51 protein-coding genes (2 of these 51 only partly in view) are annotated in these 57,671 nt (G+C 59.5%); 27 read left to right on the top strand and 24 right to left on the bottom strand.

The window, feature by feature from the left end; genetic code table 11:
• Together GOW40_RS09010 and GOW40_RS09005 are read right to left on the bottom strand one after the other, a co-directional pair.
• A protein-coding gene (locus tag GOW40_RS09010) for a phosphatidylglycerophosphatase A (RefSeq protein WP_171129789.1) crosses the window boundary here: on the bottom strand, positions 1-239 show its beginning. It extends 259 nt beyond the left edge of the window; the window shows 239 of its 498 coding nt (coding positions 1-239); its start codon is at positions 237-239; its stop codon lies off the left edge, out of view.
• Positions 236-1,366 carry a bifunctional 2-C-methyl-D-erythritol 4-phosphate cytidylyltransferase/2-C-methyl-D-erythritol 2,4-cyclodiphosphate synthase gene (locus GOW40_RS09005; protein WP_171129787.1) on the bottom strand — a complete coding sequence of 377 codons (1,131 nt, stop codon included), beginning with the start codon at positions 1,364-1,366 and terminating at the stop codon, positions 236-238. The genes GOW40_RS09010 and GOW40_RS09005 overlap by 4 nt, the downstream gene beginning before the upstream one ends.
• 181 nt (positions 1,367-1,547) lie before the next feature.
• Between GOW40_RS09005 and dusB the strand changes: the two genes are divergently transcribed.
• The 7 genes from dusB (at position 1,548) to GOW40_RS08970 (ending at position 10,519) form a co-directional block, all read left to right on the top strand.
• Positions 1,548-2,531 (top strand): tRNA dihydrouridine synthase DusB, encoded by a 984-nt coding sequence (gene dusB / locus GOW40_RS09000; RefSeq protein ID WP_171230940.1) that lies wholly within the window; start codon positions 1,548-1,550, stop codon positions 2,529-2,531.
• A complete protein-coding gene (locus GOW40_RS08995) occupies positions 2,528-3,607 on the top strand; it encodes a nitrogen regulation protein NR(II) (RefSeq protein ID WP_171230939.1) in 1,080 nt (359 codons plus the stop codon). Before dusB ends, GOW40_RS08995 begins: the two co-directional genes overlap by 4 nt.
• Entirely contained in the window at positions 3,607-4,974 is a 1,368-nt protein-coding gene (locus tag GOW40_RS08990) for a response regulator (RefSeq protein WP_171129783.1), read from the top strand. The genes GOW40_RS08995 and GOW40_RS08990 overlap by 1 nt, the downstream gene beginning before the upstream one ends.
• A 99-nt stretch (positions 4,975-5,073) precedes the next feature.
• Positions 5,074-7,362 carry a PAS domain-containing sensor histidine kinase gene (locus tag GOW40_RS08985; RefSeq protein WP_171230938.1) on the top strand — a complete coding sequence of 763 codons (2,289 nt, stop codon included), beginning with the start codon at positions 5,074-5,076 and terminating at the stop codon, positions 7,360-7,362.
• Positions 7,359-8,768, top strand: coding sequence for a sigma-54 dependent transcriptional regulator (locus GOW40_RS08980; RefSeq protein WP_171129779.1), 1,410 nt, complete (start codon positions 7,359-7,361; stop codon positions 8,766-8,768). The genes GOW40_RS08985 and GOW40_RS08980 overlap by 4 nt, the downstream gene beginning before the upstream one ends.
• Entirely contained in the window at positions 8,746-9,315 is a 570-nt protein-coding gene (locus GOW40_RS08975) for a helix-turn-helix transcriptional regulator (protein ID WP_171129777.1), read from the top strand. Before GOW40_RS08980 ends, GOW40_RS08975 begins: the two co-directional genes overlap by 23 nt.
• Positions 9,316-9,358: 43 nt before the next feature.
• On the top strand, positions 9,359-10,519 hold the full coding sequence (locus GOW40_RS08970; protein WP_171129776.1) for an MFS transporter: 1,161 nt from the start codon (positions 9,359-9,361) through the stop codon (positions 10,517-10,519).
• Here GOW40_RS08970 and GOW40_RS08965 read toward each other — a convergent pair.
• Positions 10,497-10,976 carry a hypothetical protein gene (locus GOW40_RS08965; RefSeq protein ID WP_171129774.1) on the bottom strand — a complete coding sequence of 160 codons (480 nt, stop codon included), beginning with the start codon at positions 10,974-10,976 and terminating at the stop codon, positions 10,497-10,499. The two genes, GOW40_RS08970 and GOW40_RS08965, sit on opposite strands and share 23 nt — an antisense overlap.
• A gap of 96 nt (positions 10,977-11,072) precedes the next feature.
• Between GOW40_RS08965 and trkA the strand changes: the two genes are divergently transcribed.
• The 5 genes from trkA (at position 11,073) to GOW40_RS08940 (ending at position 15,924) form a co-directional block, all read left to right on the top strand.
• Positions 11,073-12,449 carry a Trk system potassium transporter TrkA gene (gene trkA / locus GOW40_RS08960; RefSeq protein ID WP_171099430.1) on the top strand — a complete coding sequence of 459 codons (1,377 nt, stop codon included), beginning with the start codon at positions 11,073-11,075 and terminating at the stop codon, positions 12,447-12,449.
• Positions 12,449-13,987, top strand: a complete 1,539-nt coding sequence (locus GOW40_RS08955; RefSeq protein WP_171129770.1) for a potassium transporter TrkG — start codon at positions 12,449-12,451, stop codon at positions 13,985-13,987. Before trkA ends, GOW40_RS08955 begins: the two co-directional genes overlap by 1 nt.
• Before the next feature lie 131 nt (positions 13,988-14,118).
• Entirely contained in the window at positions 14,119-14,358 is a 240-nt protein-coding gene (gene hfq, locus GOW40_RS08950; RefSeq protein WP_010440340.1) for an RNA chaperone Hfq, read from the top strand.
• On the top strand, positions 14,358-15,629 hold the full coding sequence (gene hflX, locus GOW40_RS08945; protein ID WP_171129768.1) for a GTPase HflX: 1,272 nt from the start codon (positions 14,358-14,360) through the stop codon (positions 15,627-15,629). The genes hfq and hflX overlap by 1 nt, the downstream gene beginning before the upstream one ends.
• Before the next feature lie 10 nt (positions 15,630-15,639).
• On the top strand, positions 15,640-15,924 hold the full coding sequence (locus GOW40_RS08940; protein ID WP_171129766.1) for a putative quinol monooxygenase: 285 nt from the start codon (positions 15,640-15,642) through the stop codon (positions 15,922-15,924).
• Between the two features lie 2 nt (positions 15,925-15,926).
• Here the strand turns inward: GOW40_RS08940 and GOW40_RS08935 are convergent, their stop codons facing one another.
• The 4 genes from GOW40_RS08935 to hemB form a co-directional block, all read right to left on the bottom strand.
• Positions 15,927-16,322: an ester cyclase gene (locus tag GOW40_RS08935; protein WP_171129764.1), complete on the bottom strand. Its 396-nt coding sequence runs from the start codon at positions 16,320-16,322 to the stop codon at positions 15,927-15,929.
• 110 nt (positions 16,323-16,432) lie between these two features.
• On the bottom strand, positions 16,433-18,898 hold the full coding sequence (locus GOW40_RS08930; RefSeq protein ID WP_171136445.1) for a penicillin acylase family protein: 2,466 nt from the start codon (positions 18,896-18,898) through the stop codon (positions 16,433-16,435).
• 149 nt (positions 18,899-19,047) lie between these two features.
• On the bottom strand, positions 19,048-19,620 hold the full coding sequence (locus tag GOW40_RS08925; protein WP_171129760.1) for a YSC84-related protein: 573 nt from the start codon (positions 19,618-19,620) through the stop codon (positions 19,048-19,050).
• Between the two features lie 143 nt (positions 19,621-19,763).
• Positions 19,764-20,762 carry a porphobilinogen synthase gene (hemB, locus tag GOW40_RS08920; protein ID WP_171129758.1) on the bottom strand — a complete coding sequence of 333 codons (999 nt, stop codon included), beginning with the start codon at positions 20,760-20,762 and terminating at the stop codon, positions 19,764-19,766.
• A gap of 119 nt (positions 20,763-20,881) precedes the next feature.
• Between hemB and GOW40_RS08915 the strand changes: the two genes are divergently transcribed.
• Together GOW40_RS08915 and mfd are read left to right on the top strand one after the other, a co-directional pair.
• Entirely contained in the window at positions 20,882-21,406 is a 525-nt protein-coding gene (locus GOW40_RS08915) for a component of SufBCD complex (RefSeq protein ID WP_171129756.1), read from the top strand.
• Positions 21,407-21,430: 24 nt separating this feature from the next.
• Complete coding sequence (mfd, locus tag GOW40_RS08910; RefSeq protein ID WP_171129754.1) at positions 21,431-24,886, top strand: transcription-repair coupling factor; 3,456 nt, start codon at positions 21,431-21,433, stop codon at positions 24,884-24,886.
• On the opposite strand, the gene GOW40_RS08905 is transcribed toward mfd, so the two are convergent.
• From GOW40_RS08905 to GOW40_RS08885, 5 genes are all read right to left on the bottom strand, one after another.
• Positions 24,883-25,527, bottom strand: a complete 645-nt coding sequence (locus GOW40_RS08905; RefSeq protein WP_171129752.1) for an SH3 domain-containing protein — start codon at positions 25,525-25,527, stop codon at positions 24,883-24,885. The genes mfd and GOW40_RS08905 overlap by 4 nt on opposite strands.
• Entirely contained in the window at positions 25,524-27,188 is a 1,665-nt protein-coding gene (locus GOW40_RS08900) for a hypothetical protein (protein ID WP_171129750.1), read from the bottom strand. Before GOW40_RS08900 ends, GOW40_RS08905 begins: the two co-directional genes overlap by 4 nt.
• Positions 27,189-27,239: 51 nt before the next feature.
• A complete protein-coding gene (locus GOW40_RS08895; RefSeq protein WP_171129748.1) occupies positions 27,240-28,448 on the bottom strand; it encodes a multidrug effflux MFS transporter in 1,209 nt (402 codons plus the stop codon).
• 74 nt (positions 28,449-28,522) lie between these two features.
• Complete coding sequence (locus GOW40_RS08890; protein ID WP_171230937.1) at positions 28,523-29,182, bottom strand: DsbA family oxidoreductase; 660 nt, start codon at positions 29,180-29,182, stop codon at positions 28,523-28,525.
• On the bottom strand, positions 29,179-30,696 hold the full coding sequence (locus GOW40_RS08885; RefSeq protein ID WP_171129746.1) for a class I adenylate-forming enzyme family protein: 1,518 nt from the start codon (positions 30,694-30,696) through the stop codon (positions 29,179-29,181). Before GOW40_RS08885 ends, GOW40_RS08890 begins: the two co-directional genes overlap by 4 nt.
• Before the next feature lie 65 nt (positions 30,697-30,761).
• On the opposite strand from GOW40_RS08885, the gene GOW40_RS08880 reads away from it, so the two are divergent.
• Positions 30,762-31,385, top strand: a complete 624-nt coding sequence (locus GOW40_RS08880; RefSeq protein ID WP_171099406.1) for a helix-turn-helix domain-containing protein — start codon at positions 30,762-30,764, stop codon at positions 31,383-31,385.
• Here GOW40_RS08880 and GOW40_RS08875 read toward each other — a convergent pair.
• The 4 genes from GOW40_RS08875 to GOW40_RS08860 all read right to left on the bottom strand — a co-directional run bounded on the left by GOW40_RS08875 (position 31,377) and on the right by GOW40_RS08860 (position 34,634).
• On the bottom strand, positions 31,377-31,607 hold the full coding sequence (locus GOW40_RS08875) for a hypothetical protein (RefSeq protein ID WP_174838429.1): 231 nt from the start codon (positions 31,605-31,607) through the stop codon (positions 31,377-31,379). The genes GOW40_RS08880 and GOW40_RS08875 overlap by 9 nt on opposite strands.
• A gap of 179 nt (positions 31,608-31,786) precedes the next feature.
• Positions 31,787-32,458 (bottom strand): MIP/aquaporin family protein, encoded by a 672-nt coding sequence (locus tag GOW40_RS08870; protein WP_171129744.1) that lies wholly within the window; start codon positions 32,456-32,458, stop codon positions 31,787-31,789.
• A complete protein-coding gene (locus GOW40_RS08865; protein WP_171129742.1) occupies positions 32,455-32,787 on the bottom strand; it encodes a helix-turn-helix domain-containing protein in 333 nt (110 codons plus the stop codon). The genes GOW40_RS08870 and GOW40_RS08865 overlap by 4 nt, the downstream gene beginning before the upstream one ends.
• 32 nt (positions 32,788-32,819) lie before the next feature.
• On the bottom strand, positions 32,820-34,634 hold the full coding sequence (locus tag GOW40_RS08860) for an extracellular solute-binding protein (protein WP_171129741.1): 1,815 nt from the start codon (positions 34,632-34,634) through the stop codon (positions 32,820-32,822).
• 289 nt (positions 34,635-34,923) lie between these two features.
• Here GOW40_RS08860 and GOW40_RS08855 point away from each other — a divergent pair, with 289 nt between their 5' ends.
• A complete protein-coding gene (locus GOW40_RS08855; protein WP_171099402.1) occupies positions 34,924-35,697 on the top strand; it encodes a 3-hydroxybutyrate dehydrogenase in 774 nt (257 codons plus the stop codon).
• 89 nt (positions 35,698-35,786) lie between these two features.
• Complete coding sequence (locus tag GOW40_RS08850) at positions 35,787-36,812, top strand: patatin-like phospholipase family protein (protein ID WP_171129738.1); 1,026 nt, start codon at positions 35,787-35,789, stop codon at positions 36,810-36,812.
• Here GOW40_RS08850 and GOW40_RS08845 read toward each other — a convergent pair whose 3' ends face one another.
• The 4 genes from GOW40_RS08845 to GOW40_RS08830 all read right to left on the bottom strand — a co-directional run bounded on the left by GOW40_RS08845 (position 36,813) and on the right by GOW40_RS08830 (position 40,032).
• Positions 36,813-37,490 carry a DUF502 domain-containing protein gene (locus GOW40_RS08845; protein ID WP_171129736.1) on the bottom strand — a complete coding sequence of 226 codons (678 nt, stop codon included), beginning with the start codon at positions 37,488-37,490 and terminating at the stop codon, positions 36,813-36,815.
• A 65-nt stretch (positions 37,491-37,555) separates the two neighbouring features.
• Positions 37,556-38,467, bottom strand: coding sequence for a pseudouridine-5'-phosphate glycosidase (locus GOW40_RS08840; RefSeq protein ID WP_171129734.1), 912 nt, complete (start codon positions 38,465-38,467; stop codon positions 37,556-37,558).
• Positions 38,464-39,357 (bottom strand): PfkB family carbohydrate kinase, encoded by an 894-nt coding sequence (locus GOW40_RS08835; protein ID WP_171099398.1) that lies wholly within the window; start codon positions 39,355-39,357, stop codon positions 38,464-38,466. Before GOW40_RS08835 ends, GOW40_RS08840 begins: the two co-directional genes overlap by 4 nt.
• A 54-nt stretch (positions 39,358-39,411) precedes the next feature.
• The gene (locus GOW40_RS08830; protein ID WP_171129732.1) at positions 39,412-40,032 is read right to left on the bottom strand and encodes a thiamine phosphate synthase; all 621 of its coding nucleotides are present in this window, start codon (positions 40,030-40,032) and stop codon (positions 39,412-39,414) included.
• 164 nt (positions 40,033-40,196) lie between these two features.
• Here GOW40_RS08830 and GOW40_RS08825 point away from each other — a divergent pair, with 164 nt between their 5' ends.
• The 4 genes from GOW40_RS08825 to yghX all read left to right on the top strand — a co-directional run bounded on the left by GOW40_RS08825 (position 40,197) and on the right by yghX (position 44,579).
• Positions 40,197-40,940 (top strand): RNA methyltransferase, encoded by a 744-nt coding sequence (locus tag GOW40_RS08825; protein ID WP_171129730.1) that lies wholly within the window; start codon positions 40,197-40,199, stop codon positions 40,938-40,940.
• 59 nt (positions 40,941-40,999) lie between these two features.
• A complete protein-coding gene (ctaA, locus tag GOW40_RS08820) occupies positions 41,000-42,145 on the top strand; it encodes a heme A synthase (RefSeq protein WP_171129728.1) in 1,146 nt (381 codons plus the stop codon).
• 4 nt (positions 42,146-42,149) lie between these two features.
• Complete coding sequence (locus tag GOW40_RS08815) at positions 42,150-43,619, top strand: carboxypeptidase M32 (RefSeq protein WP_171129726.1); 1,470 nt, start codon at positions 42,150-42,152, stop codon at positions 43,617-43,619.
• Positions 43,620-43,682: 63 nt separating this feature from the next.
• Entirely contained in the window at positions 43,683-44,579 is an 897-nt protein-coding gene (gene yghX, locus GOW40_RS08810) for a YghX family hydrolase (RefSeq protein WP_171099392.1), read from the top strand.
• Between the two features lie 30 nt (positions 44,580-44,609).
• On the opposite strand, the gene GOW40_RS08805 is transcribed toward yghX, so the two are convergent.
• Together GOW40_RS08805 and gyrA are read right to left on the bottom strand one after the other, a co-directional pair.
• Positions 44,610-45,374: a caspase family protein gene (locus tag GOW40_RS08805; protein ID WP_171099391.1), complete on the bottom strand. Its 765-nt coding sequence runs from the start codon at positions 45,372-45,374 to the stop codon at positions 44,610-44,612.
• A 219-nt stretch (positions 45,375-45,593) separates the two neighbouring features.
• Positions 45,594-48,317 carry a DNA gyrase subunit A gene (gene gyrA, locus GOW40_RS08800; RefSeq protein ID WP_171136446.1) on the bottom strand — a complete coding sequence of 908 codons (2,724 nt, stop codon included), beginning with the start codon at positions 48,315-48,317 and terminating at the stop codon, positions 45,594-45,596.
• A gap of 193 nt (positions 48,318-48,510) precedes the next feature.
• On the opposite strand from gyrA, the gene GOW40_RS08795 reads away from it, so the two are divergent.
• The gene (locus GOW40_RS08795) at positions 48,511-48,780 is read left to right on the top strand and encodes an usg protein (protein WP_171099389.1); all 270 of its coding nucleotides are present in this window, start codon (positions 48,511-48,513) and stop codon (positions 48,778-48,780) included.
• Here the strand turns inward: GOW40_RS08795 and GOW40_RS08790 are convergent.
• Positions 48,777-50,330 carry a caspase family protein gene (locus GOW40_RS08790; RefSeq protein WP_171129722.1) on the bottom strand — a complete coding sequence of 518 codons (1,554 nt, stop codon included), beginning with the start codon at positions 50,328-50,330 and terminating at the stop codon, positions 48,777-48,779. The two genes, GOW40_RS08795 and GOW40_RS08790, sit on opposite strands and share 4 nt — an antisense overlap.
• Positions 50,331-50,518: 188 nt before the next feature.
• On the opposite strand from GOW40_RS08790, the gene GOW40_RS08785 reads away from it, so the two are divergent.
• Positions 50,519-51,217: a hypothetical protein gene (locus GOW40_RS08785; protein ID WP_171129720.1), complete on the top strand. Its 699-nt coding sequence runs from the start codon at positions 50,519-50,521 to the stop codon at positions 51,215-51,217.
• Here the strand turns inward: GOW40_RS08785 and GOW40_RS08780 are convergent, their stop codons facing one another.
• The gene (locus GOW40_RS08780; protein ID WP_171129718.1) at positions 51,218-52,171 is read right to left on the bottom strand and encodes a radical SAM protein; all 954 of its coding nucleotides are present in this window, start codon (positions 52,169-52,171) and stop codon (positions 51,218-51,220) included.
• Positions 52,172-52,357: 186 nt separating this feature from the next.
• Between GOW40_RS08780 and zwf the strand changes: the two genes are divergently transcribed.
• From zwf to GOW40_RS08760, 4 genes are all read left to right on the top strand, one after another.
• Positions 52,358-53,812, top strand: a complete 1,455-nt coding sequence (gene zwf / locus GOW40_RS08775; RefSeq protein ID WP_171136448.1) for a glucose-6-phosphate dehydrogenase — start codon at positions 52,358-52,360, stop codon at positions 53,810-53,812.
• The gene (gene pgl / locus GOW40_RS08770) at positions 53,809-54,480 is read left to right on the top strand and encodes a 6-phosphogluconolactonase (protein ID WP_171129713.1); all 672 of its coding nucleotides are present in this window, start codon (positions 53,809-53,811) and stop codon (positions 54,478-54,480) included. The genes zwf and pgl overlap by 4 nt, the downstream gene beginning before the upstream one ends.
• A gap of 5 nt (positions 54,481-54,485) precedes the next feature.
• Positions 54,486-56,099, top strand: coding sequence for a glucose-6-phosphate isomerase (gene pgi, locus GOW40_RS08765; protein ID WP_171099383.1), 1,614 nt, complete (start codon positions 54,486-54,488; stop codon positions 56,097-56,099).
• A 120-nt stretch (positions 56,100-56,219) separates the two neighbouring features.
• Positions 56,220-57,671, top strand: partial view of a long-chain-fatty-acid--CoA ligase gene (locus GOW40_RS08760; RefSeq protein WP_171129711.1) — the 5' portion only. 171 nt of this gene lie beyond the right edge of the window; the window shows 1,452 of its 1,623 coding nt (coding positions 1-1,452); it begins with the start codon at positions 56,220-56,222; its stop codon lies off the right edge, out of view.

Below are 57,671 nucleotides of genomic sequence, written 5' to 3'. Positions count from 1 at the left end.
GCAACCTCGTCGACGACAATCTCGGATGGGTCGTGATCGTCTTGCCCAGCCGTCATCACACCTGTGGCCCAAAGCCCACCGGCAAAGACCGCAAATGTGGCGAGCACAAGCAAGGGGAAGCCGCCGATTACATGCAACAGCCAGGCCAAAGGCAGCGCCGCAACCGAGCCCCAGGTGCCCGGGGCAGGGCGCAGATAGCCGACACCGCCCACCGTGCCAATCAGGCGCGCAAGGGTCATGATTTCACCAGACAGGCCGTGGCCAAGGCGGCGATGCCTTCGCTGCGACCGGTAAAGCCCAAACGCTCGGACGTGGTGGCCTTGACCGAGACCTGATCTGCCCGCAAGCCCATGAATTTGGACATTTCTTCCCGCATGGTCCGGGCATGGGGACCGATTTTGGGAAACTCACACACCAAGGTGCAATCGACGTTCGAGATGGCATAGCCCATGTCACTGGCCAGCGCGACGGCGTGGCGCAGAAAGATCTCGCTGGCCGCGCCTTTCCATTGCGGGTCAGAGGGCGGAAAATGCTGGCCGATATCGCCCTGCGCCAATGCGCCATAGATCGCATCGGTGACCGCGTGCATCCCGACATCCGCATCCGAATGCCCCTGCAATCCGCGACTGTGGGGTATTTTGACACCACACAGGATCACGTGATCTCCGTCGCCAAAGCGGTGCACGTCATATCCGTTGCCCAGCCTTACATCCATTTCCATTCCCAATATCCGTTCCGCCCGGGCAAAATCCTCGGGTCGGGTGATTTTCAGATTATCCGCATCGCCCGGCACGATATGCACATCCAGCCCTGCGGCGCGGGCGACTTCGACATCATCTGCGGCCCCGCCGGAACGTGCCGCATGGGCGGCGACAATGGCGTCATAGTGAAACCCTTGCGGGGTCTGCGCGGCAAACAGGCTGCTGCGATCCTGCACCCCTTTGACGGTGTCCTCTGATCCCACCCACAACGCGTCAGTTACTGCTAGGCCCGGCGCTGTGGCTTGGTGGGTGTTCAGGGCCTCGATCACGTCCTTTATGATGCGCGCAGACACGCATGGGCGCGCTACATCGTGGATCAGCACCTTTTCCACACCCAGACCTGTCAAAGCCTGCAACCCATTGCGGACCGAGCCCGCGCGATCCGCGCCCCCAGGCGCCAGGATCAGGTCGCTTTTGCGGAACTCGTCCCAGGGTGCCCGGTCGTCTTCTGACAGGACCAAAACAACGTGATCAACCGCCCCGCGTAACCGGTCCAGCGTCCAGTCCGCGACGCGTCGCCCGGCCAGGCTGCGCCACTGCTTTGGAACACCGCCACCGGCGCGTATTCCGCGTCCTGCGGCGACGATGATGGCGGCTGTGGTCATGGTCAAATTGGCTCCTGTCTTGGGGTTTGTTTAGGGGGCGGTGAATGCAGTGGCAATCACCTCTGATCGAGTGATTAAAAATTAGGCAGGTGATGATTTTGCAGGCTTATTGCCTTGCGATTCATTGTTCACCCCCTCAAGACCCGGTATCAAAGCGGTAATTGCCTAAGGATTAAGCACATTGACACTTCGCCTCGCTGACAAAGACGTGTCACCACCTGTTTTGCTGGCCCCCATGGCCGGAATCACCGATCGCCCGTTCCGCGACCTGGTGATGCGCTTTGGCGCCGGGTTGGTGGTGAGCGAAATGGTCGCCAGTCAAGAGATGGTGCAGGCCAAGCCCGGTGTCCGGGAGCGGGCCGAACTGTCGGCGGATGTGGAAAACACCGCTGTGCAACTGGCCGGGCGCGAGGCGCATTGGATGGCCGAAGCTGCGCGACAAGTGGCCGATCGCGGCGCGCGGGTAATCGATATCAATATGGGCTGCCCCGCCAAGAAGGTGACCAATGGCTATTCAGGTTCAGCCTTGTTGAAGACCCCAGATCACGCGCTGACGCTGATTGAGGCTGTGGTTGCCGCCGTGGACGTGCCTGTGACGTTGAAAACCCGGCTGGGTTGGGATGACGCGTTGCTGAACGCGCCTGTGGTCGCGCGCCGGGCGCAGGATGCTGGGGTTCAGATGGTCACCATTCACGGGCGCACGCGCTGTCAGTTTTACAAGGGCCATGCCGACTGGCGGGCCATCCGGGCGGTGTCTGAGGCAGTTTCGATCCCTGTCATTGCCAACGGTGATATCGTGGACAGCGCCGCCGCGCGCAGCGCGTTAGACCAATCCGGTGCAGATGGCGTGATGATCGGGCGCGATGCGCAGGGCAAGCCCTGGCTGTTGGCGCAGGTGTGCCACGATCTTTTTGGACAGACCGCACCCGAGGTTCCCGAAGGTGACGATCTGATTGACATGGTGCGTGCGCATTATCAGGCGATGTTGAGCTTCTATGGCCGGGATCTGGGCCTGCGCGTCGCCCGCAAACATCTGGGATGGTACATGGATGAGGCCGGAACACCACCGCAGCTGCGTCGTGCGGTTCTGACGTCGCGAGATCCCGAAGAAGTCATGCGCCTGCTTGCAGATGCTTTAAATCCGGTAGAGCAGGTGGCGGCATGAACTCGGACAAAAGCGTATGGGCCTCGCTTCCTGTTCCGGCCTTTATCATCGATCCAGAGGACCGGATTGCTGACGTGAATTCTTCGGGCGAAGGGTTTCTGAACGCGTCGCGCAAGGCGGTGATCGGCACGCCGGTCTGGGACATGATCGCCGTTGACGCGCCCTTGGAAGAGGCGTTCCTGCGCGCCCGTGCACAAAGCACGCCGCTCTTTGTCAATGATGTTGATGTCGGGTCCGGCAACCGGGCACCTCTGCAATGCGCGCTTCAGATCGCGCCGCTGGTCGGGCATGAAGGCTCGATGATCATGACCATCTCGCCACGCGAGCTGGCCGGGCGCATGACGCGAGGCAATACGGTGAAATCGGCCGCGCAATCGGCCATTGGCATGGCCGAGATGCTGGCGCATGAAATCAAGAACCCGCTGGCCGGGATCACCGGCGCGGCGCAACTGCTGAGCATGAATATACCGGCGGAAGATCTTGAACTTACTGATCTTATCGTGGCTGAAACCCGCAGGATCGTTAAGCTGTTGGAGCAGGTCGAGCAGTTCGGGAACCTGTCCGTGCCTGATTTCAAGCCAGTCAATATTCACGACGTGCTGGACCGTGCGCGTCGGTCGGCTTTGCTGGGTTTTGGTGCCCACATGACCATTATCGAGGATTATGATCCCTCCTTGCCTCTGGCCTATGGTGACCCGGATCAGTTCCTGCAAGTGGTTCTGAACCTTCTCAAGAACGCCTCGGAAGCTGCTGACCCCAAGGGCGGAACCATTCGCCTGCGCACCTATTTCGAACACTCGTTCCGCCTGCGCCGAAGTGACGGGTCGGGCCATTCGCTGCCCTTGCAGATCGAGATTATCGATGATGGCCCTGGCCTGCCCGAGAAAATTCGCAGCGATATTTTTGACCCGTTCGTGTCGGGCAAGGAAAACGGCACCGGGCTTGGTCTGGCGCTGGTCAGCAAGATCGTCTCGGACCATGACGGCTGGATATCGGCTGATTCGGTCCCCGGACGCACCGTATTTCGCCTGTCCCTGCGGCGGGCGCCCAAAGAAAGCAAAAAGGAGAGCAGCTGATGGATGGCACTATTCTGGTTGCCGACGACGACCGAACCATTCGTACGGTTCTGACACAGGCTCTGACCCGCGCCGGGTGCAAGGTGCACGCGACCTCGTCGCTGACAACGCTGATGCGCTGGGTGGCAGAGGGCAAGGGGGACGTCGTGATCTCGGATGTGGTCATGCCCGATGGCAACGGGCTTGAGATGCTGCCCAAGATTGCGCAGGACCGGCCCGGTTTGCCGGTGATTGTCATCTCGGCGCAGAACACGATCATGACGGCGATTCAGGCCGCTGAAGCGGATGCCTATGACTATTTGCCGAAACCCTTTGATCTGCCGGACCTGATGAAGCGTACCGCGCGCGCGCTTGAGCAGAAGCAACGCAACATTCCCGACGCACAGGAGGCAGCAGAAGACCGTCCTGATGAGTTGCCTCTGGTTGGACGCACACCGCTGATGCAGGCACTTTATCGGCTTGTCGCGCGGGTGATGAACACCGATTTGCCGGTGATGATTTCTGGTGAAAGTGGGTCAGGTAAGTCTCTGATTGCACGTGCTATTCACGATTTCTCGGATCGCAGAACCCTGCCGTTCGTAACGGCCACGGCGGCGGACCTGAGCGATCTGGAGGGTCCGGCGCGGGTGATGGCGCGGGTGCGTGGGGGCACTCTGCTGATCGACGAGATCACCGATATCGAAGACGAGATTCAGGCGCGCATCGTACGGATGATGGATACGCCGGGCGATCATGTGCCACGGTTCATGGCCACCAGCCAGGGCGATCTGACCGAAGCGATGGAGACCGGGCGGCTGCGGCAGGATCTGTATTACCGTCTGTGCGGCGCAACCATTCACGTGCCGGCCCTGCGCGAACGCGTCGATGACATCACTTTGCTCGCCGAACATTTCCTGACCCGCGAGGAGCGCGAGACAGGGATCAAACGCTGGCTCAGCCCCGAAGCGGTAGAGCTGGTGCGCCGCTATTCCTGGCCCGGCAATGTGCGGCAGTTGGAAAATGCGATCCGCAGGCTGAGCCTGACCAGCCGGGCGAAAGAGATTTCCAAGGCCGAGGTCGAACTGGTTCTGGGCAGCCAGCCCGAGGCCGAACCGGTTTTGGGGGATGGCGAGCGCGAAAAACTGTCGACCTCGGTCGCGCGCCATTTGCGCCGATATTTCGACCTGCACGGCAATATCTTGCCACCTCCGGGTCTGTATCAGCGCATTCTGCGCGAGGTCGAGGCGCCTTTGATCGAGATTGCCTTGGACGCAACCGGCGGAAATCAGGCGAAATGTGCCGATTTATTGGGAATCAACAGGAATACGCTGCGGAAAAAGATAACTGACCTCGATATTCAGGTGACACGCCGTCGCAAACTGATGTAATATCGCCACACAAACTGTGGCGTCCAGGTTCAAAGCTGGGAAAGACCACGAGATATGGCGGTAAGCCGCGCAAGCGGCACATCAGGATGAGGGCAGACGGTGGCAACGCGGGCACAGATCGGGCCTATTCCAGCGATTAACCGGTGGCGAAAGTCCCGGAAACTGCGCAATTTCAGCACCTTGGGCCTGGTTATGCTGGGCCCGGTTTTGGCGTTTGCAACCTATCTGGTTATTGGTCCCTTTGATCTGGGTGCTGCGGCGCCGACCCTGCGTCTGATTCTTCTTGCCGATCTGGTTTACGTGCTGGTTGTGGCCGCTCTGGTGCTGGGCCAGCTTGGCAGTCTGATTGCGGCACGCCGTGCGAAATCCGCCGGCTCGCGTCTGCATTTGCGCTTGATCGGCGCGTTTACGCTGCTGGCGCTGGTCCCTACGGTGACCGTGGCGATATTTGCCGGGCTAACGGTGAATATCGGGCTTGAAGGCTGGTTTTCGGATCGGGTGCGCGGGGTGGTTGGATCCTCGCTCAGCGCCGCCGAAGCCTATGAACAAGAACACCGGCAGGGCCTGACTCAGGATGCGGTGGTCCTGGCGCGGTTTCTCGACAACGCTCGGTCGCTGGATTTCTATATCTCGGATGCCGAACTGCGCGAGGTATTGGCGCAAGGGCAAGGCCAGATCCAACGTGGCCTGCGCGAGGCTTATGTGATCGACGGCAGCGGGGAGATCCGCGCACGCGGCGACAGATCCTACCTATTCGACTATGAACAGCCGACCCCCGAACAGATGATCGAAGCGCAGGACGCGCGCGTCGGGATCATCGCCGATTGGGCCAATAGCGAGTTTCGGGCCCTCGTGCCGCTCAGGGCCTATACGGATCGTTATCTCTATGTCAGTCGCGAAGTCGATGGCGAGTTGCTCACGCTGTTGGATGAAACCAAGGAAACGGCCCAGTTCTACAGCCAGCTTGAAAGCGACCGTGGGCGGGTTCTGTTTCAATTCGGCCTGCTCTATCTGGGATTTGCGGTCATTTTGATTCTGGCGGCCATGTCTTTGGGCATGTGGTTTGCCGAACGCCTGTCGCGCCCGGTCGGGCGGTTGACCACCGCGGCGCAGCGCGTCGGGGCAGGGGATTTGAGCGTGCAGGTGATCGAAGAGAAAAGCGACGACGAGATCGCGATGCTGGGGCGGTACTTCAACCAGATGACCCGCCAGCTCAAAGGACAGCGTGACACACTGCTGGAAAACACCCGTCAGATCGAACGCCGCCGCAGATTGTTCGATTCCGTTCTCAGTTCGGTCACATCAGGCGTTGTGGGGGTAGATTCGGACGGGTATGTCACCTTCGTGAACCGCTCTGCCCAACGCTTGCTGGACTGGTCGCGGGGCGAAGAACATCTGGCGATTGGTATCGCTGTGCCCGAATTCATGCCTCTGTTCGAAAGTCTCAAGGAAAGCGGGCAGGAGGCCGTGCAGGAAGAGATCAAGGTCACCCGTAAAGGAAGGTTGGAAAACCTGCTGGTGCGCATGGCGACCCGGCGTGGCGAGGATGGTGGCTTGGAGGGCTATGTGGTGGCCTTTGACGATGTCACCGATCTGGTCAGCGCCCAGCGTATGGCGGCCTGGGGCGATGTTGCCCGCCGCATTGCGCACGAGATCAAGAACCCTCTGACGCCCATTCAGCTGAGCGCGGAGCGGATCAAACGCAAATTCTCTCCCAAACTGGAAGAGGATGACTGCGATACGATGGTGTCGATGACCGATGTGATCGTGCGGCAGACCAATGATTTGCGGCGCATTGTCGATGAGTTCTCGAAATTCGCCCGGATGCCCGAGCCGGATCGCCATGAGGCGGATGTGGTGGATCTGGTGCGTGAGGCCGTGTTGCTGCAGCAAGCCGGTCAGCCCGAAGTGGAGATCACAGCCGATCTGCCGGATCAGCCGATCATGGGCGATATTGATGCCACCATGCTGAGCCAGGCGCTGACGAACCTGATCAAGAACGCGGGTGAAGCCATTGAAACCCTGAAACAAAAAGGTGCGCCCGAAAATCTGGCGCCGCAGATCAAGGTGATCGTGTCCAGTGACGACGCGGGCACCCAGATCACCATTGCCGATAACGGCATCGGCCTGCCCGAAGATCGGGCGCGGCTGTTTGAACCCTATGTGACGACACGGGACGAAGGCACGGGCCTTGGGTTACCGATCGTCAAGAAGATCATCGAAGAACATGGCGGAGCGCTGAGCTTGGAAGATGCGCCCGTCTTTGACGGACAGGACCATTTTGGCGCAATGGCTGTGATCCGACTGCCGGGGGTCAACGATGCCCCAATCTCTGCGCCATCAAAACAGGCGATTAAAACCAACATAATGAAAGCAGGCCAAAGATGAGCGATATTCTGATCGTAGACGACGAACGCGACATCCGCGAGCTGGTGTCCGATATTCTTGAGGACGAAGGCTTTTCGACGCGGCTCGCAGGGAATTCCGATGACTGCATGGCGGCAATCAATGCCGAGCCTCCGGGGCTGTTGATCCTTGATATCTGGCTGAAGGACAGCCGGATGGACGGGATCGACATTCTGAAGGCGGTGAAACGGGACAATCCGGATGTGCCGGTGGTCATCATCTCGGGCCACGGCAATATCGAGATCGCGGTCGCTGCGATCAAACAGGGGGCTTATGACTTTATCGAAAAGCCCTTCAACATCGATCAGTTGATGGTGGTGATCCGCCGCGCCATGGAAACCTCGCGCCTGCGTCGCGAGAATGCCTCGCTCAAGCGCAAAGAGGTCAGCAGTTCGGACATGATCGGCAAGTCAGCGGCCTTCCGCGGTATGCTGGGACATCTGGACAAGGTGACCAAATCGAACGGTCGTGTGATGCTGAGCGGGCCAGCCGGGTCCGGCAAAGAGATTGCCGCGCGTTACATCCACGCCCATTCCAACCGCGCTAACGCACCATTTGTGACCGTCAACTGCGCCGGGATCGAGCCTGAGCGGGTCGAGGAGGTTCTGTTCGGGCGCGAGTCGGCCGAGCGTGGTGTGGAATCGGGCCTGTTGGAAGAGGCGCATGGCGGGGTCATCTATTTCGATGAGGTGGCCGATATGCCTTTGGGCACGCAGTCCAAGATCCTGCGGGTGCTGGTGGATCAGCAGTTCCAGCGGGTCGGCGGCAGCGACAAGGTGCGCGTCGATCTGCGGGTGATTTCATCGACCAATCGCGATCTTGAGGCCGAAATCGCAGCCGAGCGGTTCCGCGAGGAACTGTATCACCGTCTGAACGTGGTGCCGATTGCCGTTCCTTCGCTGGAAGAACGGCGCGAGGATATCCCGGTTCTGGCGCAGCATTTCATCGAAATGTGCAACGAGACTCAGGGCCTGCCGGTGCGGGAATTGTCGGATGAGGCCGTCGCCTTGTTGCAGACAATGACTTGGCCCGGCAATGTGCGGCAGCTCAAGAACCTGATCGAGCGGGTGCTGATCCTGGGCGATGGTACAGATCCGATCGAAGCGCGCGAGCTGCCCAACGAAGAAGAAAAATCCGACGAATCCGGTCGCGTCGTTCTGTCGGGCGCTCTGGCGACCTTGCCGCTGCGCGAAGCCCGCGAAGCGTTCGAGCGCGAGTATTTGCTGACCCAAATCAACCGCTTTGGGGGCAATATCAGCCGCACTGCCAGCTTTGTCGGCATGGAGCGCAGCGCGCTACACCGCAAACTGAAATCGCTGGGTGTTGTGACCTCGAACAAATCCGGCGCACGAGTGGCCCAGATCGATGAACCTGAACCGGCAGAGTGATCTGCCAGGCTATCCTGGCTTTGGCAAACGCCTGAAGCGGGTGCGGCGGTCGATCGGGTTGAAGCAATCGGCATTGGCGCAGGCGATGGGGGTCAACCAAACAACGGTGTCGCGTTGGGAAAGTGGCTCTCTGACCCCTTCGGCCGCAGCGCAACGCGCCGTCTTTCGCGCCTGCGGCGGCACGCAGATGGAGGATACCGCGTTGAAGCGTCTCGTGATGCATTCGTCGCAATGTCTGCATCTGGTTGAAGAGACCAGCCACAGGTGTCTGGCGTATTCGACAGGGCGCGCGCGCGATTGGAAGACCAGTCAAAGCGCCTTGCTGGGCGTACCACTTTGGCAATTTGCCACAGAAGAGATCCAAAAGGCCGAAGCCGAGCTGGAAGAGGAAGGCTGGTGGGACCTTCAGATGCCCAAGCCCAAAGCGTTCCAGACCTCCGAGGCCGTGCATGACTGCATCCGCATCAGTGCCGGTCAGATCCTGTGGGAACGTTTGTATCTGTCAGATGGAACGCCGGTTCGGTTGGTAAGCCCCGGCCACGCATAATTTATGCGTTTCAGCCCGTGCCAGACCCGGCTAGAACCGGGCCATGGTACAGATTTTCAAAGTTCTTTTGCTCTGGATGGCAGGATTGGGCGCGGCCACGCAATTCGCCAAGATCGCCGTCCCTTTTGCCGACGTAGCGTTGCTGTACCCCGATCACACCGGGTGGCTCTTGTCGATCATCAGCTTGATCGGCGCGGTACTGGGGGCCTTGTCCGGCGCCATCGCGGGCCGGGTCGGGCCAACGCGTCTGCTGATCTTTGGTCTGGTTCTGGGTGGTGCGATTTCTGCGTTTCAGGCCAGCCTGCCGGGCTTTGCTGCGATGATGGCCAGCCGTGTGGTCGAGGGCGTTTCGCATCTCGCCATCGTGGTCGCCGCGCCAACCTTGATCGCTCAGATCACCACCGGACGGGCGCGCAATGTCGCAATGGTCTTGTGGAGCGCGTTTTTCGGTGTGGCCTTTGCGTTGAATGCATGGATTGGCTTGCCCTTTGTCTCAAAATTCGGACTGCCCGCTTATTTCCTGACCCATGCGGTTTTGATGCTCTTGACGGCTGTATTGATCCTTGCGTGCCGGATTAAGGTTGATCTTGGGGCTCATGAGGGTTCCGGCTTTGGCGTGACCGCAATTGCCCGGGTTCATCTGAACATCTATCGCTCGCCCTTCATATCGGCCCCGGCGGTGGGATGGTTCTTTTACACGCTGACCTTCGTGTCATTACTGGCCATCTTGCCCTCGCGTCTGCCCGAGGGGCAGGGTGCAATTGTTGCGGGGCTGATGCCTATGGCTGGCATCGCCTTTTCCTTCGCGCTGGTTCCGGCCTTGTCCTCGGTAATCTCATGCGTGGCGGTGACAATGTTGGGGTTCTCGCTGGCCATCTCTGTTCTGGTCGCATCACTCATGGGCGCGCCACTGGCGATAATCTGCGTCGCTTTGTTCGCTGTGCTGGGCCTGGTGCAGGGGGGCAGTTTTGCTGCCGTGCCTGAATTGAACTCAGGCGCTGCAGATCAGGCGGCCAGCTATGGGGCCCTGGCGCAGATGGGTAATGCGGGCAACCTGCTGGGTACTCCGATCCTGCTGGCGGTTCTGGGGGTGGGCGGAGAGCCCGCGATGGTGCTGGCGATCATCCTGTCTTATGGTCTGGCCATTGCCGCGCATGGGTTTATGGCGCGTCGCCGCGCAATCAGCCCGACTGACCCGGTGTGATGATCTGAAACGACCCGTCATCGAATTTGACAAAACACGATTGCGGGCTGAGCGGTGGCAGGGTTGTTGTTCGGCCTGGAGGCACGCTTGATTTTACCCCGGACTTGCAGGGTGGCAAACTGACCGGACGAAAGCCTTTTTCGGCCATGCACTGCGCCTCGACCGTGTTGCGCAGGCCTTTGTTGACATCGACGGTATAGATGCGTCCGGGCTCCCACCAGCCTGCGGTGCGATGACAGCGACCATTGCCGTCGCAATAGGTCCGGCCCGGCCAATAGGTCGGTGGAGTCTGCCGGATCTGGTTGGCTACTGGCGCGTCCTTGAGGGCCGCAACCTGACACGCGGTCGTTTCGGCCTGAAGCCGCGATACGCTTTCACCTTCGCGATAATAGAGCGACATGGGTCCGCAGGACATGAGCGTAAGGATTGGGATCAACAAGGCCAGCTGTGTTTTCATATGCTTATCTTGCCTCAGCCTGCGGGATATGACAATTCAATTGACCGCTTTGGGGGCATCTGTCATTCAAAGCTTTCAGGCAGAAGGGCCAGATACATGAAGGTCATCATTTGCGGCGCCGGACAGGTAGGCTGGCAGATTGCACGGCATTTGTCGGGTGAACTTAATGATGTGACAGTTGTCGACAACAATCCCGACCTTGTGCGCCGAGCCACCGAAACGCTGGATGTGCAGGGGATTGCTGGCTTTGCCAGCTATCCTGATGTGCTGGAACGGGCAGGCGCGCGCGACGCCGATATGATCATTGCCGCGACCCATTCGGATGAGGTCAACATGGTCACCTGCCAGATGGCGCATTCGATCTTTTCGATCCAGCGGAAGATTGCGCGCCTGCGCTCGAAATCCTATTTGCAGGCGATCCATTCAGACCTGTTCCGACGCGATCACCTGCCGATTGATGTTGTTATCAGCCCCGAACGCGAAGTGGCCGCAGCGGCTATGCGCCGCCTGTCTGCACCTGCGGCCTTTGACACCGAGCTTTTCATGGACGGTAAGGCGCAATTGCTTGGTATTCGCGTCGATGAAGACTGCCCCATCGTCAACACACCCCTGCGACAACTGACCGACCTGTTCTCGACCCTCAGTTCGATTGTGGTCGGGGTGCGGCGCGAGGGGTCCTTGTTTGCCCCGGAATCCGAAGATCAGCTGTTTGTGGGTGATGAATGCTATGTGTTTACCAGCGTCAAGGATGTCGACCGCACGATGGAGGTGTTCGGGAAGACGCAGAAACAACAGGACCGCGTGGTTATCGTCGGCGGCGGTAACGTGGGGCTGGAGGTCGCGCGCACGCTGGAAGAGCGCGAAAGCCGGGTGCGGGCCAAGATCATCGAACGAGATCGTCAATGTGCAGAAGCGGCGGCTGAAGCGCTGGAGCGGACCATCGTGCTGCATGGCGACGGGTTGGATGCCGCATTGCTGAGCGAGGCAGGCATCGAGCGCGCAGACGCGATGCTGGCCGTTACCGACGACGACCGCACCAACATGCTGGCCGCCGTGCGCGCGAAAGAAGCGGGCAGTGCTCTGGCCATTGCTCTGATCAATGACCCCAGCATGGTGGCCTTGATGGGGCCGCTGGGAATTGATGCCTACATCAATCCGCGCGCCACCACCGTCAGTTCGATCCTGCGCCATATCCGCCACGGCCGTGTACGGCAGGTCTATTCCATTGGCGATGCCGAGGCCGAAGTCATCGAGGCCGAGGTCATGTCGACCTCGCCTATGGCCGGTCAGAAATTGCGCGATATCGATTTCCCCGAAGGTGTTTTGGTGGGCGCTGTGCGCAAGGGTGACGAGGTATTGCGCCCAACCGGCAGTCTGCGGATCGAGGAGAAGGACGTGGTGGCCATTTTTGCCATGGCCAAAGATGTGCCCGAGGTTGAGCGGCTTATGCAGGTCTCGATCGACTTTTTCTGATGGCAAGGGCGCGCGCACAACAGATCGGAGTATTGCGGCGCCTGCCGCTGCTGCTTTTGATCTGGGGGGCGGCGTCGCTGTCGATGTGGATCCCTGCGATCTATGCGCTTGTGCTGGACGATCACGAAACCTCGCGTGCGTTTTTCTATTCCAGTCTGATTGGGCTCTTTGCCGTGTCGCTGATCGCCCTGGCGGTTCTGAACCGAGTGCCAAAACACGGGACATTGGGGCAATTGGCAGTTTTGCTGGCCTCATTCACGGTTCTGCCCCTGTTTCTGGCGCTGCCTTTATTCGAAGCTTTGGGCAATACCAGCTATCTGAACGCCTATTTCGATATGATCAGCGCGGTCACAACCACCGGCGCCGATCTGTTTCCCGATCCCGAACGGCTGACGGCACCTTTGCATCTGTGGCGGGCCCTTGTGGGGTGGATGGGTGGTCTGCTGATGTGGATCGCAGCGGCGGCGATTCTAGCGCCGCTGTCTTTAGGGGGCTTTGAGGTGACGGCGCGGGGGCAGCCTGGTCGCCCGGTCTCGGGTGTGGCGCAGAGCGAAAAGGTTGATCCGCGTGGTCGTTTGTTGCGGGTCACGCGTACCCTTGCGCCGGTTTATGCAGGGCTGACGGCGGTGATCTGCATTCTGCTTTTGATCGCCGGCGAACAAGGCCTGACCGCTGTGTGCCATGCGATGTCGGTCATGGCGACCTCGGGTATATCGCCGGTCGGCGGTTTGGAAGGGTCGACAGCGGGCATAACCGGAGAGATGATCCTGTTCCTGTTCCTTCTGTTTGCTTTGTCGCGGCTGACCTTTTCAGCCGACACCGCAACCACCGGGTATGGCCGGCTGGACAAAGATCCCGAGTTTCGCATCGGTCTGGCGATTGTCTTGGCGGTGGCTTGTCTGCTGTTTTTCCGTGTGGCTGCCGGGGTCGCCGAACTGGGATTGCAGATGACTTTCGGTCAGGCGGTTCAGGTGATCTGGGGCATGTTGTTTACTGTTCTGGCTTTCCTCACTACTGCCGGGTTCGAAAGCGCCAACTGGAATGATGCCCAACAATTGTCAGGTCTTGGTACACCCGGCCTGATCCTGCTGGGGCTTGCTCTGATTGGCGGTGGCGTGGCGACCACGGCCGGTGGGGTCAAGCTGCTGCGGGTCTATGCGCTCTATCTGAATGGCAAGCGCGAGATTGATCGGCTGATCTTTCCGTCTTCGATCAGCGGCGAAGGCGGCGGCAATCGCCGTATCCAGAGCGATGGTGCCTTTATCGCCTGGATCTTCCTTATGATGTTTGCACTTTCGCTGGCGGTGTTTGACCTTTTGCTGGCCGCTGCTGGGGTTGGGTTCGAGCAGGCGATGGTTCTCAGCGTAGCAGCGCTCAGCACAACGGGGCCGTTGATCGAGCTGGCCACAGATGTCCCGATCCGGCTGATTGACCTGTCCCCTTGGGCCAAATTGACGCTCTGCGCCGCGATGGTCATCGGTCGGCTCGAGACGCTGGCAATCATTGCATTGATCACACCGGCGTTGTGGCGTGATTGACAAGACATCTGGCCAATGGGCTAACGCCTGATTTTTCATCTGGAATATCTGCGCGCACCGCTCCATACTCTGCCGAAGGGAGCGCGTTGGCCCGCAGCGCGTAGCAAGAACAATGGCGAGATAATAAAAATATGGCTTCGGACAGACAGAATCTTCAGGATGCCTTCCTGAACAATGTACGGAAAGCTAAGGTTCCGGTCACGATTTTCCTGATCAACGGTGTGAAATTGCAAGGTGTGATCACCTGGTTCGACAATTTCTGCGTGCTGCTTCGGCGCGACGGACAGTCGCAGCTGGTGTATAAACACGCGATATCGACCATCATGCCGTCACAGCCGATCAGCCTGTATGAGGGCGAAGACGCCTCTTGATGGATCATGACAGGACGCGCACCCGGGCCTGGGTGCTGCATCCCGAAATCAAATCAGATGAACAGCGCCGTGTCCCCGAACCGGCGCTGGAAGAGGCGGTTGCGCTGGCAGCCGCTTTGCCCGATCTGGACGTGGTCGGTTCCGAGATCGTGCGCCTTCCGCGTGCTCAGGCGGGCCTGCTGTTTGGCAGCGGCAAGATCGAAGAGCTGGGTGAGCGGTTTCACGACAACGATATCGAACTGGTCCTGATCGACGGCCCGGTCACCCCGGTTCAGCAGCGTAACCTTGAAAAAGCCTGGAAGGTCAAGATCCTGGACCGCACCGGTCTGATCCTTGAAATCTTCAGTGACCGCGCACGCACCCGCGAAGGGGTATTGCAGGTCGAGATGGCAGCGCTCAGCTATCAGCGCACGCGGCTCGTGCGGGCCTGGACCCACCTTGAACGTCAGCGTGGGGGCTTGGGATTTGTGGGCGGTCCCGGTGAAACCCAGATCGAGGCTGACCGCCGTGCGATTGACGAACAATTGGTGCGTTTGCGGCGACAATTACAAAAGGTGGTCAAGACCCGCACGCTGCACCGCGCAGCGCGCGCCAAGGTACCCTATCCGATTGTCGCGCTTGTGGGCTATACAAACGCTGGAAAATCCACGCTGTTCAACCGGTTGACCGGGGCAGAGGTGATGGCCAAGGACATGTTATTCGCCACGCTTGACCCGACCATGCGGCGCGTTGTGCTGCCCGATGGCCCCGAGGTTATCCTGTCAGACACGGTGGGCTTCATCTCAAACCTGCCGACCGAACTGGTCGCTGCCTTCCGCGCCACGCTCGAAGAGGTTTTGGGGGCCGATCTGGTCGTGCATGTGCGCGATATCAGCCACGAAGAAACCGAAGCGCAGGCGCAGGATGTCGAAACCATTCTGACCTCGCTGGGCGTCGACGAAGACCGTCCTCGGCTGGAGGTTTGGAACAAGATTGATCTGCTTGAGGCCGAAGAACGCGACGCGACACTGGCCCGCGCCGACCGCGACCCGGCGATCTTTGCGATTTCTGCGGTGACCGGCGAGGGGCTTGACCCGCTGCTGGCCGAGATCGCAATCAAGCTGCAAGGCGTGCGGCATGAGGCGACACTGACCCTTGCATTCTCGGAAGGCGACAAGCGCGCCTGGCTTTTCCGCCAAGACGTGGTCCGCGCCGAAGAGCAGACCGAGGACGGCTTTGCTCTGAACGTCCTTTGGACGGACAAACAAGCCGCGCAATTTGCGAAACTCTAGGGAGGGTGCGATGTCAGAGGGCAAAGTCTATCTAACTGGGCATATTTTGGTGCCCGCTGAACGGGTTGAGGCCGTAAGAGCGGCTTTGCCTGAACATATTGAATTGACACGGGCAGAGCCCGGCTGCCTCTCGTTTGAAGTGGTCGAAGACGCAGACAATCCCGGCCAGTTCAATGTCAGCGAAGTGTTTGAAAACCTGGCCGCTTTCGAAGCGCATCAGAGGCGTGCGCAGGCCTCTCTTTGGTTTAAGGTGACCGAAGGCATCCCGCGCGACTTCAAGATTACATCTGGCTAGGCTCAACCACCGTCAATCTGCCGCTGGTGGTCTTCGGCGTCGAACCAGCCCAATGAGGATTGCACCTTGCCATCCTCGGTCAGGTCCCATTCTTCCCAGCCGCGCGTGACCACGTGATTGCCGGTCTGGGCGTGATGGCCTTCCAACGTCCAGACAAAGATGGCGTGGTTACCGGCCCATCGCATCATGTCGCACCGGACTTCCAGATCGGGGAACTCGGCATAGAAACCACTGGCCATTTCGACGATGGCCGCGCGGCCTTTCAGCACGTCGCCCCGGTTGATGATTATTTGACCGTCTTCGGCAAAGAAAGCCGCAACCGCGTCCGGGTCGCCCGAGCTCCATGCGATGGCATAATCCCGCGCCAGATTGTTCAGCTGGTCTGTCACGCTGCCCATGGCTATTCCCCCATTTGCCGTTCCTTACCGTTTGGATGCTAGCTTGCCACCCCGCACCCGTCCACCGCGCGCAGTCAAAGCCAGGCGGATCGGCGAAAAACCGGGCGTGGTCAGCGGCGAGGGGTCAGATGGGTGACACCAACAGCCGCCGCACGGGCCAGATCAATGTCCAGCGACATGGGAATATATTCACCCCGGCGCCACAGCTGCGCCTGATCGTCATAATAGCGCGACAAGAAGTGGCCCGATTGCCCGGTTGCTGTGATAAAGACCGAACTGTCAGGATCAGCAAAATCATAGACCCCGCGATAGCCAGCGCCATGCACGTTCTGGAACGGATCCGGCCCTTCGCCCGAGGTACGGCCGCGCAGCAGGGTGTTATCACCGCCACTGGTCGATTGGCGGATATTGACGAAATAGCGCAGAACTGGAACCTCACCCAGAACCGGGTGATCATGGGTGGCCTGATGCGCATCGCCCCAGCGCAGGGCCTCAAGCGCGCCACCATAGCGTTCGGTGATCCAGATCAACGCATCATCCAGCGCCAGACGGGCCATGTCGGTGCACGTCTCAAACGGGGCGCTTTGAAGGACGTCGCACCAGACGGACGCGCCGTCGATGTCGCGATAAACGCGTTCGATGAACAACGGTTCAACATGTTTGAACTCGGCCGCCAGCGGACCCAGCTCATCCGCGATCAGGCGGTTCTGCAAGGCCCGGACCCAGGCGGCATAGATCAGCGGTTCTGGCAGATGCTCGTTCATCTCGCCGTTCCAGTCCGCCAGAAGGTTCAGGGCTGTTTGTCGTTGACGTTCAATCGTGCCTTCGGGGGCGGATTCGCCGGTGAACCACAGATCCGCACCGATCAGAGGCAGCAGCGAGCGCGCGGTAAAGCTGACGGTGTCCAGCTGCGCCTCGATAAAGCTGTCGCGCGTGTGCACCTCGCGCGATTGCATCAGGCGTTCCCAGCGATAGACGCGTTGCGTGTCACCCCATTCATAAGAGACATGGTTGGGGAAGAGCCGGTCGATGATCTTGTTGTTGGTGTTGCCCAGAATGCCTCCAATTGGGGCCACGAATTCGGGGTTGTCTGCATAAGGCAGCCGCCCGTCCCAGCGATTGCGGGTCAGCCAGCCCGGCGTGGGAATGCGTCCGCGGCTTTGATTGTTCAGATCGCGCTTGGGCATGGCGCCGATCAGCTTCATGCCGATCATGTTCCTGTCGACCAGCGACAGGTTTTGCGAGGGCGCGATGAACCCTTCGGCAATCTCGATGGCCTCGCGCACCGTATCGGCATTCATCAGGGCCATCGATGCGGTCATTGAGGTATCGCGCGCGCTGAGCGCCGTCCAGGACAGCGACGCCACATGACCCGGTGGCGTGATGGTTTCCAGATCGTAATCCGTACCCGGCAGCACCGGGCCGTTTTCCGTCCATCGCAGGGTCAAGGTGATTGGGGCCTCATCCTTGATGTCAATGATCGAGGGGCGGGTCTGGAACCGCTTATAGCCTTCGGGTGTCAGATATTCTTCGGGATTTTCAGGGTTCAGCTTTTCGATATGGAGGTCCTGGTCATCCAGATAGGATGAGGTCAGCCCCCATCCCAGCCGGTCGCTGCGGCCCGTCATGATCGCTGGCACTCCGGGGATGGACGCGCCGATCACACCACCTTTTTCCAGCTCGAGCCGCGCCAGATACCAGATGCCGGGCGCGGTGAAACCCAGATGCGGGTCATTGGCCAACAGCGTGCCACCGCTGGCTGATCGCGCAGGTGCTGCTGACCAGGCATTTGACGCGCCAGCCAGGCCCTGTTCCGGAACAGGAGACAAAGGATGGCGCGGGGTCGGCTGGCTTTCGGCAAAGCGGGGCAGGGTTGGGAACAGCGCGGCATATTCGGGCAGCGCGGCAATGCCCTGACCCGGTACATCGGGCAAGATGTCAGCAAGCCGCGCCGGGTCGTTCAGCATCAATGAGGCGCGTGCGCGCAGCACCTCATCTTGTAGATGACCTGAAAGCTGGAGCCCCATCAGCTTGATGATGGCCAGACTGTCACCGGGTTGCCAGGGTGAGACGGGCGCGTTGAACAGGAACATCTCGGGCGCACCACGCCCTAGCGCCATCTCATTGATCTCATCCAGACGCGCATTCACACCTGCGGCATAGGCCCGGAGGGCTGCTTTGGTATAGTCGTCCTGCACCTCGACCGAACGATGGGCCAGGCCATAGAGATCGAAGCGGCGCAACAGCTTGTCAATGCCGACCGTCCGTGCGCCAAAGACTTCGGACAAACGACCTTGTGCCGTCCGGCGCAACACCGTCATCTGCCACAGGCGATCCTGCGCATGGGCATAGCCCAACCCAAAGAACACATCCGGGTCGGTTTGGCCCAGAACATGCGGCACATTTGCAGTGTCGCGCACGATCTCGACCGGGGCGGAAAGGCCTGAGACCTCAAGGCTTTGATCGTAATCGGGAAGGGATTGGCTGGCCAGGAAATAGACCAGCCCGATGGCCGCCAGCGCCAGCAGGATCACCCCTGTTGCAATCCGTATCAACCAGCGAAATACGTGAACCATCAAAGCACCATTACAGACCCGTTGTCCGGGCCAGTTCTACAGGTCCCATTGAGGAATCGAAAGTGGATTGGCTGCTGCAAGCTCAATACCGTAGCGTCGCTGTAGGCGCCCCGCCTTCGCAGAGGGGCGGTCACTTGCGTTTGTTCGGATCAGGGGATGATCCGGGTGTATTTCGTACCCTCAACGGTAGCGCCAAACAGCAGACCCGCCTGACCGAAGATTGCGGCCAAAACCGGTGACAGCAGTGTTGTGGTGTTGGTCGACAGGGTGCTGCCGGTGGAATCCACCACATAACCAATGTCTGCGCCTGCAGTCCAACCGCTGGAGCGGCGGAAATCGTTCAGCGCGTCTTCGGTCATGAAGAACAATACATGGGCGTATTGCTGTGCACCGATCTGAAGACCCGCGCTTCCTTTGACGGCCGAGTAATAGTCGACGGTTGCGCCATTGATGCGCAGGGCACCCTGGCCGAAACCACCGCCAAAGATAAAGCCCGCCTCGGATATCAGCGGCATCACCAGCATACCGTTGGCCTTGTTGGCGATCTCGATCGTGTTTGGATATTTGTCGTACATTTCCGTCAGCGTGGCATCGACGCGCGCATCGATCTGGGCGGCGTTGGTGTTGCCGACCCCATTGCCGCAGGCTGCGGTGAGGGTCATGCCAGCCATGCCAAAGGCAAAGCCGCGACGGCTCAGTCGGGAGGAATTGGAACTGCTCATGTTTTCTATGTCTCTGTAGATGTGCCTGATAGTCGGGTTCACCCGATCTTATGTGCAAGAATACGCCGATTGCGCCGCCCTGTCACGGGAAAGCTGCGACAGGGGCCCTAATGATCGGCGAAAAGTCGCGACAGAGGCGGGTTTTACCTTTGAAGGCGTTTCGCGACCTCCGGGGCGAAATAGGTCAATACCCCGTCACAGCCCGCGCGTTTGAACGCCATCAGGCTTTCCAGCATCACCTTCTGGCCATCGATCCAGCCATTCTGGGCTGCAGCCTGGATCATCGCGTATTCGCCAGAGACCTGATAGGCATAGGTGGGCGCCCCAAAGCTGTCTTTGACCCGACGGCAGATGTCCAGATAGGGCAGCCCGGGTTTGATCATGACCATATCGGCACCCTCAGTGAGATCCCGCTCGATCAGACGCAGGGCCTCATCCGAGTTTGCCGGATCCATCTGATAGGTGTTCTTGTCACCGGTCAGAGCCCCGGATGCACCCACCGCATCGCGGAACGGGCCGTAAAAGGCGCTGGCATATTTCGCGGCATAGCTGAGGATCATTACATTCTGATGCCCTGCGGCTTCCAATGCGTCGCGCATCGCACCGATCCGGCCATCCATCATGTCCGAGGGGCCGATGATATCCGCACCCGCCTCGGCCTGGGCCAGCGTCATCTTGACCAGAGCTTCAACGGTCTGGTCATTGACGATCTCGCCCTCGACCACATAGCCGTCATGGCCATTGATATTGTAGGGGTCCAGCGCCACGTCGGTCATCACCGCGATATCGGGAGCGGCTTGTTTGATGGCGCGAATGGCGCGGTTCGACAGGTTGTCAGGGTTCCAGGCTTCGGCACAGTCTTCGGTCTTCAGCGACGCGTCGGTATAGGGAAAAAGGCAAATCGCGGGGATACCAAGCGCCTGCGCCTCAACCGCAGCCTTGGCAATCAGATCAACCGAACGCCGCATCACGCCGGGCATCGAGGGCACGGGCTCTTCTATGTCCTCACCATCGCGTACGAAGACGGGCCAGATCAGATCATCCGGTGTCAGAGTGTTTTCACGTACAAGACCACGGATAGCCGCCGACTGCCGGGCGCGGCGAAACCGGGTTTTCGGGAAGGGGGCAATGGTAGGTTTCATGGCGCGCGCTCCTTGAACAATCCGACATTGGGTGGCATGAATTCCCGGTAGTCTCAAGAGTGCCAATAGACGCGCCAAGCAATAGCACGTCTAAAGGTAAATGAATAAAGGGTTGGCGCTTGGATTTTTTCTCTTCGATCTTCGAACTGATCGATATGCGCAGTTTTTCGAACCTGTGGTACTGGATTTCGCTGGCGGTCTTGTGGTCGACCGCAAGCCATTGGGCGATGGGCGTTCCATATGACCTTGTCGTGCGCGCCAGACGGGTCGGCGGGCAGTCCGAACAGGATTTGCTGGACATCGTGCGGATCAACAGAAACCGGCTGCTTTATATTTCCGAGGTCTCGGGGCTGGCGATTATTGCCATCGCCTGCTTTTTCCTGACCGGGTTGGCGACCGCCGGGTTTTACTATGATCTGGAATTTGCCCAGGCCGTGTTTTTGTTGCTGTTTCCGATGAGTTTCGTGGGGCTGGTGAACCTGTGGACAGCGCGGAAGCTGAAACAAAACGAAATAAATCTTCAGATTGTTTCCAAATTTCTGACTCGCTGCCGGATAATTACGCAGGTCATCGGGATGATTTCGATCTTGATCACCGCTTTGTGGGGCATGTATCAGAACCTTTCGATCGGCGTTCTGGGCTGACGGATTAGGAAAAGGGACACAGCGATGCAGGCTCCGAACCACGTGACGGTTGGCGGCGCCCCCGAGGGGTATGACGCGCAGCTTGTCCTGAAGGAAATCGCTCGCTCGGGCGGGCCGGTCTGCCATATCTCACGCGATGACAAGCGGATGGAGGCGATGCGCGCCGCGCTGGCCTTTTTCGCGCCCGACATGCCGGTTTTTGTGTTCCCAGGCTGGGATTGTCTGCCCTATGACCGGGTCTCGCCCAATGCCGATATCGCAGCGGCGCGTGTGGCGACGCTGGCGGCTTTGGTGCATCAAATGCCGTCGCAATTCGTGCTGTTGACCACACTGAATGCTGCCACCCAGCGCGTGCCTGCGCGCGAGGTGCTGTGCGAGGCGGCTTTTACCGCGCGGGTTGACCAACGGGTGAACGAGGACGCGCTGCGCAAGTTTCTGGTGCGCATGGGCTTTACTCAAAGCCCCACCGTGATGGAGCCCGGCGATTACGCCGTCCGCGGCGGCATCATCGACATCTTCCCTCCGGGTGAATCCGGCCCCGTTCGGTTGGACTTGTTCGGCGATGTACTGGACGGCGCGCGCCGCTTTGATCCGGTGTCGCAGCGCACCACCGAAAAGCTGGAAGTGGTGGAACTGGCACCAGTCTCCGAAGTCATCCTGGATGAGGCGGCCATCACTCGGTTCCGGCAAAACTATCGCATCGAGTTTGGCGCGGCGGGCACCGATGATCCGCTTTATGAGGCGGTCAGCGCAGGGCGCAAACATCAAGGAATCGAGCATTGGCTGCCGTTTTTCCACGAAAAGCTGGAAACGCTGTTCGACTATCTGCCCGATGCCACGATCACGGTGGATGATCAGGTCACCCCGGCGCGGCTGGCGCGGTGGGACACGATTGCCGATCAATACGAAACGCGGCGTCTTGCGTTGGAAAACCGTTCGCGTATGGACACGGTATACAAGCCGACACCGCCTGCGCTGCTCTATCTGGACGATGCCGCATGGCTGGACGCGACAAGTAACCGCCGCGTGATGCAGTTCAGCCCGCTGCCGCAAGCCTCGGGGCCCGGGGTCATTGACGCGGGTGGTCGGATAGGGCGGAACTTTGCGCCCGAACGACAGCAGGAAAGCGTCAGCCTGTTTGGGGCTTTGGCCAGCCATATCAGTGATAAGCTGACCCAGGGCCCGGTTCTGATCGCGTCTTATTCTGAAGGCGCGCGCGAAAGGCTAAGCGGGTTGATCGAAGACGAAGGGCTGGCCGAGGCGATCCCCGTCGCCGACGGCACCCGGATCGGCAAGCGTGGTCTGCATCTGGCGGTGCTGGCGCTGGAACACGGGTTTGAGGCGCCAGACCTTACGGTGATCGCCGAACAGGACGTTTTGGGCGACCGGCTGATCCGGCAACCCAAGAAGCGCCGCAAGGCCGAGAATTTCCTGACCGAGGCACAATCGCTGTCCCCCGGCGATCTGGTGGTGCATGTGGATCATGGGATCGGGCGCTATCTGGGGATGGAGGTCGTGACTGCTGCGGGTGCGGCGCATGAATGCTTGCTGCTGGAATATGCGGAAAAGGCCAAGCTGTATCTGCCGGTCGAAAACATTGAACTGCTCTCGAAATACGGCCATGACGAAGGTCTGCTGGACAGGCTGGGTGGCGGCGCGTGGCAGGCGAAGAAGGCCAAGCTGAAAGAGCGCATCCGTGAGATGGCGGATCGGCTCATCCGCATCGCAGCCGAGCGTGCCTTGCGCAAAGCACCGGTCATGGACCCGCCACCGCACGCGTGGGAGGAGTTCAGCGCGCGGTTCCCCTATCAGGAAACCGATGATCAGCTGCGCGCCATATCCGACGTGATGGAAGACATGCAATCCGGCGCGCCGATGGATCGTTTGATCTGCGGTGATGTGGGCTTTGGCAAGACCGAAGTCGCCATGCGCGCGGCCTTTGTTGCGGCCATGTCCGGCGTGCAAGTGGCGGTGATCGCGCCGACAACGCTTTTGGCGCGCCAGCACGCGGCCAGTTTCAAGGACCGGTTCCGGGGCTTCCCGCTGGAGGTGCGGCAGCTTTCACGCTTTGTCTCTGCCAAAGAGGCGCAGCAAACCCGCGACGGGTTGGCCCGCGGTACGGTGGATATTGTGGTCGGCACCCACGCGCTCTTGGCCAAGGGCATCCGGTTCAACAATCTAGGCCTGCTGATCATCGACGAGGAACAGCATTTCGGCGTTGGCCACAAAGAACGCCTAAAACAACTGCGCAGCGATATCCACGTGCTGACCCTGACTGCCACGCCGATCCCGCGCACGCTGCAACTGTCCCTGACCGGGGTGCGCGACCTGTCGATCATCGGCACGCCACCCATCGACCGGCTGGCGATCCGCACCTATGTCAGCGAGTTCGACGCAGTCACCATCCGCGAGGCGCTGCTGCGCGAGCACTATCGCGGCGGGCAGAGTTTCTATGTGGTCCCGCGTATCTCGGACCTGCCTGAGATCGAGGAATTCCTGAAAGAACAACTGCCTGAACTGACCTATGTGGTCGCCCATGGGCAGATGGCGGCAGGGGAACTCGATGACCGGATGAACGCCTTTTATGACGGCAAATATGACGTGCTGCTGGCCACCACGATTGTGGAAAGCGGGCTGGATATCCCGACGGCCAACACGATGGTGGTGCACCGGGCCGATATGTTCGGGCTCGCGCAGCTCTATCAGATCCGGGGCCGGGTGGGGCGCTCGAAAACCCGCGCCTATGCCTATCTGACCACCAAGCCGCGCGCGCGTCTGACCGCGACAGCCGAGAAACGTCTGCGCGTTCTGGGCTCACTCGACACGCTTGGGGCAGGGTTGACGCTGGCTTCGCAGGATCTGGACATACGCGGTGCGGGCAACCTGTTGGGCGAGGAACAATCGGGCCAGATGCGCGACGTGGGCTATGAGCTTTACCAGTCGATGCTGGAAGAGGCGATTGCCAAGATCAAAGCTGGTGAGATGGAAGGCCTGTCGGATGCTGACGACCAATGGGCCCCGCAGATCAATCTGGGTGTGCCGGTGCTGATCCCCGAGGATTACGTGCCCGATCTGGACGTGCGCTTGGGGCTCTATCGCCGCCTGTCTTCGCTCTCGACCAAGGTCGAGCTTGAGGGCTTTGCCGCCGAGTTGATCGATCGCTTCGGTACCCTGCCGAAAGAGGTCAACACCCTGATGCTGGTCGTGCGTATTAAGGCGATGTGCAAGCGGGCCGGGATTGCCAAGCTGGATGGCGGGCCCAAGGGTGCGACGATCCAGTTCCACAATGACAAATACGCCTCACCGCAGGGATTGGTCGACTTCATCCAGAACCAGCGCGGGCTGGCCAAGGTCAAAGACAACAAGATCGTTGTGCGCCGTGACTGGAAGAAAGACAGCGACAAGATCAAGGGCGCTTTTGCCATCGCCCGCGATCTGGCGGAAAAGCTGATGGCCGAGAAGAAGAAGGCAAAGGCCTAATCCCCGGTCACGAAGGTGCACAACTGCCACTCGCCGCCGACGGATTTCACAAATGCGGCGCGGTAGCCGACCATGGACCACAGGAAATCGCTGTGCATGAAACCATTGCCGCCATCGGTCAGCACGACCTGTTGGTATTCGGCACCCGGGGTGTAGTTTGGCACGATCACAACCTCATGGCTGATCGCCGCCAGGCGCGTGTCGTCGCGCGACGGGCCAGCCCGGAGTGAGACATTCTCACCGGTGACGAAATAGGCGGTGAACGGATCCAGCGCAGCGGGCAGGGTGATCTGCCAGGGATGCGGCATCCAGAACTCACCCTGATCGTCGAAATAGCCGGGCTGCGACAGGGTATCTTGCAAGGCTGCCCAAAAGGCGTCGCGTTTCAGTTGCGAGGAGGCTGTCAGGTTTTCCCACAATTCGTCGGGGCCACCCAAAGTGCTGTGGCTCAGATAGATGTCAGGGCAGGCCGCAGCCACGATGCCCTCCACATCGCGCGCATCAACCAGGGCACGCAAACTGTCGCGAAAGGCGGCCAAATCGGGGTCATTCGCTGCTTCGTCCACGGGGGGAAAGCTTTGACGCTGGGCCAGGGCCGGGGTGCAGATCAACATGGCCAGCAGCCAGATCAGTGGCTTCATTCAGCAGCCCTCATCGCAGCTTGAGCGCAGAAGCACGAGGCACCCACCGCCCGGTCGGCGCGGGCCAGAGCCAGATCCAGACGCTGTTTGATCTGTTTGATTTCAATCTCTTCCCCGCGTGCCTTCAAGCAATCGTAAAGGCCCTTGAGGCTCCAGACGTTATCCGGGTGGATCGACGCGCGGCTCAGCGTGCCGCCAAGGCCCAGATCCTCACGATAAACAGCTTCGGCCTCGTCCAGATGGCCCTGTTCAAACAGCAAGGCCCCCAAAGCATGGCGTGTCGGCTGCATCCAGCCCCAAGGTTCATCATAGGGCAACGTGTCGTCCAGCTCGACCGAACGGCGCAGATGGACAAAGGCCGCATCGTAGTTGCCTTTGCGATACTCGATCTCACCGCGCAGCATTTCCGTCGCGATTTCAAGCAGATCGATGACGCGGTTATTGTGCAGCCGGCGCGTTTCCGGCACCCGGGCCTTGGCGGCCAGGAACAACTGTTCCTCGGCCTCGGCTGCTGTCACATCGCCGGTCGCAGCCAAGGCAACACCCCGCGCATAGTGGGTCGTTGCGGTCAAGGTTCGATAGAGGTCAGGATCGGAGGGCAGTTCCAGCGCCTTGGCCTCTTCCCATCGACCAAAGCGCACCAGAATATGAGGCCCCATGGACATGTAGCTTTCGAAATAGTCGGCCATGGGCGGGCTTTCGACGCGCAACATGTCTTCGGGTGTGGTCTCCCACATGCCTTGGTTGGCCTGCAAAGCCGGTTCGATCTGACCCAGAAACATGGCGCCATAGATGGCGAAATGATAATTGTGCTGGCGATAGCCCGTATAGATGTTGAACGCGCCTTCGCGGTGGTAATATTTCAAGTCGGCCTCTGAGGCTTTGGCGTTCCAGAACGCGACGTTCTGATAGTGGCCGCACAGCACGTCGATATGGGTCGGCATATGCACAAGATGCCCGCCATCGGGCACCAAGGTCCGCAGGATATCTCCGGCCTTCAGCGCTTTTTCGGGTGTGGGCGACATCTCCATCAAATGCACATAAAGATGCAAGAGGCCGGGATGGGACATCGCCATGGGATCTTCGGCCATGGCGTCTTCCAGAACCTGCTGCGCCTCAAGCGTCGCAGCACCTTCAGCGGGTTGCCCGGTCTTGAGGTCCCACATTTGCCAGGGGGTCAGGTTCATCAGCGCCTCGACATAGATCGTGCGCAAATCCAGATGATTTGGTTGTTCGGCAAAGGCCGCGCGCATGGCATCTGCGAAATCATAGTCCCAACGGTGCATGTCGGGCTCTGGTTCGCGCTGCGGATAACGAGCGGGCAGGGCACGGATCAGTGCTTTTTCAACTGGTGTGCACCCGTCCAACAGTGCCATCGCGTTTTGCGTTGCGTCATAGGCAATGGCCAGGGAATTGGTCTGTCCGTTTTCGTCACGCAATTCCCATGGCAGGTTATAGTTGGGGCCAGCCGCATAGGCGACACCCCAATGGGCCATGGCGCAATTCGGATCAGCTTCGACGGCTTTTTGGAAACAGGCCACGGCCTCGTCATGGTTATAGCCATAGGTCCAGACCAGTCCGCGATCGAACCACAGCTGCGCCTCATGTGATGACGTTGTTACAAGGCAGCTATGGGTGCCCAAGTCATAATCGTAGCTCATCGCATCCTCCCCCCACTGATTGCAGGGGCAGGATAGCGTAATTCACATGATCTAGGCCAGCAGGCGGTTTTCGATCCGGCCCATATGCAGCATCAAGCCAAAACCCAGCGCGCACATGGTCAGGATGCCGATCGTCAGGGGGGCAATCGAACCGTCGAAGAGCTGGCCAACAAACGCTGCAATTGCGGCGGCCAGTACGGTCGCGATGGACCCGATGACCGAGGCCGCCATGCCTGCGATATGGCCCATCGGCTCCATGGCGATGGTGTTGAGGTTGCCCATTGTCACTCCCGCCATGAAGAAGACGGTGGTTTGCCAGACGACAAAGACGGCAAACGAGGCGTCCAACGACAGGTTCGCGCGATTGAGCAGGATCACAATTGTGGTGATGATAATCTGAGCAGCAAGTGCCCATGTTACGATACGGCGCATGCCAAAGCGCACCACAACAACGGCATTCAGCAGGCTGGCAGAGCCTGACATAAGCGCGACGAATCCGAACCAGAACGGAAAGCTCTCGGCCCGGTCATACACCACGTCAAAGATCGGTTGAACCATGGTCAACATGGTGAACAGCAATCCCATGCACAACGCCTGCACCAGGATCGACAAACGCACGGTCGGATGGGCAAACATCTCTTGCACTGCGCTGATCATCAGCGGCAGGCGGAACGGTCGGCGGTTTTCCGGCGCGAGGGATTCCGGCAAACGCCAGGCCATCCACAACACGATGATGGCGGCAAACAGGATGAACGAAACAAAAATGCCCTGCCATCCGAACAAAGCGATCACGCCCGCACCCATCATGGGGGCGATGGCGGGAACAAGGGTAAAGATCATCATGGCGATGGACACGATCCGAGCCATCTCGCGTCCTGAAAATAGATCCCGGATCACGGCCATGGCTACCACACGCGGGCCTGCCGCCCCCAGGCCTTGCACGATCCGAGCGGCCAGCAGCACTTCCAGTGAGGTGCTGGCCCAAGCCACAGCCGAGGCCAGAATATAAAGCGCCGCGCCGCCATAGATCACAGTTTTCCGCCCAACCGCGTCCGAGATTGGGCCGGTGAAGAACGTACCTATCCCCATGCCCAACACAAACGACGTCAATATCAGCTGCGCCTTGTTCGGGTCACCGGGGCTGAGTTCAGCGCCGATTTCAGGCAAGGCTGGCAGCATCGAGTCGATTGAAAATGCAATCGTCGCGAACATCATCGCGATCAGGGCGATAAATTCACCCCGGTTAACGCGGTCGGTCATTGGAAACTCCTTCCCAACCGCGCTATCACGATGGAGCGTCTTGGGATAGGGTTATGGGCGCACAGAGGCCTGTGCTATTCTGTCGGAGACGCCTCGAGCTGAGACATAAGCTCGGTGATGACTTTCGCCCAAAGCTCAGGAGGTTGCGCGCCGGGAACCGCATGCTGGTTGGCCACGATGAAGGTCGGGACCGAGCTGATGCCCATCTGCCGGGAATGGCTGTCGCGGTTGCTGATATCCTCGCGATCCGCGTCCGAGCTGAGCAGTTTCAACACCACAGCCGCGTCCATCCCGACGCTATCGGCGATATCGGCCAGAACCTCGTGATCGCCAATGTCGCGCGCATCGACGAAATAGGCTTTGAACAGCGCATCGATCACCGCCGTTTGCTTGCCTTCGATCCCCGCCCAATGGATCAATCGGTGCGCATCCAGAGTGTTCGGCGTGCGCTTCATCCCTTCGAAGTCAATTGTCAGACCGGCTTTCTCGGCATGCTCTACAACCGGCGCATAGGCGCGCACCGCACCATCTTTGCCGCCAAACTTGCGTTCCAGATACTCCCGACGATCCATACCTCCTTGTGGCATGTCCGGGTTCAATTGGAACGGATGCCACTCGATCACAAAGGGATGGTTGGGGATTTCGGCCAGCGCATTGTCCAGATGTGTCTTGCCGATATAGCACCACGGGCAGATCGGGTCGGACATGATATCGAGTTTCACAGTCTGGGTCATTTGGGCGTCGCCTTGAAATAGGCCGGCAATGCGCGGCGCAGGAGTTTGCCGTTGCCGCCAGTGGGCAGGGTCGGCAGATGAACATAGGCGCGCGGCTGTTTGTACCGCGCAAGCTTTTGCGACACATAGGTGTCCAACGCATCCGCGTCCAGTTCTTCGGGGCCGGTATAGAAGGCTGCTATCACAAATGTGTCCGGTCTGACCTCGACCGCCGCTGCGCCGACCTGAGTGATGCCTGGATGCTGAGACAGCGCGCTTTCGACCTCAACAGGTGAGACGCGATAGCCGCCCGCATTCATCATGTCATCGTCGCGGCCCAGATAGGTGATTTGACCGTCGATAGCCATGGCGCCCTGATCGCCGGTCAGAAACCAGTCACCCGTAAGGCGCGCCTCGGCCTCGTCCGGGGCGTTCAGATAGGTCAGCATCAGACCCGGATCGTCGCGATGAATGGCAATTGTCCCTTCCTGGCCCTGTGGCACTGGTCCATCTTCGCCCAGAATGGCGATGCGTCGCCCGGGTTGCGGTTGGCCAAGGGCGTCACCGCGAGCAGGGTGCGCGGGGCTGGACGAGATGAAGGTGGAACATTCCGACATGCCATAGGCTTCATAAATCGCGGTGCCGGTGGTGTCGTGCCACGCCGCGCGTAGGCTTTGCGCCAGCTTTTCACCGGCGCTGAGCCCATGCCGCAGGTCCGGCAGGTCAGGGAAATCACTCCGCTGCAACATCTTGCGATAAACACCCGGCGCGGCGGCAAAGATCGTGGCGCGATGCGCGCGCAGCAGGTCTGGCAAGGTGGTGATCTCTGTGCCCGGTGCGGGGATCAGGGCGGTGGCGCCGATGGTCCAGGGGTCCATCAATCCGGTGCCCAGCGTGTAGGTCCAGTTGAACGCACCCGCATGGCACAGCCGGTCCTCGGGGCGCAGGGCGTACCACCCGTCGACCATCATCTGCCGCGCCCAGATGGCCCGATGGGCATGGGCCACCGCACGGGGTTTTCCAGAAGTACCCGAGGTATAGACCACATAGGCCATCCGATCCGGGTCACCCAAATCGAAAGCCGCCGGGGGCAGATCTCGCATGGCCTGCAACGCTGGGATGCAGATTTCATTCGGATGTGGTGCGCAGGCCACCAGCGGATCGCGCAGGATGGCCGCAGGCGCAAGATCACTTATCATCTGGGCCGTTTCGCCTTCGGTCAGTTGAGATGAGGTTGGCACCGGCACAATCCCGACGGCGATGGCACCCAGATAGGCGATGGGAAAATCCACCGTATTTCCCAGCCGCATCAGCACGATATCACCTGGGTTCAGACCGGCGCGCAGCAAACCTGTTCCAGTGCCCAGGATGGCGGCTTTTAGCTGCGCATAGCTCCAATCCTCGGACGCTGCGGGCCCCAAGACGGACAGGGCGGTTTTGCCTGCATTCTGATCGGCCCGACGCAAGACATGCGCCGCCAAATTGAACGGTGCCGGGCAGGGATCTGCAGGGCCATGATCGAATAGCGATAGCATAACGTTTGGCTAGCGTGATGGCAGCCGCGTTGCAAGCAGGGGCCACCGGTCCTATAGAGAACCCCATGACACAACGTGACCCAAAATCCCTGATCCGTCTTGCCCGCGACAATGGCGAGGATTCGCATGTTGAACCGCTGGACCTGGGCGCGCGCGTGCGTGAGTTGCGCAAGGCGCGGAACTGGACGCTTGAGCAGGCCGCGTCACAAGCCGGGCTGGCGCGTTCGACGCTCAGTAAGATCGAAAACGGTCAGATGTCGCCCACCTATGATGCGCTCAAGAAACTGGCCACAGGGCTTGAGATTTCGGTGCCACAGCTTTTCACCCCGCCTCAGCGCGATCAGGTCGTGGGCCGGATGACCGTGACCAAACAGGGTGAGGGGACGGCGCACGCCACTGCAACTTATGAGCACGAGCTTCTGGGCGAAGCACTGACCAAAAAGCAGATGCTACCCTATCGCGCGCGGGTTCGGGCCCGGTCGATGGAAGAGTTTGACGGCTGGGTGCGTCATGACGGCGAAGAGTTTCTGTATGTGCTTACAGGGATCGTGCGGCTTTATACCGAGTTTTATGAGCCGGTCGAAATGCGCCGCGGCGACAGCGCCTATTACGATGGCAGCATGGGCCATAACGTCGTTTCGGTTAGTGACGAGGATGCGACAATATTGTGGGTGACGTCGTTAACTTAAACCGGCCTCACGGTTCAGCGCTTCGGTATATAGAAAATCCTCAAGCTCTTCGTGGGCTTCGGTGATCGTCAACTGGTGACGCTCGGCCAGATAGGCCTCGAACTTGCTGCGGTCTTTCGGCGCGCGCGCCATGTCCTTGTCACATAGATTCGGGAACCTGCGCTTTGCGCGCGCGAAAGACGCATCCCAATCCTGCGTCAAATCGGTCCAATTCATCACCATCGAGCTTTCCCATCACTTTTCGTGGCCTTGGACTGCTCTGCCCCCGGTAACAGGTTAGTGACAGTTCGATGAAGCTGCGGACATGACAAAATGTCGCAGGTAAAAATCTTGGCGTTAGAACAAAAAACCCGCAGCGGATGAGGCGCTGCGGGGTGTGCCGGGGTGATGGGTCTTCTGTTTCAGACCGAGCTTTGGGCCTCGGGTTTGAACAGCCAGTTCAAGACAAAATGTCCGATAAAGACTGCAATTATCTGCATTGCGATAAACATCACGATATGGCCTGGATAGATGCCTGCAAAGGTATCCGTAAACCCCCTTGCGATGGTCACCGCGGGGTTCGCAAAACTTGTGGAGGACGTGTACCAATAGGCGCCAGTGATATAGAGCCCCACAAGCGCTGGTACCGTATCAGGCTTGTGCCGAATTCCGCCGAAAATGACAAATAGCAGGCCCAGCGTGGCGACGATCTCTGAAAACCATTGATGCGAACCGGTGCGGTGCAGCGTCTGCGAGGTTTGCAGAATGGGAAGGTCAAACATGTAATGCGCGGCCCAAACCCCGATAATGCCGCCCGCAACCTGAACAAGGATATAAGGTGCCACAGCGCTCCAAGGGTGTTCGCCGCGCAGCGCAAAGGCCAGAGTGACAGCGGGGTTGAAATGCGCGCCGGAAACCGGACCCAAGGTGGTGATGATGGCATAGAGCATGCAGCCGGTTGCAATCGCGTTGGCCAATAGGGCCAGTGCGATGTTCCCGTCGGACAGGGTTTGCGCCATGATGCCCGACCCAACCACGCCGATCAGCAGAAAGGCGGTGCCCAGGAACTCTGCAAAATACTGGCGCGCGGTCATTGGATGTCTCCGATACGCTTGAGTTTTGGGAATACCGCTGTTCTGTCCATGGTCTCAAAGGGTGATGCCAGCAAGCCATCAAACACACCCCGGACAGAGGGCAGGTAGACCGGATCGTGCAGCGAGGTGCCAGTGCGGGTTTGCGCGATCAACCCCGCCGCTTTCAACGCGTTCAGATAGGTCGAAGTGGTGTTGGCCTTCAGCGTCAGCGCTTCAGCGATCTCACCGGCAGAGACGGCATCGGGATATCGGCGCATCAAGAGCTGAAAAAGGTCCAGCCGTTTTGGATGCGCCAATACATTGAGCTTGTCGTAAATCTCTATTTCCATATTTCACGAATTATGGAAATAGAGGGACCTCGTCAATCCTGATACCACCAGACCTGCGGCATATATTCCGGACCGTCGCCATAGATCGGCAAAGTCTCGGGGAAGCGCAGCTCTTTGGCATGGGCAATCCGACCGACATCAAAGCTCCAGATCGGGATGACATAGCGACCAGCGGTCAGCACACGATCCAGCGCGCGGGTGGCAGCGACAAAATCCTCACGACTTTCCGAGGCCAGCATCGCATCGATCAACCCGTCGACGGCAGGAGAGGCCACGCCCATCAGGTTGCGTGTACCCGGCGCGTCTGCCAGTTCACTGCCCCAATAAAGCCGCTGCTCATTCCCCGGTGACAAGGACAAGGCGCGTCGGAAAATCGTCATGTCGAAATCCAGTTCGGACGTGCGCTCGGTGAATTGCGCGGGATCGACCACGTCGGTCGTGACCTGAATGCCCAGACGCTCCAGCGCGCGGGAATAGATGTCGATGGCGGTTTGATTGTCGCTGTCGCCTTGGGGCAGCAATACGGTGATCGCAAAGGCCTCGCCCTGTTCATTGCGCAACACACCGTCCTGAATGGTCCACCCGGCCTCGGCCAGCAGGTCGGTCGCTGCGCGAATATTGGCGCGGTTGCGGGCCGATCCATCGCCAGTCGGAGGGCTATAACCTTCCAGCGTGCCTGGCAGCAGATCATCCGCGTAGGCTTGCAGCAGCTCGGCCACGCGCCCGGTCGCTGGGCCGGGTTGCATCGCCAGATCCGAGCCCGAGAAATACGAGGTGATCCGCGGCTGCGCACCACCGGTGATCGTGTCGTTGATAAACTCGAAATTGAACGCCAGCGTCAGCGCCTCGCGCACGCGCCAATCGGCGAATTTGGGCTTGCGGGTGTTCATCACATAACCGGTCATGCCTGAGGGTTTGCCATGGGGGATCTCGGTCTTGACCACATCACCGCGTTGAACGGCGGGAAAGCCAAATTGCGTGTCCCATTTATCGGCGTTGAACTCACGAATGGCGGACAGCTCTCCGGCTTTGAACGCCTCGAACAGAACGGTTCCGTCGCCGTAGAATTCGATGCGCATGTCATCGAGGTTCATGGTGCCGCGCCGGAAGGGGATATCGGCGCCCCAATAGTCCGGGTTGCGCTTGAAGTTCACAAAGCGCCCGGCCTCGTAATCATCGATCACATAGGGGCCGCTGCCGACGGGGATGTCATGCAGCTGTGCGTCCGCAAAGTCTTTCCCGTCCCATTGTGCCTTTTGCAGGATCGGGCGCATACCAGCAAGCAGGGCCAGTTCGCGGTCCGCCTCGTTAAAGGTGATCCGCACGCTGCGCGGGCCGGTTTGTTCGATGCTGTCAATCTTGCCCCACAAACCGCGATACCGCAGATGCCCTTGCGTGCCCAACGTTTCATAGGACCAGATCACATCCTCGACCGTGACCGGCCTGCCATCCGAGAATCGGGCCTCGGGGCGCAGGGTAAACTCGACCCAGGTTCGGTCGTCATCCGTCTCAATCGATTCGGCCAAAAGCCCGTAAAGCGAGAATGGTTCGTCCCAGGATCGCCCCATCAGGCTCTCATGGGTCCAGAATCTGAGCTGCCAGGGCACCGTGCCTTTCTGCACAAACGGGTTCAGACTGTCATAGCCACCTGTATTGCCGAAGGTCACTTTGCCACCTTTGGGTGCGTCCGGGTTGACATAGGGCAGTGACACAAAATCCGGTGGCAAAGCAGGCTCGCCATACATAGCTATGCCATGGGCTGATTCTGCTTGCGCTACCATCGCGGAAAAAACATATGCGATTCCCGCCATAAGTGGACGAACGTAGCTCAGTCGATTGGGGCTCATTTTGGAAACAATCCTGCTCTGGCCTTATTTTATTGGGGTTCATCGTAGCGATGATTTTTCATATTTTCAAACTTTTAGCTTGGATGGTGGCGTAGAATTGCTTATAAAGGATGCACTGCTCGATAGGTTTCTTGCCTGTATGAAACCTGCCTCAATAACTTAACGCCCGCTTCGTGCGGGCGTTTTTTTTGGCTGAATTTCGGGCGCAGGACAGCCCGATATTCCCCGTTTTCTTTGCAGGTGCAGCATGGCAAGGTGGCTTTGAAAAAGACACATGAGGAGACCGGCCATGAGCCTTTCGGGAAAAACCGCCATTATCACCGGATCGAATTCAGGGATCGGTTTGGGTGTCGCACGCGAATTGGCGAAGGCGGGGGCCAATGTGGTTTTGAACTCGTTCACCGATCGCGATGAGGATCATGCGCTGGCCGAAGAGATCAGCAAAGAGACGGACACCAAGGCGCGCTATATCAAGGCGGATATGTCCAAAGGTGACGAATGCCGCGCACTGGTCGAGCAGGCAGGCGCTTGCGACATTCTGGTCAACAACGCGGGCATTCAGCATGTCTCGCCCATCGATCAGTTCCCGGTAGAAAAATGGGACGCGATCATCGCGATCAACATGAACTCGGCCTTTCACACCACGGCCGCCGCGTTGCCGATGATGCGGAGCGCAGGCTGGGGTCGGGTAATCAATATCGCTTCGGCCCATGGGCTGACCGCATCGCCCTACAAGGCAGCCTATGTGGCGGCCAAACATGGCGTGGTGGGCATGACCAAGACGGTTGCTTTGGAAACCGCACAGGAGCCGATCACCTGCAATGCGATCTGCCCGGGCTATGTGCTGACGCCGCTGGTCGAGGCGCAAATCCCCGACACGATGAAAGAATACAATATGAGCCGTGAGGATGTGGTGAAAAACATCCTTCTTGAACGTCAGCCGTCTAAGGAGTTTGCCACCGTCGAACAATTGGGCGGCACAGCGATTTTTCTCTGCTCTGACGCTGCTGCGCAGATCACCGGGACGACGATTTCGGTCGATGGCGGCTGGACCGCGTTGTGAGTTTTGAGGAGCGCTTTCGCTAGCCTAATGAGCGGGGGCTCTGCCCCCGCACCCCCGAGGTATTTGCAAACAGAAGAAGAGGCAGGGTCGTGAAACGCATCAATCTGGCATTGCAAGGCGGCGGGGCGCACGGAGCGTTTACCTGGGGTGTGCTGGATCGGTTGCTGGATGAAGAGGATGTCGAGGTTGCCGCGATCACGGGGACTTCGGCGGGGGCGCTGAATGGCGCGGCCTTTAAATCGGGGATGTTGCATGCCGGCCGGCAGGGCGCGCGCGACAGTCTCAACAGGCTGTGGAAGCGTATGGGGGCTGTTGAGGACACGCGCATAGCCGGTTGGATGCGGGGGATAGAACCCGCACATATTGCCCGCACCCTGGAGTACTCGGTTCCGGTGATGATGGCGGACGCCTGGTCGCGGCTGGTGTCGCCCTATGCCTACGGGCCGTTCTATCGCAACCCGTTGGAACCGGTGGTCGACAAATTCAACTTTGCCGAAATCTGTGCTGAGGATGGGCCGGGCCTGTTCATCTGCGCCACCTGCGTGCGCAGCGGCAAGATCCGGGTGTTTTCGGGTGATGAGATTTCGACCAGTGCCATTCTCGCCTCGGCCTGTTTGCCGAACCTGTTTCAGGCGGTGGAAATTCATGATCCCAAGACGGGCCGGACCGAGGCCTATTGGGATGGCGGCTATACGGGCAACCCGGCGCTCTATCCGCTGTTTCACGGGGATTTGCCGGACGATGTGGTGATCGTGAATATCAACCCGCTGGAGCGCGATGAGGTGCCCAAGACGCCACAGCAGATCCAGAACCGGATCAATGAGATCAGTTTCAATTCGTCTCTGTTTCGCGAGTTGAGGGCGATCAGTTTTGTGCAGCGGTTGTTGAAAGAGGGGAAGCTGAAGGCAGGTGAGATGAACCGGGTGCTGGTTCACATGATTGCTGACGATGCTTTGATGAACGATCTGTCTGCCACCACCAAGATCCTTCCCAATCCGGTGGTCTTGAACCGGTTGAAAGAGGCCGGGCAGGCGGCGGCGCATTCATTCCTGCGGGCCCACAAATCTGATCTGGGTACGCGCAGCACGGTCGATCTGCCTGCGATGTTTGGCTGACTATTCAGGTGGTTGCGAGGGGTCTTTGTCGTTGGGATAAACCAGCCCAGCCGAGATCACCAGTTTCGCGGCATCCTCGATGGACATGTCCAGCATGATCACATCCTCCTGCGGGAAGAACAGCAGGAACCCGGATGTTGGGTTGGGGGTGGTTGGGACAAAGACGCTCAGCAACTCACCACCTGTTTCGGCGCGTTCGGCAACCTCGCCTTTGGCGGTGGTCGAGACAAAGCCAATGGCCCAGATACCGCGGCGCGGGTATTGGATCAGGCAGGCTTTTTCAAACGAGCGTTCGGTTTGGGCAAAGACCGTCTCGGAGATCTGTTTGATCCCCGAATAGACCGAGCGCACAACCGGCATCCGATCGACCACGCTTTCACCGAAATGGATCAGCGACCGGCCCAGAATGCCTTTGGCGATCCATCCGACCAGAACGGTGAAGATCAGGAAGATGATAACGCCCACACCGCGCAGGTTGATGCCCACGTATTGTTCAGGCTGAAAGCGCTGCGGCACCAAAGGCAATACCGCGCTGTCGATCCAGCCGACCACGGACCAGATCAACCAGATGGTCAACCAAACCGGGGCGATGACGACGATGCCCGTCAGGAAAGACGCACGCAACCGGGACAATAGGCCGGGGCGGCGGTGGGGCTCTTCGTCAAAGGGTGTGTTCATTGCGGTTCCGAGTGGGTTTCGTCGTTTAGGTAGTCAATCGGGGGCGTTGGTACAATAGGCTTGCGTCAGGTGCGAGATTTCAGTGCCCGGGCAATACCCGCCGCCAGCCGCGCATTGTTGCGAACCAGCGCGATATTGGCAGTCAGTGAGCGGCCCTCGGTCAGCTCGAATATCCGTTGCAGAAGGTAGGGCGTAACATCCTTGCCGGTGATCCGGTGGGTGTCGGCATCGGCCTGAGCGGCGGCAATGATCGGGGCCAGTTCTTCTGCCGGAATCTGCACATCGTTCGGGATCGGATTGGCCACCAGTTGACCACCGGGCAGACCCAAGGCGCGGCGGGTTGCGTGGGCTTTGGCGATGGCCTCAGCACTGTCCATGCGCAAAGGGGCGGTAAAGGGGGATTGCGCCGACCAGAAGGCGGGAAAGGCATCCTGTCCGTAAGCGATGACCGGCACGCCCAGCGTTTCCAGAACCTCAAGCGTTTTGGCCAGATCGAGGATGGCTTTGGCACCGGCAGCGACCACAGTCACAGGGGTCTGGGCCAGTTCGTGCAGATCTGCTGAGATATCAAAAGAGGTCTCGGCCCCCTGATGCACCCCGCCAATGCCACCTGTGGCAAACACTTCGATCCCGGCATATTGCGCGGCGATCATCGTGGCGGCAACCGTGGTGGCTCCGGTGCCGCCGGTCGAGATACAGGCGGCCATATCTGCGCGCGAGATTTTGGCAACGCCCTGCGCCTGTCCCAGTGCCCTGAGCTGATCCGGCTCCAAACCAACATGCAAGACCCCTTCGATCACCGCCATGGTTGCAGGGACTGCAACCGCATCGCGGACATCCTGCTCAACCTGTGCCGCGACCTCGATATTTTGAGGGTAGGGCATGCCATGGGTGATGATGGTGCTTTCCAGCGCAACGATGGGGTGGCCTGCGTTTTTGGCTGCGCGCACCTCGGCGGAATAGTGGATGTCGATCACAGTGGGGTTTCTCCCGAGACGTAAGTGGCGGCGGCGCGCAGGGCGCGAGACAGAGCCTCGTCATTGGACGCGCCGGTGGATTCCGAGGCGATATGGGCCGCCATGAAAGTGTCGCCAGCACCGGTCACGCGGGTGACCAGAACAGACGGGGGTGTTTGGGTCAGAATGCTGTCGGCGCTGCCTACGGTGGCCGAATTGCCGCCATCGGTGACCAGCACCCGCAGCGCGCCGCGGTCCAGCAGGCCTTTGGCTGCAGACTCGGAATCGGTGAATTCGCGCTGGCAGAGCAGCCCGGCCTCTTCGAGGTTCACATAAAGCGTTGCGCGGGCGTGTTTGAGGAAAGGCAGCAAACGCTCGGCCTTGCCTGGTGAGGCAGGCGCGACGCGCAGATCGGCCCGGGCAAAGTTGGGGCTTTGGGCAATTTCTTCCAGCAGGTCGACTGTCAGATTGCCGTCCAGGGCAATTGGGCCGGTATAAGGCGCGGTCTCTGACCCCAAAGGGCCATGCGCCAGCGGATGCAGTATCTTGGCGCCAGCAGCTTCCAGAGAATGCGCGTCGGCAATGGCGGCGATCAGCCCATTGGCCCCCTCGACAGCCATATAGCGGTCGGTTGCCAGATCTGGCGAGCGGTAGATGTGGTCCGTCACCATACCCAGCCGGGTGCAGGCATTGATCAGCTCGTCGCCTTCGGGGTCACGGCCAATGGCGGTCAGCAAGGTGGGGGTCATGCCAAAGCGCACCAGGGTCATGGCGATGTTCATCGCCACGCCGCCGGGCAGGCGGGTGATCCGACCGGGTACGTCCGATCCCTGTCGCATGGCACTGGCAGAGCGCCCGATCACGTCCCAAAGGACCGAGCCGATACACAATATGTCGCTATGTGTGTTCATCGCTTTGTCATGCCGCAGCGCTCAGGCCCGTGCAAGTCGGAAAGGGCCGCACGATCAACCCATTGCGGCGATAAGCTGTTGCAATGCCGCCAATGGGTCATCCTGTGACCAGATTTCCTCTCCGATGCCAAAGAAATCGGTGCAGGGCGCAAGCTGGCCGATCAATTCAGGGGTCAAGCCCGCTTCGGCCACAACCGGCACTTCGATCATTTCCGACCACCACTGAAACAAGTCCTTTTCGGCCCGGGTCCCATTGCCAAGTGAAGCGGTGCCCACCGGGCCAAAAGCCACGTAATCCGCACCGTTTTCACCGGCGGTCATGCCATCATGACTGGAGGCCCCGCAGAAACTGCCAACGATGGCATCGGCGCCCAACTCTTTGCGGGCGGCGCGGACAGAGCGAGCCCCGTCATCCAGATGCACCCCGTCCAATCCCAGCCGTTGTGCCAGCAACACGTGGTTTGACAGCACAATCGCTACATCCCGTGCGTGGGCAACTTCGCGGCAGGCATCCGCAGCGCGGGCGATGGTATCCTCGTCATGGCCTGCAAGCGCCAGGCGCAGACAGGCGATCTCGGCCCCGTCCAGAACGCGTGCCAACTGGTCGGGAAAGCGGCTCAATTCGATCGTGGGCGGTGTGATCAGATAGATCTGCGGCTGCTCGGGGCTGTCCATGGCGCATCCTTCGGCATTGACTTCTTCCGGGCGGTTTAGCGGATTGCACGTGGGACGCAATCTTTTATGCCTCCGGCGGAGGTATTTGGGAACAGAAGAAGCAGGGGTGGCTTGCCCTTGCCCGGCGTCGCGATTAGAGCAGGCAGAGTTTTTCGGAGTAAACTATGCCCAGCGAGAATTCCCAGCCGTCTTTTGTGCTTGTACGCCCGCAGATGGGTGAAAACATCGGGGCCGCCGCGCGGGCGATGTGGAATTTCGGGTTGGACCGGATGCGGATCGTGGCGCCTCGGGACGGGTGGCCGAACCCCAAGGCGGTGGCGATGTCGAGCGGTGCCGGACGGTTGCTGGATGAGGCGCAGCTGTTTGACGATCTGGCGGGATCATTGTCAGACACCACCTTTGTCTTTGCCACCACGGCGCGTCAGCGTGGCTTGACCAAGCCGGTCTATAGCCCCGAACGCGCGATGCAGATCGCGGCCCAGAAGGTTGCTGCGGGTGAAAACGTGGCTGTTCTGTTCGGGCCCGAGCGGGCGGGGCTCGAGAACGAGGATATCGCCAAGGCCAACGCCATCATCTCGGTCCCGGTAAACCCGGAATATGCGTCACTGAACCTGGGTCAATGCGTGTTGCTGACCGCGTATGAATGGATGCGCCAAACCGGTGAGGTCACCCACGAAGCCACTGATCTGGGCAAGGGCGATTGGGCGACGGGCATTGAGGTTGAAAAGCTGGTTGAACATTATGAGGACCGGTTGGATGCGGCGGGGTTCTTTTATCCGCCCGAAAAAGCCGATGGTATGAAGACCAATCTGCGCAATCTCTGGTCGCGGATGCGGATGACACGCGCGGATGTGCAGATGCTGCACGGGATCATGCGGCAGATGGTCCGCTGGAAGGAGCGGGGCTGAGGCTGGACCTTGGCCCGCCTTGGCCCTAGCTTGCGACGAAATCACCACATGAGGACAGCATGAGCGGCAAGCGCAGCATCTTCGAAGAGGTCTCGGACACAGAAAAACAGCAGGCGGTGCAGCCTGGCATGATCGACAGGGGCCGCAGCGACGCGCGGGGCGCGATCCGCGTCTGGTTGATGATCCTGTTTGCGCTGGTGGTGGTGATGATCGCCGTGGGCGGGCTGACCCGTCTGACCGATAGCGGCCTGTCGATCACCGAGTGGCGACCTGTGACGGGGGCGATCCCACCTTTGTCCGAGGCCGATTGGCAGGCTGAATTCGACAAATACAAGCAGATTGATCAGTGGCGTATCCAGAACCAGTGGATGGAGCTGAGCGATTTCAAGTTCATCTATTGGTGGGAATGGGGCCATCGCCAGTTGGGCCGTGTGATCGGGCTGGTCTGGGCTGTTGGGTTCTTTGGCTTTCTGGCGCTGCGCAGAATTCCAACCGGCTGGAAGGGCAAGCTGCTGATCCCCGGTGTTCTGGGCGGCATCCAGGGCGCTGTCGGCTGGTGGATGGTCGCCTCGGGCGTCACGCAGGGCGAAGGCATGACGGCTGTGGCCAGTTATCGCCTGGCCACTCATCTGGGTCTGGCCTTTGTCATTCTGGGGTTCCTTGCCTGGTATATCTTTGAACTGGGCCGCAGTGAGCGTGATCTGATGCAGGCCCGGCGGGCAAAAGAGGCAAAGCTCTTCTCGCTTTCGACCGGATTGCTGCATTTCACCTTTTTGCAGATACTCATTGGGGCGCTTGTGGCAGGGATCGACGCTGGGCGGTCTTATACCGATTGGCCTTTGATCGGCGGTCAGCTGTTGCCGCCCGACGCGACGATGCTTGAGCCGCTGTGGCGGAACTTCTTTGAAAGCCCGGGGCTGGTGCAGTTTATCCACCGTTGCGTAGGCTACCTGCTGCTGATCTTTGCCTTTGTCGTCTGGCGGCGGGGCGGCACCAGCGCGCATCCACAGACCCGATTTGCCTTTAACGCAGCCTTTGCGGCGTTGTCGCTTCAGGTTGTGGTGGGTATTGTCACAGTGGTCTATGCCGCCCCCTGGCAGATCGCGATTTTCCACCAGTTCATGGCCGTTATCGTGTGGACACTGATTCTGCGGGCGCGGTTCCTGACGGCCTATCCCATTGCAACCTCACTGCGCGGAGCTTGATTTCATGACTGCATTTGATGACCTGATGGCGTTTCAACGGGAAACCTCGGCTTTGGGCCAGATTGCCGGGCGGTTGGGCTGGGATCAGGAAACCATGATGCCACGCGGCGCAGCGCCGCAACGGGCCGAGGAAATGGCCGCGATTGAGGCTGTTCTGCACGCTCGCCGCTCGGACCCGCGCGTGGCCGAATGGTTGGACCAGGCGGCACCGCAGGACGCGGTTGGCAAAGCGCAGCTTCGTGACATCCGCCGGGCCTATGACCGTGCTGTCAAAGTGCCTGCCGATCTGGCCACCGCTATTGCCCGTGTGACATCAGCCGCGCAAGGCACCTGGGCGCAGGCCCGCGCCGACGAGGATGTGGCCGCCTTCCTACCGGTGCTGGAAGAGGTTGTCGCGCTGAAACGTCAGGAAGGCGAAGCGCTGGCGCAGGGTGGTAACGTCTATGACGCGATGGTCGAGGATTACGAGCCCTATACGACCGGCGCGCAGATTGCTGCCATTTTCGACCAGATGCGCCCGCGTCTGGTCGCGTTGCGCGCCGCTGTGCTGGACAGGCCGGAACCTGCTGCGCTGTCGGGGCAGTTTGATGAACGGATCCAGATGCGGTTGTCGCAGAAACTGGCCACCACCTTTGGCTATGACCTCAACAACGGGCGGGTCGACAAGGCGGTGCACCCGTTCAGTTCGGGCAGCGGGCTGGATGTGCGTATCACCACGCGGACCAGCGAGACCGACCCGTTCAACTGTTTCTATTCCACCATTCACGAGGTCGGCCACGCCGCTTACGAGCAAGGCGTCGATAAGGCCTATCTTCTGACACCGCTGGGCAGCGGCGTGTCGATGGGGGTTCATGAAAGCCAAAGCCGGATTTACGAAAACCAGCTTGGCCGCTCGCGCGCCTTTACCGGGTGGCTGTTTGAGCAGATGAAAGACGCCTTCGGCGACTTCGGGATCGCCGACGCCGACGCGTTTTATGCCACCGTCAACCGGGTGCATAACGGCTATATCCGAACCGAGGCGGATGAGGTCCAATATAACCTGCACATCATGCTGCGCTTTGATCTGGAACGTGCCCTGATGGCCGGCGATCTGCAGGTCAGCGATCTGGAATCTGCGTGGAATGACCGGTTCAAGGCTGATTTCGGATATGCGGTCGACAAGCCCTCGAACGGGTGCTTGCAGGACGTGCATTGGTCGGTGGGCCTGTTTGGCTATTTCCCGACCTATTCGCTGGGCAATGTCTATGCTGGATGCCTCTATCAGGCCCTGCGCGCGGCAGTGCCCGATCTGGATGCGCAGCTAGCCCAGGGTGAGACCGGCGGTGCCACCACCTGGCTGCGCGAAAACGTGCAGCAACATGGCGGGCTTTTTGCCCCGCGTGAGATCATCGCCCGCGCGAGTGGGGTAGAGCCGGGGCCAGAACCGCTGCTGGCGTATCTGGAGGCGAAATTCGGCGCGCTTTACGATCTTTGATTTCCCGGATCGCCGATCACAGGCTAGGGTGGGTGCAGTGATAGCATTGCTTGGGAGGCAAGAATGACTGGCAACGCCCGCAAGAAAGCAAGTGATTTCGATCCCCGGATACTTGAGATCTTTGATGGATATGTCCACGGCACGATGTCGAAGCGCGAGTTCATCTCGCGCGCCGGGAAATATGCGGCTGCGGGCGTCACCGGAGCCATGATCCTGGACCAGCTACAGCCCAATTACGCATGGGCGCAGCAGGTTGCACCAGACGACCCCGATATCGAAACCATGGTGGTCGCGTTCGACAGCCCCGATGGGCACACTGAAACCAGCGGTTTGATGGCGATGCCTGCAAATGCCACAGGCAAGTTGCCTGCGGTGCTGGTGGTGCATGAAAACCGGGGGCTCAACCCCTATATCGAGGACGTGGTTCGGCGCACGGCCAAGGCTGGATTTCTGGCCTTTGGCCCGGATGGTTTGTCGCCGCTTGGAGGGTATCCCGGCACCGATGAAGAAGGGCGTGAGATGCAACGCTCGATGGACCGGGAAAAACTGATGGCGGATTTCTTTGCCGCATATGAGTTTTTGCGGGACCATGATCTTTCGTCCGGCAAAGTCGGCGCTGTTGGTTTCTGCTATGGCGGCGGTGTCTGTAATGCGTTGGCGGTGGCTTATCCTGACCTTGGCGCCTCTGTTCCCTTCTACGGGCGCCAACCTGCCGCCGAAGATGTGCCATCGATTGAGGCGCCTTTGATGATCCATTACGCGGGTCTGGATGAACGGATCAATGCCGGTTGGCCTGCCTATTCAAAGGCGCTGGAAGACAATCAGAAAAAGTTCAGCGTTCATTTCTATCCAGACGTCAATCACGGGTTCCACAACGACACGACACCGCGATATGACGAAACTGCGGCCAATCTGGCCTGGAAACGGACAATCGCCTTTTTCAACAATTATCTTTCGTAAGGCCCGGGTCGCGATCAAAGCTGCGCCCGGTTAACTCGCGTTTGGATCCTTCAACCCGATCCTGATATTCAACGACGACCGCGCCCAAGGCGATTGCAGACCTTCGGTTTCGCTGACCACATCCGAGCGGACTTGTTCGAACATCTGCTCCAAACCCAGATCAGTGGTCCTGATGGCGCGGGCAATCGCTGCGGTGTATGGGCTGTTTGTTCCTGTCCCATCCAACGCGACGTCGCCGGGACCCGTGGCATAGGCGATCAGGTTGTTCGTACGGGCCGTCATTCGCGCCAGCCCGTCGCCTACATCCCCAAACACGTCGGCTTGGCTTCCAAAGGGATTGTCGCGACAGGCGTCCAGGATCATCACGCTGACAGCTTTGGGTGTGTGAATGCGATCCAAAATCCACTCGGCAGGAACGGCTTCACCCGCAATGTCGGCTTCAGTCTGGATGTTCACGTTCAGCGGAAGAAGATAGTTAAAGCCATCGCTGCGTACACCATGCCCGGCGAAGTAAAACACGGCCAGCGCCTCGGACCCCGCCGCACGCACCTTGCTGGCAAAAGCGTCGACCTCCTGCATCATGTCTGCGCGACCCACATCTGTCAGTGTGGTGACCGAGAATCCGGCGGCTTGAAGCTCGTCGCTCATCAGTCGCGCATCATTTACAGGGTTATCGAGCGCAGGGACATTCGTGTATCCGGCGTTTCCGATCACCAATGCAAATCGTTCATGGGCTGAGGATGGCCCGGCAAACAGGACGGTGACCATGAAAAAAACCATAAGAATACGCGTCAATTTGACCTCCAATCTTTCGAACCAGAAAATGAGGATCCGTACCTGTCATTGACCGTCTGGCAGAAATCCGTCGTGCGTGTTTCAAACGAGACACGCATCAATCTAACACTCAACTATGAAACTTTATTCAGCGCCATTGAGCAAAACCAGCTCGCCTACAAATCTGAGCTTAGGTCAGAAAAGACCGGGTTCAATTCACCCGGTCTTTTTGACGTCCAGTTACTCTTCGCCGTCTTCGTCGCCCTGATCGGCGATCCAGGCGACACTGACGACTTCCTCGCCCTTGCCGGTGTTGAACACTTTCACTCCACCAGCCGAGCGGGAGCGGAACGAGATGCCGTCGACCGGAACCCGGATCGATTGACCCTTGGAGGTGGCCAGCATGATCTGGTCGTCCATCTCGACCGGGAACGAAGCCACAAGCTCGCCGCCACGCATGGCTTTGTCCATCGCCGCCACACCCATACCGCCGCGTCCGCGGACCGGATAATCGTGGCTAGAGCTGAGCTTGCCTGCGCCGCCCGAGGTGATGGTCAGGATCAGGTTTTCGGCTGCCGACATCTCGGCATAGCGCTCCTGCGTTATTGAACCCGGTGCGGCTTCATCCTCATCGCTTTCGCCGTCATCGGCAATACCGGCCACGGCGCGGCGCATCTTGAGGTAGGCGGAGCGTTCGTCCGGGTCTGCCTCGAAATGGCGGATAACAGACATCGAGACCACGCGGTCACCGTTGGTAAGTTTAATGCCACGCACACCGGTGGATTCGCGCGAGTTGAAGACGCGTACATCGGTGGTGCGGAAGCGGATCGCGCGGCCCGAATTGGTGACCAGCATGACATCTTCATCTTCCGAGCAGATGCGGGCGTTCACCAGTTCCACATCCTCGGGCAGCTTCATCGCGATCTTGCCGTTACGGCGTACATTGGTGAAATCCGATAGCCGGTTGCGGCGCGCGTCGCCTGCGCTGGTGGCAAAGACGATCTGAAGGTTCTCCCATTCCTCATCCGGTACATCCACCGGCATGATCGCCGCGATGGAAACACCCGTTGGAATCGGCAGGATATTGACGATCGCCTTGCCCTTGCCGGTGCGGCTGGACTGCGGCAGGCGCCAGGTCTTGAGCTTGTAGACCATGCCCTCGGTGGTGAAGAACAGCAGCTGCGTATGTGTGTTGGCCACAAAGAGGGTGGTGACCACGTCCTCTTCCTTGGTCTGCATCCCCGACAGCCCCTTGCCGCCACGTTTCTGCGCGCGGAAATCGGCCAGCGGGGTACGTTTGATATAGCCGCCCGAAGTGACGGTAACGACCATATCCTCACGCTCGATCAGGTCCTCGTCTTCCATGTCGCCCGACCAGTCGACGATCTCGGTGCGGCGCGGCACGGCGAACTGTTCACGCACGTCGCGCAGCTCATCCGCGATGATCGACATGATGCGTTCGCGCGAGGACAGAATATCCAGGTATTCCTTGATCTTACCGGCCAGTTCTTCCAGCTCGTCCGTGACCTCTTTGACCCCGATCTGGGTCAGGCGTTGCAGGCGCAGTTCGAGTATGGCGCGGGCCTGCACTTCGGTCAGGTTATAGGTGCCATCGTCGTTCATCTTGGACAAAGGGTCGTCGATCAGACGCAGATAGCCTTCGATCTCGGCCGCAGGCCAGCGGCGGGTCATCAGCTTTTCGCGCGCCTCGGCAGCGTCCGCCGATGAGCGGATGGTGGCAACCACCTCATCCACGTTTGAAACGGCAACGGCCAGACCACACAGGATATGGCTGCGTTCCCGCGCCTTGCGCAGGTCATAGGCAGTGCGGCGGGCGACCACGTCTTCGCGGAAATCGATGAACGAGGTCAGGAAACGGCGCAGTGTCAGCTGTTCGGGCCGTCCACCGTTCAACGCCAGCATGTTGCAACCGAACGAGGTCTGCATCGGCGAAAAGCGATAGAGCTGGTTCAGCACCACCTCGGGCGTCGCATCGCGTTTCAGTTCGACCACCACGCGCACACCGTTGCGATCGGATTCGTCCTGAACGTGGCTCACGCCTTCGATGCGCTTCTCGCGCACGGCTTCGGCGATCTTTTCGATCATCGAGGCCTTGTTCACCTGATAGGGGATCTCATCGACGATGATCGCGTAACGATCCTTGCGGATCTCTTCCACGCGGGTTTTGGCGCGGATGATGACGCTGCCGCGCCCCTCAAGATAGGCCTTGCGCGCACCAGACCGGCCCAGCATTACGCCTCCGGTCGGGAAATCGGGGCCGGGCACGTATTCGATCAGCTGTTCCGAAGTCAGATCCGGGTCGTCGATCAGCGCCAGCGTGGCATCCACCACTTCGCCCAGATTGTGCGGCGGAATGTTAGTGGCCATCCCCACGGCGATACCACCGGCGCCATTGACCAGCATGTTCGGGAAACGCGCGGGCAAGACCGTCGGTTCCTGATCCTTGCCGTCATAGTTGTCCTGAAAATCGACCGTCTCTTTTTCGATATCGGCCAGCAGGGCGGCGGCGGGCTTGTCCATCCGCACTTCGGTATAGCGCATGGCCGCCGGGTTATCGCCATCCATCGAACCAAAGTTGCCCTGACCATCCAAGAGCGGCAGTGACATCGAGAAATCCTGCGCCATCCGCACCAGCGCATCATAGATCGCGCTGTCGCCATGCGGGTGGTATTTACCCATCACATCACCCACCGGGCGGGCCGATTTGCGGTAGGCCTTGTCATGGGTATTGCCGGTTTCGTGCATCGCATAAAGGATGCGCCGGTGCACCGGTTTCAATCCATCGCGCAGATCGGGGATCGCGCGACTGACGATGACCGACATGGCGTAGTCCAGATAGGACGTGCGCATCTCGGATTCGATGGACACCGTCGGGCCGTCGTATGCGGGGCGCTCAGGCGGGTTTTTTTCCATGTTTTCAGGTGTTTCTGGCGTATCGCTCACGTAAGCTGCCCGTGTCTTGTTTTTGATCTATATCTTGTGGATGCACCTTATCAGACCCGGCACATAAGGTGCAAGCAAGCAAAGAAAGTGTTGCCAAAAACCCCGGTAACCTAGTGGTAACATATTGTTATCCAAGTATTAGAGGGTTTCGGTGTTACTCTGAGTAGACCTTGCAAGAAAATCGGAGGTCTGAATGGAGCAAAGCGAAACAGAACTGATGCTCAAAGGATATGGGCTGACGACGGCGGAATTCTTCTATCGCATGCCGGATTATATCCACGTGTTGAACACCTTTATCTGGCAGGATTACGATCTGGCGCCGGATCACCCCAAACTGTTCGAATTCATAGATTTCTGGAAGCGCGAGATTGAAGGCCCGCTGCACTCCGTGCGCTTTACCCATCGCAAGATGATCGCGCCCGGGGAATGGCGCAATATGGTGGGTGAGTTTCGGGTTAATTAGGCCCGCCAGGCATAGACGGAACAACCGGTCGAACCGCTTGCGGTAAAGCTCTGGCCATCTGCGGCAAGCCGCCCGCGCCATTTCACGGTAATGGCCGGGAAATAGTCGGTGCCCGAGATCTGCTGTTCGTTCACAAAAATCTCGGTATTGGCTGTCTGGCCCAGCGAGTCTTTCAATTGACCGAAATATTTATTTCCACCTGCCGACGTGTAACGCACCGAACCGGTGACGTTCAGAACAAGGGCGCAGGTGGCTTTGAACTGCCACATGCCTGCCATCGAAAACCCGGTTGTGGGCGCAGGTGCGGGGGCCGAGACCTGACAGATTGTCCCGCTGGCGCTTTGCACTTCTTCCAACGCATGACGCGTGCCCAGATCATCCGCGCCGAGGGTCGAACCGCTGACATCGCGATATTCGGCAAAGGCGCGTCTGGTGCGCGGGCCTGCCAATCCGTCGGCAACGCCCACATTGCAGCCTATGGCATTCAGCGCCTGTTGCGTGGCACGCATCACCTCACGCGAATCCGGAACCAGCGGAGCGGGTGTCGGCGCTGATACGGCGTGTTGCGGTGCCGGATCGTCTTCAGGCGCAGGCGGGTTGCTGAGCGCCAGGGCGTCGCGCAATTGCAGAGCTACCTCATAGGTATAGTTTTCAGATTGCTCATGATATTTCTCAAGAAATGTATCCAACGCTGAAACCGTTCCAACCGAGCGCGCCAGTTCAAGATCTGCGCGCATGGCCTGTACCGGCAAATCCTCGGCCGCCTGATCCTGCGTGACGGCGGGAGAGAAGTAAAACTCTCCAAGCATTTCATCATAATAAGCGGGAATTTGAGTGTGCTGAACCGTTCGCGAAAGATCGCGAACGTCGCGGCGCAAGTCGGCGACCATGCTGCGCAGTTCCAAACCGGGCTCGGACAGACGCGGCAACAGCGCGCGGGTGAAGACGGAATTGGGCTCGGCCTCATCATCGCTGAGCCGGTCCAGCGCCATCTGACCGGCGCCGGCTGAAAAGATCACAAACATGCCCTGCGGCGCGTTGATCCGACCCAGCCCGCGCGTCCGCCCGATGGATCGCCCGGCATGGGTTTCAAACGGGTTGTCCCGGCAGGCATCAATGATGGCGATAGACGTGCGCGCTCCGGTCGCGCGCACGCGGTCCAACAGATTTGACAGCGCGATGGACTCGGATTTGACGAAGTCTGTTTCGCCCGTGGAAGGGGTCAAGATATCCGTGGGCAGCAGGTAATTCTCGCCGTCGATTTCGACACCATGGCCCGCAAAGAACACAAAAGCCGTATCCCCGGCATCGAGCCGGGCGGTGAAATCGGCGATGTGCTGGTTCATGCCGCGCCGGTCCAGATTGAGCCCTTCGATGGTTTCAAACCCCAGGGTTTGCAGTTTGGCCGAGACGGCCTCGGCATCCGCAACGGCCTTTTGCAGATCAATGACCGAATCGTAGTCATTATTGCCGATGACCAAAGCCAACCGTTCCTGCGCCCATACCGGGCAGGCGCTGATCAGCAAGCAAAGCGTCCAAAACCATTTCATTGCCACGTCTCACAAAAACTCAAAGACATTGGCACTCATATCATTGATTTTGGGCGTGATCAGTGAATTTGGTTACGTTAAGCTTTTGTTCGGCCTTTTCGGTTCTTTGGTGCATTTCTTCATAGGTGGGTTTTCGGCCCCGTCTGCCTCGGTTAATAAAACACCGCGCAACCCGGAGGAGTTTTCTTATGTCCAAAGCAATCAGTTTCGCTTTCATCGGGTTGTTGATTGGCACCCCCCTCATGGCTGAAGGCGTTTTGGACAAGATCAAGAAAGGTGCCGAGAATACGGTCGACGCCATTGGTCAAGGTGCGGAAGTTGTTGGAACCACTGTGCAAAAAGGCGCAGCGGCCGTGGACAACACGATAGATTCCACCACAGAGCTTTTGTCGAATGAGGCCACACCAGAGGAAACGCGGGTCAAATTGGACGGGATGGCGAGTGACATTCTGGATCAATTGCTTGTGGAAAACCCCGAGGCAGGTGCGCTGTATGATGTCAGTGCAGGCTATGCCGTTTTCGATTCACGAAAGATAACGGTGTTTCCGGTGTCAGGCGGCTACGGGCGTGGTGTGGCCGTGTCGAAAGAAACCGGCCAACACACCTATATGAATATGGGCACCGGGGGCGTCGGGGCTGCGGTCGGGATCGGCGGCTTTGAAGCCAAGTTCGTGATCTTGTTTGAAACACAAGCCGATTTGGACAACTTCATTGCGCATGGCTATGACGCTACGGCTGAGACCGGAGCGATGTACGGAGAGGAACGCAGCGGCGAGGCTGTGCATTTCACAGATGGCCGCTCTTTCTTTGTGCTGGGCAAAAAAGGCTGGCGGGTGTCTGCCGCTGCGACAGGCACGAAGTTCTGGAAATCACCAGAGCTGAACTGATCAGCCAGAACAGCTGGCCCCGCCCAAGACGCAAAACTTGGCGCAGTGGGGGTGGTTCAGATGCACGTCAGCCTCGGCCTCGGCCAGTGTGTGACCCATTTCAAACTCGGGCGCATAGGGCAGCAAGGTACAGGCCAAAACAGCAGGCTTCTCCGCCCCTTTGCGTTTGACCACCATGCGGGCACTGGCGCACATGACGGCGTCGGGTGATTTGTCCAGTATGCCCCAGCAGGCGGTGGTGATTTCGGGCACTTCGATGTTTTCGTCCATTTCGGGAAACAGCACGGTCTGGCCTGGATCATTGGGATCAATGTCAAACCCGTGTTCGGCAAAGAACGTCGCATAGCCCTGGCGGCTGTCCGCGTCAGTGTCGCCCCAAAGCGTGCGCCCGGCGATGGTCATGTTGAACCCATGATCGCGCAGCCATTGCATGCCGGTCAGGGTCTTGTCGAAACTGCCTCTTCCGCGCTCTTCATCATGCAGTTCGGGGCGGAAATGATCGACCGACACGCGCAAGGTCAGCCTGTCGTTGTGGTCTTTCTGCAGATCCAAAAGCCCGTCGCGCATTTTCCGGCGCATCATCGGGGCCATGGCATTGGTGAGAAGCAAAACCTCGTATCCGCGCTCCAGCGCGGCGCGGGTCATTTCGATCATATCGGGATTCATGAACGGCTCACCACCGGTAAAACCGATCTCACGGATGGGCCAGCCGCGCTCTTCGATCTGGTCAAGATAGTCGCGCACTTCCTCAGCGGTGATATAGACCAGCGCGTCATTGGTGGGGCTGCTTTCGATATAGCAGTTGACGCATTCGATATTGCACAGCGTTCCCGTGTTGAACCACAAGGTCTGCGGGTTGCTGAGTTTGACCGAGGCGCGGGTCTCTCCCAGAGCTGTCACCAATTTGTCTTCGAACTTGCCAATATTGGCGATCTGAGAGGCGCTGTCTTTCATTCCGGCATCCGGTTCCCTGTATTTCTTCGATCGATCTAGGCTGTTCTTATGTGCAGGGAAAGCCGTAGGGCCGGAAACTGACAGAGATTTGATGACGATCAGGGCAGGGGGATGATGCGCGAGAAAACACCGAGCATGATTGCGCTAACATTGGACATGAACCAGAGGGCAAGGTAAGGGAAAGTCATGGTTTCTCGTGTAATCCCCGTTGATCCGTTCGACCTGGTGATTTTTGGCGCGACGGGCGATTTGGCCCAGCGCAAGATCTTGCCTGCGCTGTTCCGCCGTTTTTGCGCCGGGCAATGGCCCGAAGGCACGCAGATCATCGGCGTGGCGCGGCGCGTGCAGGATGACGCAGGTTTTCGAGACGTCGTACGGGCGGCGTTGCACGAGCACGACCCCACCGCGCGGTCCAATGCGCAGTCTGTTGCAGAGTTTTTGCGGCGCGTTCGTTATCTTCCGCTAGATGCGACCCAGGATCAGGGGTGGGGCGACCTCGCGTCTTTGCTGCATGCGGATCGCATTCGGGCCTTTTATTTCTCGGTCGGTCCGTCGCTTTTTGGCCCCTTGGCCGAGCGGATCAAGGCACATGGATTGACGAATGCTCAAACCCGCGTGGTTGTTGAAAAGCCCTTTGGTCATGATCTGGCCAGCGCGCAAGCCTTGAACGCGACGTTGGCGCGGTATTTCCACGAAAGTCAGATCTATCGCATTGATCATTATCTGGGCAAAGAAACCGTTCAGAATCTGATGGCCGTGCGCTTTGGCAATATGTTGTTCGAGCCGCTCTGGAACAGCCAGTACGTCGATCACATCCAGATCACAGTGGCCGAAACCGTAGGGATCGACGGGCGCGAGGACTATTATGAGCGCGCGGGCGCAATGCGGGATATGGTGCAGAACCATCTGATGCAGTTGCTCTGTCTGATCGCCATGGAGCCTCCGGCCAAGTTCGATCCCGATGCGGTGCGCGACGAAAAGCTCAAGGTGATCCGGGCACTGGATACGGTCGAGCCGCATCACATCGTGCGCGGGCAGTTTGAGGGCGGCCAGGATGGCGCAGGGTACCGCGCGGTGGTGGGCAACCCGCGATCCACGACCGAAAGCTATGTTGCGCTGCGGGCGCATGTCAGCAATTGGCGATGGGCGGGCACACCCTTTTATTTGCGCACCGGCAAGCGATTGGTGGCGCGGTCTTCAGTGATCAACGTGATGTTCAAGGACGCGCCGCATTCGATCTTTGGCGCAGCAGCGGGGCGGCATGCCAATATGCTCTCAATCCGTCTGCAACCCAATGAGGGGATCACGCTGAAAGTGACGATCAAGGAACCGGGGCAGGGTGGTATGCGTCTGATCGACGTGCCGCTGGATATGAGCTTTGCCGAGGCATTGGGCCCGGAAAACCAGAACCCGCCCGGCGCATATGAGCGTCTGATCATGGATGTCATCCGCGGCAACCAGACGCTCTTTATGCGCGGTGATGAGGTTGAGGCCGCCTGGGCCTGGACAGATCCGATTATCGCAGGTTGGCACGCGCGTGGCGACGTGCCCAAACCCTATGACAGTGGCAGCACCGGTCCCGGCGACGCCGAGCTGCTGATGAAACGTGATGGTCGCCACTGGCAGGGAATAAACCCATGAATTTTCAGGACTATGCCGACCGTGACATGCTGGCCATTGATGTGGCCAATGTGCTGGCCGGCGATATCGAAGCCGCGCTTTTGCACCATGACATGATCTCGCTTGCGGTGCCGGGGGGCACCACGCCGGGGCCGATCTTTGATGGTCTCTGCGCGGCTGACCTGGAATGGGATAGGGTGCGTGTTCTGCCCACGGACGAACGCTGCGTGCCCAGCGATGACGCCCGTTCGAACGAAAAGCTGATCCGTGAACGGCTGCTGACCAACCGGGCGTCAGTGGCGCAATATGTGCCGCTTTACGTGCCCGGGCGCGAACCCGAGGCCGCTTTGGCCGAGGTTGAGACCCTGCTGGCGCCCGTGCTGCCGTTGTCGGTGCTGGTCTTGGGCATGGGCAAAGATATGCACACCGCGTCGCTGTTTCCCGGCATGGCCGGATTGCTGGACGCGCTGGACAGTCACGCGCCAACCCTGGCCGTGGCCCGCACCGATGCGCAACCCGAGCCGCGTATCACTCTGACCGGGCCGGTTCTGGATGGGGCTTTGTCGAAACATCTGGTGATCTTTGGTGCCTCTAAACGCGAGGCGCTGGAACGCGCGATGACACTTCCACCGGAAGAGGCCCCAATCTCGGCGGTGCTACGCGGTATGACAGTCCATTGGGCGGAGTAGGCGATATGCAACTGGACACACTCAAATCTCTGGCCGCCGCGCGCGCTGAAACATCAATCCTCGATCTGTTCAAAGCAGACAAAGACCGTGCCTCAGGTTTTGCGGCCTCGACTCAGGATCTGCTGTTTGACTATTCCAAGACGCTGATCGACGCAGAGGTCCGCGACGCGCTGATCCAGCTCTGTGATGCGGCAGATCTGGCCGGGCGCCGGGCGGCGATGTTTGGCGGTGAAAAGATCAACGAAACCGAAGGCCGTGCGGTCTTGCACACCGCCCTGCGCAATCTGGATGGCGGTGCGGTCCATGTGGACGGACAGGATGTCATGCCTGCGGTTCTGGATACGCTGCACCGCATGCGCGTCTTTGCCGAAGAGGTGCGCGGCGGAGCGATACAGGGCGTCGGCGGCAGTTTCACCGATGTGGTCAATATCGGGATCGGCGGCTCTGATCTGGGTCCGGTAATGGCGACACATGCATTGGCCCCTTATCATGATGGCCCGCGTGTGCATTACGTCTCGAACGTGGACGGAGCGCATATCGCTGACACTTTGCGCGCGCTGGATCCGAAAACCACCTTGGTGATCGTCGCCTCGAAAACCTTTACCACGATCGAAACTATGACAAACGCGCGCACCGCGCGGGCGTGGATGACCGAAGGTGGTGGCGATCCGTCCCGGCAATTTGCAGCCGTGTCCAGTGCGCTGGACAAGACCGAAAGCTTTGGCATCCCTGCGGACCGGGTATTTGGCTTTGCCGACTGGGTGGGCGGGCGATATTCGGTCTGGGGACCTGTGGGCCTGCCTGTGATGATCGCCGTAGGCTCAAACGCGTTTGACGGGTTCTTGCGCGGTGGGCAGGCGATGGACCTGCATTTCCAAGCCGCAGAATGGCACGAGAACATGCCGGTGATGCTGGCGCTGGTCGGCATCTGGCATCGTCAGGTTCTGGGCTATGCCAGCCGAGCGGTTCTGCCTTACGACCAACGCCTGCTGCGCCTTCCGGCCTATTTCCAGCAGCTGGAAATGGAATCGAACGGCAAATCGGTTGCTATGGACGGCACGGCGTTGACCCTGCCTTCGGGGCCTGTGGTCTGGGGAGAGCCGGGCACAAACGGGCAGCACGCCTTCTACCAGCTGATCCATCAGGGCACCGATGTGATCCCCTGTGACTTCATGGTCGCCGCAGAGGGACACGAGCCCGAACTGGCCCATCACCACCGGCTGCTGCTGGCCAATTGCCTGGCCCAGTCCGAGGCTTTGATGCGCGGTCGATCTTTGGACGAGGCGCGCGCGCTTATGGCGGCCAAAGGGCTGGAGGGGGCTGAACAAGACCGTCAGGCGCGCCACCGTGTGTTCCCGGGCAACCGACCTTCGACCACGTTGATCTATCCCAAGCTCACGCCGTTTGTGCTGGGTCAGATCATTGCGCTTTATGAACACCGTGTCTTTGTCGAAGGGGTGCTGTTGGGCATCAACTCTTTTGATCAATGGGGCGTCGAGTTGGGCAAGGAGTTGGCCACCTCGCTTGGCCCGGTTGTCGATGGCGAGGTTGGAACCGAAGGCAAGGACGGCTCGACTGCGGCTTTGGTCGATTACGCGCTGCGCCACCGTCAAGAATAGGCACCGGTCAAGCCTTGCCTTTAGGGCAGGGCGTATTCTTTTATTGTCAGACAATTGAAACCTTGGCAGGCTGCCAAGGCAAGACCGCTCTTTGGCGGCGCTGACTATGGGAGGATGTCCATGCTGGGACAGATGATGACGCAGCCTTTGCTGATTTCGTCACTGATCGATCACGCCGAACGCTATCACGGGGGCACCGAGATTATCTCGGTCGAAACCGATGGCACCGTGACGCAAACCAACTGGGCCGAGATTGCGCGAAACGCGCGTCGTTTGGCCTCGGCGCTTGGGGCGTTGGGCCTGGAACCACAGGACAGGATCGGAACCCTGGCCTGGAACAATCGGCGTCATCTTGAAATCTACTATGCGGTCTCGGGGGCGGGTTATGTCTGTCACACGGTCAATCCGCGCCTGTTCCCCGAGCAGCTGACCTATATCATCAACCACGCTCAGGATCGGGTGCTGTTCTTTGACGCAACCTTCCTGCCGCTTGTCGCCGCGTTGCAAGAGCATCTGACCGAGGTTCGGCACTTTGTTCTGATGGGGCCGCGCAGCGAAGAGGCCACCGCGCAGGTCAAGGACGTCAAGTTCTATGACGAGTTAATCGAGACGGGCAGCGATGATTTCCAATGGCCCAGCTTTGACGAAAACACCGCATCCAGCCTCTGTTACACCTCGGGCACGACCGGGAACCCCAAGGGCGTGCTCTATTCGCATCGATCAACGGTGCTGCACAGTTTCGCGTCGAATACCAAGGATGTGATCGGTTATTCCGCCCGCGACGTGGTCATGCCCGTTGTGCCGATGTTCCACGTCAATGCCTGGGGGTCGCCCTATGCCTGCGCCATGTCGGGCTCGCGCATGGTGCTGCCGGGGCCGGGGCTGCAAGGTGATGCGCTGGTCAACCTGATCGACACTTATGGTGTGACGCTGGCCATGGGGGTGCCGACGATCTGGCAGGGCCTTCTGGCCTCGGCGGCCAAGTCGGGCTCGAAGCTCGAAAGCTTGCAAAGCACCGTGATCGGTGGCGCTGCATGCCCGCCATCAATGATCGAAACCTTCCGAGAGACCTATGGGGTCGATACCGTCCACGCCTGGGGCATGAGCGAAATGAGCCCATTGGGCAGCGCCAATACGCCTCTGGCCAAACACCTCAACCTGCCTTTGGACGAGCAGCACCGACTGCGGGAAAACCAGGGTCGCCCACCGTTCGGGGTTGAGCTGAAAATCGTCGATGATGATGGCAATGATCTGCCGCATGATGGCGAAACCCAAGGCGATCTGATGGTGCGCGGGCATTGGGTTCTGGACAGCTATTTCCTGATGCAGGATCAGGATCTGCTGCAGGACGGCTGGTTTGCCACCGGTGATGTGGCGACGCTTGACCCAGATGGCTATATGACGATCCGCGACCGGTCGAAGGACATCATCAAATCGGGGGGAGAATGGATCAGCTCGGTCGAATTGGAAAACATCGCTGTCGCGCACCCGAAACTGGCCACTGCTGCTGTGGTCGGCGTGCCCCATCCGAAATGGGATGAGCGCCCGTTGCTGGTGGCCGTGAAGGCCGAC

This window comes from Ruegeria sp. HKCCA6707 (genome assembly GCF_013033515.1).
Lineage (GTDB): Bacteria > Pseudomonadota > Alphaproteobacteria > Rhodobacterales > Rhodobacteraceae > Ruegeria.
This window is presented reverse-complemented; position numbering and strand designations above follow the sequence as displayed.

Excerpts from the sequence above, each read along its gene's own strand:
- GOW40_RS09005 (WP_171129787.1), bottom strand. The coding sequence starts at position 1,366 with ATGACCACAGCCGCCATCATCGTCGCCGCAGGACGCGGAATACGCGCC.
- GOW40_RS08995 (WP_171230939.1), top strand. The coding sequence starts at position 2,528 with ATGAACTCGGACAAAAGCGTATGGGCCTCGCTTCCTGTTCCGGCCTTT.
- GOW40_RS08990 (WP_171129783.1), top strand. The coding sequence starts at position 3,607 with ATGGATGGCACTATTCTGGTTGCCGACGACGACCGAACCATTCGTACG.
- GOW40_RS08980 (WP_171129779.1), top strand. The coding sequence starts at position 7,359 with ATGAGCGATATTCTGATCGTAGACGACGAACGCGACATCCGCGAGCTG.
- GOW40_RS08975 (WP_171129777.1), top strand. The coding sequence starts at position 8,746 with ATGAACCTGAACCGGCAGAGTGATCTGCCAGGCTATCCTGGCTTTGGC.
- GOW40_RS08970 (WP_171129776.1), top strand. The coding sequence starts at position 9,359 with ATGGTACAGATTTTCAAAGTTCTTTTGCTCTGGATGGCAGGATTGGGC.
- GOW40_RS08965 (WP_171129774.1), bottom strand. The coding sequence starts at position 10,976 with ATGAAAACACAGCTGGCCTTGTTGATCCCAATCCTTACGCTCATGTCC.
- trkA (WP_171099430.1), top strand. The coding sequence starts at position 11,073 with ATGAAGGTCATCATTTGCGGCGCCGGACAGGTAGGCTGGCAGATTGCA.
- GOW40_RS08955 (WP_171129770.1), top strand. The coding sequence starts at position 12,449 with ATGGCAAGGGCGCGCGCACAACAGATCGGAGTATTGCGGCGCCTGCCG.
- hfq (WP_010440340.1), top strand. The coding sequence starts at position 14,119 with ATGGCTTCGGACAGACAGAATCTTCAGGATGCCTTCCTGAACAATGTA.
- hflX (WP_171129768.1), top strand. The coding sequence starts at position 14,358 with ATGGATCATGACAGGACGCGCACCCGGGCCTGGGTGCTGCATCCCGAA.
- GOW40_RS08940 (WP_171129766.1), top strand. The coding sequence starts at position 15,640 with ATGTCAGAGGGCAAAGTCTATCTAACTGGGCATATTTTGGTGCCCGCT.
- GOW40_RS08935 (WP_171129764.1), bottom strand. The coding sequence starts at position 16,322 with ATGGGCAGCGTGACAGACCAGCTGAACAATCTGGCGCGGGATTATGCC.
- GOW40_RS08930 (WP_171136445.1), bottom strand. The coding sequence starts at position 18,898 with ATGGTTCACGTATTTCGCTGGTTGATACGGATTGCAACAGGGGTGATC.
- GOW40_RS08925 (WP_171129760.1), bottom strand. The coding sequence starts at position 19,620 with ATGAGCAGTTCCAATTCCTCCCGACTGAGCCGTCGCGGCTTTGCCTTT.
- hemB (WP_171129758.1), bottom strand. The coding sequence starts at position 20,762 with ATGAAACCTACCATTGCCCCCTTCCCGAAAACCCGGTTTCGCCGCGCC.
- mfd (WP_171129754.1), top strand. The coding sequence starts at position 21,431 with ATGCAGGCTCCGAACCACGTGACGGTTGGCGGCGCCCCCGAGGGGTAT.
- GOW40_RS08905 (WP_171129752.1), bottom strand. The coding sequence starts at position 25,527 with ATGAAGCCACTGATCTGGCTGCTGGCCATGTTGATCTGCACCCCGGCC.
- GOW40_RS08900 (WP_171129750.1), bottom strand. The coding sequence starts at position 27,188 with ATGAGCTACGATTATGACTTGGGCACCCATAGCTGCCTTGTAACAACG.
- GOW40_RS08895 (WP_171129748.1), bottom strand. The coding sequence starts at position 28,448 with ATGACCGACCGCGTTAACCGGGGTGAATTTATCGCCCTGATCGCGATG.
- GOW40_RS08890 (WP_171230937.1), bottom strand. The coding sequence starts at position 29,182 with ATGACCCAGACTGTGAAACTCGATATCATGTCCGACCCGATCTGCCCG.
- GOW40_RS08885 (WP_171129746.1), bottom strand. The coding sequence starts at position 30,696 with ATGCTATCGCTATTCGATCATGGCCCTGCAGATCCCTGCCCGGCACCG.
- GOW40_RS08880 (WP_171099406.1), top strand. The coding sequence starts at position 30,762 with ATGACACAACGTGACCCAAAATCCCTGATCCGTCTTGCCCGCGACAAT.
- GOW40_RS08875 (WP_174838429.1), bottom strand. The coding sequence starts at position 31,607 with ATGGTGATGAATTGGACCGATTTGACGCAGGATTGGGATGCGTCTTTC.
- GOW40_RS08870 (WP_171129744.1), bottom strand. The coding sequence starts at position 32,458 with ATGACCGCGCGCCAGTATTTTGCAGAGTTCCTGGGCACCGCCTTTCTG.
- GOW40_RS08865 (WP_171129742.1), bottom strand. The coding sequence starts at position 32,787 with ATGGAAATAGAGATTTACGACAAGCTCAATGTATTGGCGCATCCAAAA.
- GOW40_RS08860 (WP_171129741.1), bottom strand. The coding sequence starts at position 34,634 with ATGAGCCCCAATCGACTGAGCTACGTTCGTCCACTTATGGCGGGAATC.
- GOW40_RS08855 (WP_171099402.1), top strand. The coding sequence starts at position 34,924 with ATGAGCCTTTCGGGAAAAACCGCCATTATCACCGGATCGAATTCAGGG.
- GOW40_RS08845 (WP_171129736.1), bottom strand. The coding sequence starts at position 37,490 with ATGAACACACCCTTTGACGAAGAGCCCCACCGCCGCCCCGGCCTATTG.
- GOW40_RS08835 (WP_171099398.1), bottom strand. The coding sequence starts at position 39,357 with ATGAACACACATAGCGACATATTGTGTATCGGCTCGGTCCTTTGGGAC.
- GOW40_RS08830 (WP_171129732.1), bottom strand. The coding sequence starts at position 40,032 with ATGGACAGCCCCGAGCAGCCGCAGATCTATCTGATCACACCGCCCACG.
- GOW40_RS08825 (WP_171129730.1), top strand. The coding sequence starts at position 40,197 with ATGCCCAGCGAGAATTCCCAGCCGTCTTTTGTGCTTGTACGCCCGCAG.
- ctaA (WP_171129728.1), top strand. The coding sequence starts at position 41,000 with ATGAGCGGCAAGCGCAGCATCTTCGAAGAGGTCTCGGACACAGAAAAA.
- GOW40_RS08815 (WP_171129726.1), top strand. The coding sequence starts at position 42,150 with ATGACTGCATTTGATGACCTGATGGCGTTTCAACGGGAAACCTCGGCT.
- yghX (WP_171099392.1), top strand. The coding sequence starts at position 43,683 with ATGACTGGCAACGCCCGCAAGAAAGCAAGTGATTTCGATCCCCGGATA.
- GOW40_RS08795 (WP_171099389.1), top strand. The coding sequence starts at position 48,511 with ATGGAGCAAAGCGAAACAGAACTGATGCTCAAAGGATATGGGCTGACG.
- GOW40_RS08790 (WP_171129722.1), bottom strand. The coding sequence starts at position 50,330 with ATGAAATGGTTTTGGACGCTTTGCTTGCTGATCAGCGCCTGCCCGGTA.
- GOW40_RS08785 (WP_171129720.1), top strand. The coding sequence starts at position 50,519 with ATGTCCAAAGCAATCAGTTTCGCTTTCATCGGGTTGTTGATTGGCACC.
- GOW40_RS08780 (WP_171129718.1), bottom strand. The coding sequence starts at position 52,171 with ATGAAAGACAGCGCCTCTCAGATCGCCAATATTGGCAAGTTCGAAGAC.
- zwf (WP_171136448.1), top strand. The coding sequence starts at position 52,358 with ATGGTTTCTCGTGTAATCCCCGTTGATCCGTTCGACCTGGTGATTTTT.
- pgl (WP_171129713.1), top strand. The coding sequence starts at position 53,809 with ATGAATTTTCAGGACTATGCCGACCGTGACATGCTGGCCATTGATGTG.
- pgi (WP_171099383.1), top strand. The coding sequence starts at position 54,486 with ATGCAACTGGACACACTCAAATCTCTGGCCGCCGCGCGCGCTGAAACA.